We start from the raw sequence: 56,337 nt of genomic DNA, 5'->3' as shown, positions 1-56,337 counted from the left end.
CGGCCGTGCAGGACGGCTCGAGGTCGGCTCGAAAGCGGGCTTCTAGCGTGCGGGCATGCGAGTGGTGCGGATGGGGGTGCTCGGCGCGTCCCGCGTGGCGCCGGAGGCGCTGTTCGGCCCGGCGCGGGCGGTCCCCGGGGCCGAGGTGGCGGCGGTCGCGGCCCGCGACCCCGAGCGGGCCCGCCGCTACGCGGCCCGGCACGGCGTGCCGCGGGTCCTGCCGGGCTACCAGGCCCTGCTGGAGGACCCGGGCGTGGACGCCGTCTACATCGCGCTGCCGAACGCCGCGCACGCCGAGTGGACGCTGCGCGCGCTGGAGGCCGGCAAGCACGTGCTGTGCGAGAAGCCGCTGGCCGCCAACGCCCGGCAGGCCGCCGAGGTCGCCGCCGCCGCCCGCCGGACCGGCCTGGTCGTCATGGAGGGCATGCACTACCGCCACCACCCGCTCGCCGAGCGCATGCGCGTCCTCGCGGGCGAGGCGCTCGGCACGGTCACCCGCGTGGAGACCGCCAACTGCTGGCCCGTCCCGCGCTTCGACAACCTGATCTACGACTACGCGCTCGGCGGCGGGGCGACGATGATCGCCGGGTGTTACGCGATCGACTGCCTGCGCCTGGTCGGCTCCGCGAGCCTCGGGGAGCCGTCGGCGACCGGCGCCCGCGCCCTGTTGCGCGGCCCCGGCGCCGACCGGGCCATGACCGGGGAGTGCGTCTTCCCGGGCGGGGCGACCGGCCGGTTCCGCTGCTCACTGTGGAGCGCCGCCCGGCCGTCGATGTCGGTCCGGGTCACCGGGGAACGCGGCGAGATGCGGGTGACCGGCTACCTCATGCCGCACCTGTTCCACCGGATCACGGTGCGCGCGGGCGGGCGCACCTGGCACGAGCGGCTGCGGGGCGAGCCGACCTACCACGGCCAGCTCCGGGCGTTCGCCGCCGCCGTCCTGGACGGGGCGCCGGTCGCCACCGACGCCGCCAACGCCACGGCCACCCTGCGCCTGGTCGACGCCTTCTACCACCACGCCGGCCTCCACCCCCGCGGCCTCCCCTGACTCAGGCCCCGGCGGTGGCGGTGGTGAGGTCGGGGACCGCTCCCTCGGCGCGCAGGGCCTCAGCGGCCCTGGCCAAGGACTCCCGGTCGGCGGCGGCCTCGCCGCGCCGCGGCGGGAGCAGGGCCAGCGCCGTGCTTCCGGCGCCCACGGCGCGGTGCCGCCGCGCCAGCGTGGTGAGGCTCTGGGACGGGCCCGCCTCCAGCAGGACCAGATCTCCGCCGGACAGCAGCGCGTCCAGGGCCGCGCCGAACACGACGCAGGCGGAGGGCTGCCGCGCCCAGAACCCCGGGTCACGGGCCTCCCGCTCGGTGAGCGGAGCGCCGGTGTAGCACGAGTAGACCGGGATGCCGGGGGCGCGCAGCGGCAGGGCGGCGAAGGCCGCCTCGTCCTGCGGGGCCGTCGCGGCCACCGACGGGCTGTGGAAGCCGATGGTGGCGCGCACCGGCCTGCAGGTGATGCCCCGCTCACGCAGCTCGGCGGCGGCCCTGGCCAGAGGCGCCGCCGCCCCGGCGAGCATGACCTGCCGGGGCCCGTTCACCGCCCCGATCACCACCTCGCCGTCCAGATGCGGCACCAGTTCCGCCGGGGTCGCCGCCACGGCGAGCATGCCGCCGGGCGGCGTGCGGCTGAGCCGGACCAGCCGCTCCCACATCACCCGGACGGCGTCGCTCAGGGTGAAGACCCCGGCGAGCGTGGCGGCGGCCATCTCGCCCACGCTGTGCCCGAGCAGCGCGGCGGGCCGCACGCCCCAGCTCATAACGGTGCGCCCGAGGGCGTAGTCCACGGCGAACAGCAGCGGCTGGGCGCGCAGCACGTCGTCGATGGGAACGGCGGGGTCGGCCGACAGCCAGTCGGCGCGGATGCGCGCACCCTCTGGTCCCAGCTCGGTGAAGATCTCGTCCATCGTCGCGGTGAAGACCGGGTCGTGGTCGTACAGGCCCGTCCCCATCCGCGTGTGCTGCGCGCCCTGCCCGGGGAACAGCAGCGCGACCGGACGGGGGCCGCGCGGCCGTTCCCGATCCGCGCGGGAGGCCCCGGCCCCGGTACTCGTCCCGGCGTCGGCCCCATTGCCGGCACTGGTCCCGGCGTCGATACTCGTCCCGGCGCCCGTGCCCGTGCTGATACCCGTGCCGGTGTCCTTGGCGGTTCCCATGGCGGGGTCCTTCCTCCTCGGCTCCGGCGGTCATGCTCGGCCCCGCCCATCGAGACCCGCTCGACCCCCGGTCGCGCCTGCCGCGGCGCGGCCTCGGCGCGAGGCAGGCGACTCGAGTGCGGCTCTGTCGGGGGTCGAAGCGGAAAGCGCACAGTCGGGGAACCGGTGCAGGACGCGTACCGTCTGACGCGAGTTGTCGGTCAGCGCATGCCGGGGCGGTGAGCTCGCCACAAGCGAGCCCGTCCCGGCCATACCCGCGACACACGCCGTGCCCCGTCCGCGACACGCCCTGTGACCCATCCCCCGACACCCTCTGTGACCCGTCTGCGACACGCCCTGGTGACCCGTCCCGCGACACGGCCCCGTGGTCCGTTCGCCACACGGCCTCATCGTCGGTTCGCCACACGTCCCGTGGTCGTTCGCGACACGGGCGACATGTCCGCGACACGCGCCCCGAGGAGACCGATGCGCCCACGCGACATCCACATCGCCGCGACCGGCAGCGCCCTGGCCCCGCTGGTCACCGTCGAGGAGGCCCTGGCGCGAGGCGACTGCGACCCCGACACGGCCCGGCGCACCGAGGCGCTGTCGGTCGCCGTCGCCGGGGAGGAGTCGCCCGCCGAGATGGCCGCGGCGGCGGCCCGCGCGGCGCTCGGCCGCTCCGGGCGCGACCCCGCCGACGTCGGCCTGATCCTGCACGCCGCCGTGTACTACCAGGGCCACGACCTGTGGCCTCCGGCCTCCTACGTGCAGCGGACGGCCGTCGGCAACCGGTGCCCGGCCGTGGAGGTCCGCCAGATGTCCAACGGCGGGATGGCGGCGATCGACCTGGCCGCCGGGTACCTGAGCGCGGCCCGCCCCGGATCGGCGGCTCTGATCACCGCGGCCGACAGGTTCTCCCCGCCCGGCTTCGACCGCTGGCGCAGCGACCCGGGCACCGTGTACGCCGACGGCGGCGTCGCCCTGGTGCTGGCGCGCGGTCACGGCCTGGCCCGGCTGCGTACCATCGTCACGGTCTCCGACCCCGAGCTCGAGGGCATGCACCGCGGTGACGACCCGTTCGGCGTCGCGCCGTTCAGCGTCCGGCGACCCATGGACCTGGAGGTGTGGAAGCGCGCCTTCGTCGCCCGTACCGGGCTGTCCGCCTGCCTGAGCCGCATCGCCGCCGGCCTGCGCGAGGCGGTGGACACGGCGTTGGACGAGGCCGGGGTGAAGCTGGCGGACGTCGACCGGTTCCTGCTGCCGCACTTCGGGCGGCGGCGCCTCGCGGCGGCGCTGCTGCGTCCGCTCGGCGTGGACGTCGAACGCACGACGTGGCCGTGGAGCAGGCGCGTCGGTCACCTGGGGGCGGGCGACCAGATCGCCGCCCTGGACCATCTGTTCTCCTCCGGCGCCGCGGCCCCCGGCGACACGCTCATGCTGCTGGGCATCGGCGCCGGATTCACCTGGTCGTGCGCCGTCCTGGAGGTCACCGAGCGCCCGCGCTGGGCGACTCACTCTCCAGGCCGGCCCGTGCCCGGGGAGTGAGCGGAGCCCCGCAGGCATGACCCCCAGCGCGTCCGGCGCCTAGGCGGGTGTGGCGTCCAGCGCGTCCTGGGTCGGTGGCGTCTGGGTGGGTGTGGCGTCCGGCGCCTGGGTGGGCGTGGCCCCCAGCGCGTCTGGTGCCGGTGGCGTCTGGGTGAGTGTGGTGCCGAGCGCGTCCGGGGTCAGCGGCAGCCGGGCCAGGGCGACGGCGAGTGCGTCGGCCGTCAGCGTCTCGCCGCGCGCGGCCAGGTAGCCGTCGGGGCGGATCAGCAGCCAGTGGCCCTCGACCGGGGCCAGCAGGCCCGGCACCCCGGGGCCGGGCGGCAACGGGTTCGGCAGGCCGGAGCCGGGGCGCGGCGACATCGTGCGCACCGACAGCCAGGCCCCGTACCGCGCGTCCGCCTCCGCCGCGACGGCGCCGAACGCGTCCCGCGGGCCGCCGGTGTAGGCGAGCAGCGTCCAGCGGGGGTCGCGCAGCTCGGCCAGCACCTCCTGCCACGCCGGGTCGGCGGCGCGCGCGGCGTCGGCTTGGGCCACCCGCTCGCCCGGCCCCGGCCCAGAGGCCGCGCCGCCGGAGGGGCTGCGCGGCCCCGGGCCGGAGGCCGCCCCGCCGGAGGGGGTGGTGAGCGAACCGCCGGCGTAGTGCAGGCCCAGCCCCGACACCCCGCCGAGGATGGCGCGCTGCATCCGCACGCGCAGCCGCGGGACGGCCCGCAGCACGGCGAACACCACCGGCAGCAGCCCGGCCAGCACGGGATTCCTGAGCTGGATGAGCCGGGTCGCCCGCTTGGTCGAGGCGAGCAGCGTGCGGCCCACCGGCACCCGCTCCTCGCCGTAGCTGTCCAGCAGCTCCTCGCCGGCCTGTCCGTGCACGACCATGGCGAGCTTCCAGGCCAGGTTGAACGCCTCCTGCACGCCGGTGTTCATGCCCTGACCGGAGGCGGGGCTGTGCACGTGGGCGGCGTCCCCGGCGACCAGGCACCGCCCCTCGCGCATGCGCGGCGCCATGCGCTGCTGGAAGGTGAACACCGAGATCCAGCTCGGCTCGGCGACGTGGAAGGCGCTTCCGACGCCGGCCGTGATCAGCGATCCGAACCGCCGCGCCACCGCAGCCGGGTCGGGGTCGTGCTCGACGGCCGCGGTGTCCAGCAGCCGCCAGCGCCCGGGCTCGATCATCGGCACCGTCATCATGGTGACGCCCGGGCAGCGCACCCAGTAGATGCTGTCGCGCGGCAGGTCGGTCTCCACCTGGGCGTCGGCGATCAGCCACGTCTCGCTGGACTCTCCCAGCAGCGGCAGCCCGAGGAGCTTGCGCACGGTGCTGTGCCCGCCGTCGCAGCCGACCAGCCACGGCGTCTCGGCGTGCTCCACCGTCCCGTCCGGGCGGACGAGCTTGGCGCGCACTCCGCCGGCGTGCTGCTCGAAGCCGTCCAGGCGCACCCCCCACTCCACGGCCACGCCGCGCCGGGCGGCCGCCGCGCGCAGGGTCTCCTCGGTGGTCACCTGGTCGATCGCGATCGTGAACGGGAAGCGGGTGGGTGTCTCGGCGTAGTCGGCCTCCAGCCGGGTCAGCCTGCGTCCCCGCTGGTACATCGTGAAGGAGGTGATCCGCCGCCCGCGCGGCAGGACGTCCTCGACGATCCCCATCTGGTCGTAGACCTCCAGCGTGCGGGGATGGGTGGCGATCGCCCTGCTCGTCGTCGCCGGGCCCTCCCGGGCGTCCACCAGCCGCACCCGCACCCCCCGCCGGGCGAGCTCATGGGCCATGGTCAGCCCCACAGGTCCCGCGCCGGCCACCAGGACCTCGGCCGGCTCCTCGCGTGCGTCGTTTCCCAGCGTCATGGCGGGATGGTCACGCCGCCCCCTCGAGAACCGGTCGAGCCGCCGCCCTCCACCGCACTTCGAGCGGTACTCGAGGCGCGTTCCGCAAGGTCATGACGGGTCCGGAAGGGCCCGTCCTCCGTACGGAAGGAGCCCGATCATGTGCGGAGCCTCGGTGTCCCGGAGGTGCCGATGAAGCGCCGGGTCGCGATCACCGGGATCGGCGTGGTGGCGCCAGGCGAGCCCGGGGCGAAGGCCTTTTGGGAGCGGATCACGTCGGGGTCCACGGCCACCAGGCCGATCAGCTTCTTCGACCCCGCCCCCTACCGGTCGCGCGTCGCGGCCGAATGCGACTTCGACCCCGTCCGCGAGGGACTGTCGGCGCAGGAGGTGCGGCGCCTGGACCGGGCCGCGCAGTTCGCCGTCGTCTGCGCCAGGGAGGCGCTGGCCGACGCCGGCCTGCACGACGGCGACCTGGCCCCCGAGCGGACCGGCGTCAGCCTCGGCAGCGCCGTCGGGTGCACCATCAAGCTCGAATGGGAGTACGCCGTCGTCAGCGACGCGGGCCGGCTGTGGGAGGTCGACCCCGCCTACGCCGTCCCGCACCTGTACGACTACTTCACCCCCGGCTCGCTGGCCGCCGAGGTGGCCTGGGTCGCCGGCGCCGAGGGCCCGGTCACCGTCGTGTCGGCGGGCTGCACCTCCGGCCTGGACGCGGTGGGGCACGGCTGCGAGCTGATCGGCGAGGGCACGGCGGACGTCGTGCTCGCCGGCGGCACCGACGCGCCCATATCGCCCATCACCGTGGCCTGCTTCGACGCCATCATGGCGACCTCCAACCACAACGACGACCCCGAGCACGCCATGCGGCCCTTCGACCGCACCAGGAACGGCTTCGTGCTCGGCGAGGGCGCCGCGGTGCTGGTGCTGGAGGAGTTGGAGCACGCGCGGCGGCGCGGCGCCCGCGTCCTGGCAGAGATCACCGGGTTCGCCAACCGGAGCAACGCCTACCACATGACCGGGCTGCGCTCCGACGGCAAGGAGATGGCCGAGGCCATCCGGGCGGCGCTGGACCGGGCACGGCTCGCGCCCGAGGAGGTCGGCTACGTCAACGCCCACGGCACCGGAACCAAGCAGAACGACCGGCACGAGACCGCCGCCTTCAAGGCCGCCCTCGGCGCGCACGCCTACGACGTGCCCGTCAGCTCGATCAAGTCCATGCTCGGGCACTCGCTCGGCGCGATCGGCTCCATCGAGATCGCGGCCTGCGCGCTGGCCATCGAGCACGGTGTGGTGCCGCCGACCGCCAACCTCCGCGAGCCCGACCCCGAGCTGGACCTGGACTACGTCCCGCTGACGGCCCGCGAGAAGAGGTTGGACGCCGTGCTCACCGTGGGCAGCGGCTTCGGCGGCTTCCAGAGCGCGATGGTGCTCCAGCGACCGGGGACCGCGGCATGAGCGCCGTCGTGACCGGCATCGGGGTGCTCGCTCCGAACGGGCTCGGCACGGAGGAGTTCTGGAGCCGGACGCTGGACGGGGTGAGCGGCATCGGCCCCATCACCCGCTTCGACGCCTCGCGCTACCCGGTGCGGCTCGCGGGCGAGGTGCCCGGGTTCACCGCCCGCGACCACCTGCCGGGGCGGCTGGTCCCGCAGACCGACCGGATGACGCAGCTCGCGCTGACCGCCGCCGACTGGGCCCTGCTGGACGCGGCCGCCGACCCCGGCGACTTCGGCGAGTACGACATGGGCGTGGCCACGGCCGCCTCGGCCGGCGGGTTCGAGTTCGGACAGAAGGAGCTGCAGAACCTGTGGCGGCTCGGCCCGCGGCACGTCAGCGCCTACCAGTCGTTCGCCTGGTTCTACGCCGTCAACGCGGGCCAGATCTCCATCAGGAACGGCCTGCGCGGGCCCATGAACATCAACGTCGCCGAGCAGGCGGGCGGCCTTGACGCGGTCGCCCAGGCCAGGCGCATGGTGCGCGGGGACACGCCGCTGGTGGTGACCGGCGCCGTCGACGCCTCGCTGTGCCCGTGGGGGCTGGTCGCCCAGTTGCCGAGCGGCCGGCTGAGCACCGGCGACGACCCGCGGACCGCCTACCAGCCGTTCGCCGCCGGCGCGCGCGGGCACCTGCCGGGGGAGGGCGGGGCGATCCTCGTCGTCGAGGACGCCGAGAGCGCCCGCCGCCGGGGCGCGCCGCACCTGTACGGCGAGGTCGCCGGATACTGCTCCACCTTCGACCCCGCACCGCGCACCGGGCGCCCGCCGCGCCTGGCCGCGGCCCTCCGCGGCGCGCTCGCCGACGCCGGCATCGACGCCGGCGACGTCGACGTCGTCTACGCCGACGGCGCCGGCGTGCCCGAGCTGGACCTGGCGGAGGCCGAGGCGATCGCCGAGGTCTTCGGCAGGAACGGGGTGCCGGTGACGGCGCCCAAGAGCATGACCGGCCGGCTGAACGCGGGCGGGGCGGCCCTGGACCTGGCGGCGGCGCTGCTGTCCATCAGGGACGGGGTCATCCCTCCGACGGCCGGCGTCACCGGCCCCGACGAGCGTTACGGCCTGGACCTGGTGACCGGCGCCCGGCACGTGCGCGTCGGCGCCGCGCTGATCATCGCCCGCGGCTACGGCGGCTTCAACGCCGCGATGGTCGTGCGGCGATGCCCCCCGGCCGCGCCGCGGCCCGCACGGGCCGCGGCCGTCATCCAAGGAGAAGGAACATGAGCGAGTTCACCATCGACGACCTCAAGCGCATCCTGCGCGCCTGCGCGGGCGAGGACGAGGCGGTCGGCCTGGACGGCGACATCCTGGACAGCGGTTTCGAGGAGCTCGGCTACGACTCGCTGGCCCTGCTGGAGACGGCGAGCCGCATCGAGCACGAGGTCGGCGTCGCCGTGCTGGACGAGGAGATCGGCGAGGTGACGACCCCCCGCCAGTTGCTGGACCTGGTGAACGGCCGGCTGGTGGAGAAGGTGTGATCCGCTGCGCCGCCCCGGCCGGCCCTCGGCCCTCGGCCTCCGTGACCTCTCCTCCGGGCCCTGTGCCGGTGGAGAGGCCGCGGGCCGGGTCGTCCGCGCGGCCCGCGGGCGCCCGCCGTACGGCGGGCGCCAGTGTGCCCCGGCCGCGGCCGCGGGAGGCCATGGTCGGCGTCCGCCGCCGGGTCGGGGGCATGCCGCCGACCGCCGCGGTGACGGACGTGGAGGAGGAGGCAGGGGATCGCCTGGGCTCGATCGGGACCGCGTGGCCCGGCGCGCCCGACCAGAGCGCGTGGTCCGGTCGCGGACCAGCCGGCGCACTGTCCACGGATGTTCAGCGGCTCGAGCGCCGTGGCAGGCGCCGGCATCGCCGTACCACGACTCACCGACCTGGCGCCGATCCCCTCCAGCACACACCGGGGTGGAGAGCCGTGTCCGGTGAAGGGATGTGGTCACCGGACTGGGTCAGTGGACGGGCGCCGGCATGGCCGTGCCCCGGCCTGCCGGCTGGGCGCCGGTCAGTGCGGTGCGTGGCCGGGGGTGGAGAGCCGTGCCCGGTGAGCGGGTGTGGTCACCGGACTGGGTCAGTGCGCGGGTGCCGGTATCGCGGTGCCCCGGCCTGCCGGTTCGGCGCCGGTCAGTGCGGTGCGTGGCCGGGGGTGGAGAGCCGTGCCCGGTGAGCGGGTGTGGTCACCGGACTGGGTCAGTGCGCGGGTGCCGGTATCGCGGTGCCCCGGCCTGCCGGTTCGGCGCCGGTCAGTGCGGTGCGTGGCCGGGGGTGGAGAGCCGCGCGCGGTGAGCGGATGTGGTCACCGCGCTAGACCAGCGCGCGGGCGCCGGTGCGCAGCACGTCCTCGTGCGCGTGCTGCAACTCGGGGGAGGGGTCCAGGCCGAGCTCCTCGCTGAGCAGGCCGCGGGCGTTCTGGTAGGCGTGCAGCGCCTCGCTGCGGCGTCCGCACCGGTTCAGCGCGACGACGAGCTGCGCGTGGAACCACTCGTTGAACGGGTGGGCGGTCACCAGCGCGCGCAGCTCGGCGATGAGCTCGTGGTGGTGCCCCAATTCCATTTCCGCCTCTATTCGGAGCTGCAGGGCGGCGATACGTCTTTCTTCCAGATGAATGGCATAACCATGCAGAAGCCGGCCGTAGTTGACGTTGGAAAGCGGCGCCCCGCGCCACAGCGCGAGCGCGTCCGCCGTTTTGAGGGCGGCACCCGCCGTGCGGCCGTCATTACGCAGCGCACGCGCCTGCCCGACAAGGGTCTCGAAGGTCAGGTAGTCGGTCGCCTCGAATTCGATTCTGAATATGTATCCCGGCGGCGACGTGGCGAGCATCCGGTTGGAGGTGGCCTCGCCGAGCTCGCGGGAGAAGGACTTCCGTAGCTGGTAGATGTAGGTTTGGGCGGTGGTGACCGCGCTGTGCGGGGGGTGGTCCCCCCACAGCTCCTCGATAATCGCGTCCAGGCTCACCACCTGGTTGGCGCGCATGAGCAGCAGCGCCAGAACCTGCCTTTGCTTGCTGGATGTCGGCGTGCACATCCGGCCACCGCTGACCACTTCGAGCGGACCTAAAAGATTGAATCTCACCGGAACCCTCCAAAGACGGGTGCAATGCCGTGCTGACGGCCGTCCTGCGCGGAGCTCCCTGCCGCGTGTCAAACGTAGTTCGGGGATATTTGCCGGTCAATGCGGGGGCGCGCAGTCTTAGGGAATAATTAAGATGTTGAATACGGGTTACCGGAAGCCCCTCCAGGGGGCGGGCCGGGGTGTGAGATCGGACATGGCCGCCCCGCCGTCGCCGTCCCGGGCGCTCGCCGGCGTCCCCGTCCGTCCCCTTCGTCCCCCTGCCCTGCGCGTCGCCGCGCGCGGTCCGCGCGCCCTCGATCGGGGCTCAAGGAGGGCCCGAGGAGGGCCCGAGGAGGGGCTGCGAGGTTTCGGATGCCGGTCCGAACCGCGGTCGCAGCATGGGAGGCGTCCACCATGTCCATCCCGGAGTCCATCTCGGAGTCGCGCACGCTCGACATCAGCCTCGCGGAGGGGGAGCCGCTCGCGGCCGTCGGCGACATCGCGGGTCCCCGGGTGGACGACCTGCTACGCGGGGCGGCCGCGCGGGCGCCCTCGCGCGCCGCGCTGCGCTGGGCGGGGGGCGAGATCACCTACGCCGAGCTCGACGCCCGCGTGGACCGGTGCGCCGCGGCGCTGGCCGGCCTGGGCGTCGGCCCCGGCGACGTCGTGGCGGTCGCCGCGGTGCTCGACCCGCTCTTCGCCGTCGGCTACTACGGGATCGCCCGCGCCGGGGCGGTGAGCGTGCCGGTGAACCCGCTGATGCGCGCCGAGGCGCTGGAGCACATCCTGCGCACCTCGGGCGCGGTGGCGGCGGTCCTGAGCCCGCAGGTGCGCGCCGCGCTGGATCCGGCGCTCGACCGGCTGCCGGAGCTGCGGCACGTCCTGCTCACCAGGCCCGACCCGGCCCGCCCCGAGGCCGTCGTGCTGGACGACCTGATGGCGCGGGCCCCCGCCGCGCCGCCGCCGTCCCCGGCACCGGAGCCGGGCGGACAGGACGTGGCGGCACTGCTGTTCACCAGCGGCACGACGGGCGCGCCCAAGGCGGTGCGGCTCAGCCACCGCAACCTCACGGTGAACGCGGCCCAGACCGCGCACGCCCACCGGCTCACCCCCGGCTCGGTGATGTTCAACTACCTCCCCACGTTCCACCTGATGCACCTGAACATCGCCGTCCACGCCGCCTGCACGCAGATCCTGCACGAGGACCCGGACGTGTCCGCCTCCCCCGAGGCGGCCGTCCGCCAGGGCGTCACGCACTACTACAGCCTGCCCATGCGGCTGACGCGGCTCGCGGCGGACCCGCGCCTGGCCGAGATGCGGCTCCCCGGCGTGCGCGCCATCCTGTCCGGCGGCTCCGCGCTGGCGCCCGCGGTGACGACGAGGCTCGCCGCCCACTTCGGCGTCCCGGTGGCGCAGGGCTACGGCCTGGCCGAGGCCTCGCCGCAGACCCACTTCGACCTGCTGGAGGACCCCCGGGCGGGGTCGTGCGGGCCGCCGTCGGCCGGCACGGCGTGCCGCGTCGTGGACGTGGACACCCGCCGCGTGCTGCCCGTGGGAGAGAAGGGGGAGATCCAGGTGCGCGGGCCGCAGCTCATGCTGGGGTACCTGGGCGAGCCCCCGTCGGCGCACCTGGACCAGGAGGGCTGGTTCTCCACCGGCGACATCGGCCGCATGGACCCCGAAGGCCGCCTGTTCGTGGTCGACCGGCTCAAGGACGTCTTCAAGTGCGACAACTTCCTCGTCTCGCCCACCGAGATCGAGCGGGTGCTCGCCCGCCACCCCGCCGTCGCCGACTGCGTGGTCCTCGACCGGCCGGACGAGTTCAGCGGGGCGGTGGCCTGCGCGCTGGTCGTCAGCTGCGTCCCCGGGACCGACCCGGCGGAGCTGGCCCGCTTCGTCGACGACCAGGTCCCCTACTACCAGCGGCTGCGGCACGTCGAGCTCGTCGAGACGATCCCGCGTTCGCAGAACGGCAAGATCCAGCGCCGGGAGCTGCGCGCCCGGCTGCTGGACGGGCCCGGTGCCGGCGCGGCACCGCAGAGCCGGGGCGCCGGGCGACCGGAGGGCCGTGGCACCGATGAGAGGAGCAAGTCCGTGGTCACCATCATCAACAAGCTGACCGTCACGGGGGACCCGATCGAGTTCGAGCAGCTGCTCGGCAAGATCAGCGGCTACATGAAGAGCCGCCCCGGTTTCGTCAGCCACCGCCTGTACCGCTCGCTGAAGGACCCCAACGTGTTCGTCGAGACCGGCGAGTGGGAGGACATGGCCTCCCACCAGCAGGCCGTGATGGGCAGCGGGTTCCAGGAGGTCCTCCCGGAGCTGATCAAGCACGCGAAGGCCGAGATCGACCTCTACCAGACGGTCGAGGACTGATCGCCGATGACCACCGACGCCGGGCTCCACACGGTGATGCTCATGCGGGAGCTGGCGCTGAGCGCCGGCTACGCGGGCATCCTGCGCGCCGCCGCCGAGCTGCGGCTCGCCGACGCCCTCGGCGAGGCCCCCGCCACGGTCACCGAACTGGCCCTGGAGGTGGACGCCGACCCCGAGGCCCTTGCCCGCCTGCTGCGCGCGCTGGCCGTGCACGGCGTCTTCGCCGAGGACGGGCAGGGACGCTACACCCACACCGAGATGTCGCGGCTGCTGCGGGCCGACGCGCCACGCAGCATGCTGTACATGGTCCTGTGGGCCACCGAGCCCTGGACGTGGGCGCTGTGGGGCCGGCTCGCCGAGGCCGTGCGCCGGGGCGGCGAGGTGTTCGGCGAGGTCTACGGCAAGGACTTCTTCACCCACCTGCACGAGGACGCCCCGGACTCGGCGCAGGTGTTCGACCGGGCCATGACCCAGTCGAGCGTCATGTCCGCGCGCATGGTGGCCGAGATGCTGGACCTCGACGGGGCGGGCGTGGTCGCCGACATCGCCGGCGGCCAGGGCTACCTGCTGGCCACCCTCCTGGAGCGCCACCCCACGCTGCGGGGCGTGCTGTTCGACCTGCCCAAGGTGCTGCTGAACCCCGACCCGCGGCTGGCGGAGGGCGGGACCCTGGCCGGGCGCGCCCGGCTGGTGCCCGGCGACTGCCGCGAGTCGGTCACCCCCGGAGCCGACGTGTACGTGCTGAAGAACATCCTGGAGTGGGAGGACGAGAGCACGCTGCGCGCCCTGCGCAACGTCAGGGCCGCCGCGCGTCCCGGCGCCAAGGTCGTCGTCATCGAGAACCTGGTCGACGGCAGCCCTGAGATGAAGTTCGCCACCGCCATGGACCTGTTGCTGCTGCTGAACGTCGGCGGGCGCAGGCACACCAAGGACGGGCTGGTCGGGCTGATCGGCCAGGCCGGGCTGGAGGTCACCGGCCTGCGCCGGGTCGGCCCGTACCTGCACATGATCGAGAGCACCGTGCCGGGCGCCTGACCCGCGCGGCGCGGGACGGAGGCGAGGGGGCGGGCACGAGCGGATCGTGCCCGCCCCCTCACCCATGCCCGGAAACGGCCGGACGTCCCCCCGGGACAGAGCCCTGCACCCGGGAAGAGCCCCTCCGACCGGCAAGAGGCCCGCCGACCGGCAAGAGGCCCGCCGACCGGCAAGAGGCCCGCCGACCGGGAAGAGCCCGCCGACCGGAAGGGACCCGCCGACCGGCAAGAGGCCCGCAGACGGCGGAAGGCCCCGGCCGGGTGGGCCGGGGCCTGGGCGGGCGGATGGCCGGGTCAGGCGGGTGAGGCGGCGCCGGGGACGAACAGCTCCGCCGAGACGCGCAGGCCCGGGTCGCCGTAGGCGATCTTCTTGAGCATCGAGCGGTAGACGGGGGAGCGCGACACGACCCGCGCCAGCGCCGGCCGCACCATCGAGGCGAACCCGCCGGTGGAGAGCATGACCCTGCTCTGCGCGCGCTGGATCCTGGTCATGCTGTCCACGCTGGGCCTGCGCCTGAGGGTGAAGGCGCCGAGGAACGACGCCCGGGCGTCGCGGGACCGCAGGGAGGCCAGCAGGATCGGATGGACCGCCACCGCGTCCTGGATGGCCAGGTTGATGCCCTGGGCGCCGATCGGCCCGTGGGTGTGCGCGCTGTCGCCGATCAGCACCAGCCCGTCCCGCACCCACCGGTCGGCGCCGCCGGCGAACACGTCCAGAAGGGTCAGGTCGGTGAGCGCGCCGATGCGCTCGCGCACCAGGTCGGCGTACTCGGGGATCGCCGCGCAGATCTGCCGCTTGACGTGGTCCACGCCCTCGGCGGCCAGAGCGGCGTAGCCCTTGTGCGGGAGCGTCCAGCCGACCTGCACGCCGTCGGGCACCGAGGCGTAGGTGAGCACCGGGTTGCCGCCGTCCAGGAACACCCTGACCACGCGGGGCGGCGCCCCGGCGGCGGGCAGCTTGAACCACAGCACGTCCTGGTCGAAGACGTCCAGGCGGGTGTAGCCGATGCCGGCCAGGCGGCGCACCTTGGAGTACCTGCCGTCCGCGCCGACCACGCAGTGCGCGACGATCGCGTGCCGGCCGCCCCGTCCCTCGCACAGCGCGCCCCTCACCGCGCCGTCCTCCTCCAGCAGTCCGGTGACCCGGGTCCCGCCGAGGTAGGTGAAGCGGTCGTGGCGCAGGCAGTGCTCCAGCAGCTCCTGGAGCAGGTGGGGCTGCGGGATGGCGAGCAGGTGGTTGTGCGGCCCGGGCAGCCGGCGGTAGTCGCCGTCCAGCAGCACCCTGCCCCGGTCCACGAGCTGGAACCTGTCGTGCTCGTGGCTGCCGCGCTCGCGGGCCCCGGCGAGCACGCCGAGGGAGTCCAGCAGCGCCGTCCCGCCGGGTTGCAGGATCTCGCCGCGGTACTCGCGGTCGAAGGACGACGCCCGCTCGACGAGCGTGACCCGCGCGCCCGAGCGCAGCAGGACCAGCGCCAGCGTCAGACCGGCGGGACCGCCGCCGACCACGCAGAAGTCGGTCTCGATCTGCCTCTCGGGACTCTTCCCGGCGTCCTTCCCGGCGTCCTGATCGGCGTCCACCCTGGTGCCCGCCGTGATGTCCCGCCCGGTGTCCTCCGTGGTGTCCGCCGTGGGGCCCGCCGTGGTGTGTCGGCCGGTGTCCGTCATCGCCGTCCTCGTTCCTGTCACCGCGGCGGGGCCGCCCGGCCCGGCCCCGGTCATGAAAGCAGCCCCAGGCCGCCGTCCACGTTGATCACCTGGCCGTTGATCCAGGCGGCCTCCCCCGTGCTGAGCAGGGCGACGACCGCGGCGACGTCCTCCGGCGTGGTCAGCCGTCCGGCGGGCGTGCGCCGCGCCAGGAAGCGGATCGCCTCGGGGTTCGGCGTGTCGGGTCCTTTGTCCAGCTTGGTGGTGGAGACGCCGTTCACGGTGACGCCGTGCGGGCCGAGCTCGACCGCCAGATAACGCACCAGGCTCTCCAGCGCGGCCTTGGCCACCCCGAGGCTGACGTACATGGGGATCACGCTGTGCGCGCCGACGCTGGACACGGCGATGACCCGCCCGTCGTCGCCCATCAGTCCCTCGAAGGCCGGTGCCGCGAACAGCAGCGGGTTCAGGGCGGCGGCGACGTCCCCGTGCAGCGCCGCGACGTCGGGCCGGATGGCCGGCATGGGACGCCAGGACGCCGCGTTGTGCACGAACACGTCCAGCCGGCCGAAGCGGCGGCGGATCGCGCCGAGCAGGCGGGCCACCGCGTCGCGGGCCGTCATGTCGGCCTGCATGGTCAGCGCGGTGCCGCGCAGCCCGGCCAGGCCGCGCAGCGCCTCGTCGGCGTCCTTGTCGGAGTGGGCGTAGTTGAGGATCACATGGCAGCCGGAGGCGCAGAGCTTGCGCGCGATGGCCAGCCCGAGGCCGCGGGTGGCCCCGGTGACGAGCGCGACCTTCCCGTCGAGCCGCACGGAGGGGTCGGGCGCGGTGAGCGGGTCACTCACCGCGCGCCCCCGCGCCCGTCCGGGACTCGACGAAGGACTTCGCGTGCCGCAGCGTCGTGGTGCTGTTCGCGCTCAGGGCCTGCCGCACCCGCGTGCGGGCCTCGGCGAGGGTGGCGTCCGGGCCGAGGAGCTCCTTGACCGCCTCGGGGCGGATCACCACCGTGTGGGAGGAGGTGACCTCGACGCCCTCGCCGCTCTCGCGGAAGGACCAGCACCCCGTGTGCGCCGTCATGATCGCGGGCACGACGACCTGCTTGTAGACGATGCGCGAGCAGGGCGTGCACACCCGCACCGACGAGGTGGTGTGCGTCGACCCGTCGGGGGACCTGGTGTCCATCTCCATGACCTGCAGGCCCGGCACCTGTTCGGTCAGCTCGACGCGCGCCACGTGCGGCAGCCGCTCCGGCCAGTCCTGGCACCGGTAGATGTAGTCGTAGGCGTCCTTCGCCGGGCCGTCGATGAGCACGGTGTCGTCGAACGACAGCATCAGCTCGCCGAAGGCCAGGCTGCGTTCGGCCGACTCCTTCAGCCCGGCCAGCTCCTTGTCGCTGTTGCGGTCGACCGCGCGCCGGATCCACTCGACCTTCTCGGGGTCGTCGCCGACGGCCGCGAAGTCGTGCTTGAGCACGACCTCGGTCCGTCCGCCGGGCAGGGGGCGGATCACCCACTCGCCGCCCATGGAGGCGGCCGGCGGGCGCGGGTCACGCTGGCGGAAGGCCACCCGGCGCTCCTCGCGGCGCAGGGACCGGGCGGAGGTCCAGCTCCGCACCTCTCCGTTGGCGGTCGCCCAGATCCTGATCAGCTCCTCGGTGTCGTCGCCCTCGGCCCGCTCGGCGTGGATCGTCGGCCCGAAGTGCAGGGGCCAGGCGCCGACGTCGGCGATCAGCCCGTAGACGGCGTCCGGGGGCGCCGCGATCGTGACGGTGTGTTCGGTGACGTACGTGGTCTCCACAGCTGCTCGCCCTTTCCGCGCCTCAGTAGTTGCCGAGCCCGCCACAGATGTTGATCGCCTGGGCCGTGACCGGGGCCGCCGCGTCGCTGACCAGGTAGGACACCATCGCCGCCACCTCCTCGGGGGTCGTGTAGCGGCCCAGCGGGATCTTGGCCTCGAAGCGGCGCAGCACCTCTTCCTCGGAGATCCCCCAGTGGGCGGCGTACCCCTGCCGGACCCGCTCGGCCATCGGCGTCTCGACGTACCCGGGGCACACCGCGTTGACGGTGATGCCGGTCGGGGCCAGCTCCAGGCCCAGGGCCTTGCTGAAGCCGACGACGCCGTGCTTGGAGGCCGAGTACGGCGCGCCGAGCACGACGCCCTGCTTGCCGCCGGTGGAGGCGATGTTGACGATGCGCCCGAAGGACCGGCCGGCCAGGCCGCCGGCGGACAGGACCTCCCGGGTGACCAGGAAGACCCCGGTGAGGTTGGTGTCGATGACGCTGTGCCACAGCTCGTCGGGGATCTCCGCGGTGACCCCGCCGCCGCTGCGCCCGGCCGCGTTGACCAGGATGTCGACCGGCCCGTACCGGTCGGTCGCGGCGGCGACCAGGGCTCGCACCTCCTGCGCGGACCGCACGTCGCAGCTCGTGCCGTCCACCTCCAGGCCCTCCTCCGCCAGGTCCTTCACGGTGGCGGCCACGTCGGCGGCGGTGCGGGCGCAGATGTAGACCCGGATGCCCGAGCGCGCGAGCGCCCGCGCCACGCACAGGCCGATCCCGCTGGTGGCTCCGGTCACCAGGGCGGTCCTCGGTGCTTGGTCTGTCATGGGGGCTCCCTCCGCGTAAGGTCGGCTCACCGGGCCCCTGCCCGGGCGTCCGCCGTGCCGCGCCGTGCCTCGGCGACATAGCCCGGCAGGTACTTCTCGAACACCCCGGCGTAGTAGCCGGGGCCGAATCCGCACAGCTTCACCTCGGGCACCAACTCGGTGAGCTTGGCGATGGAGATCTCGTGCCTTCCCTCGTCGCGCACCTCGACCAGACGCTTGTCGGCGACCACGCCGAGCCGTCCCTCCAGGTGGGCGACGACGGTCTGCACGGGGATCGCCACGCCCGAGCCGACGTTGACGACCTCCCGCCGCACGCCGAGGGCGAGCAGCCGGTCCAGGCACATCACCACGTCGGCGATGTCGATGAGGTCCCGGCACACTCCGCGGTGGATGTACACGGTGCCGGACAGGATCTGCCGCACGAGCGCCGGCGGGAACTGGTGCGGCCTCTGGTGCGGGCCGACCAGGTGCGTCAGCCGCAGGACCAGGTGGTCCAGCCCCGAGTCGCGCAGTACGGCCTCCATCGCCAGCTTGTGCCGCGCGTACGGCGTGCTGGGGAAGACCGGGCCCCGCTCACGGCCCGGCGGGCCGTGGGTGCCGTACATTCCCTTGGACGCCGTCGACAGGTAGACCAGCCGGCGCCCGCGGGCGCGGCAGCGCTCGACGACCTCGTACAGCATGGTCGCCTCGCGCGCGAAGTCCTCCATCGAGGCGTTCGATCCGCTGGACACGCCCGCCGCGAACACCACGGTCCCGGGGTGCGAGCCGGCGATCGGCTCCAGATTTCGCGCGACGAACCCGCGCCCGACGATCTCCACCGGCTCACTCCTCGCGCTCAACGGTCTCGGTCGAGCATCCGGAGGTCCGTTCGGGCGGGGTTCGACTCCCGCTCGAGCCCGCGCTCCCGTCCCGTCCTCGGCTCTACCTCCAGGAGGGCTCGAGAGCGGCGCCGCACCATGCGGCAGCAGAGACCGAAGGCGAATCCACGGCCCTTCAAGGAGGACGCGGCATGACCGCAGACCAGGCGACAGCCGAGAAGCTCATCGACATGATCATGAACTACTCCCGGGCGCAGCTCGTGCGCACCGCCGTGGAGCTGAACATCGCCGACCGGCTCGCCGGGGGCCCGCGCACCGCGGGCGAGCTCAACGAGGAGATCGGCGGCCACCTCGACGCGCTGAGCCGCTTCCTCAAGGCGTGCACCGCGATCGGCCTGCTGGAGGAGCCCGAGCCCGAGCGGTTCGCGCTCGCGCCGCTCGGGGAGTTCCTGCGGACCGACACCCACGCCGGCTCGGCGATCTCCAAGGTGGCGCTCGGCGCGGCCGGCCCGGGCATGTACCGGATGGGCGAGTACTTCACCGAGGTGGTGATGACCGGGCAGCCGGTCGCCAAGTCGGCCTTCGGCCTGGACTTCTACGACTACTACGCGGCCAACGCGGTCGAGGGCGCCCGGTTCGGCGAGATGATGGCGCTGATGACCCACGGCTGCGCCGAGGCGCTGGCCACCACCTTCGACTTCGGCCCCTACCGGAAGATCATCGACATCGGCGGCGGCCACGGCATGCTGCTCAGCCGCATCCTGGAGGCCGCGCCGCACACCACGGGCGTGGTGTTCGACATGCCCGAGACGGTGGCCGGGGCCCGCACGTACATGGAGGAGCAGGGCCTGGCCGACCGCGCCGAGTTCGTGGCGGGCGACTTCCACTCCGAGCTGCCCTCCGGCGGCGACCTCTACACGATCAAGACGGTGCTGTGCGACTGGGACGACGAGCACGTCGCGCGCATCCTGGCCAACCTGCACCGGGCGACCACGCCGGGCACCGAGGTGCTGCTCATCGACTGGATCATGCCGGCGGACGCCTACGGCAACAAGGACTTCCTCATCGGCCTGTACTTGGGCAGCTTCAACATGCTCGCCCAGTCGGGCGGCAAGATCCGCACGCTGGCGGAGTGGACGGCGCTGATCGAGGGCGCCGGCTTCCAGATCAGCGACACCCTCACCCTGCCCGACCCGCCCACCCACTGGGACGTGCTCCGGCTCACCCGCCGTTAGACGCGGACCAGGGCCCGCGTCCCCGCAGAGGGCGGCGCGGGCCCTTCGCCGTCCCTGGGCGCCGGCGGGGAGGTCAGGAAGGGCGGGCGGCGGCGCCGCTCAGCCGGGGCAGGAAGCCGTCGAGCAGGCAGTCCAGCCCGTAGGCGAAGTCGAGGTCGGGATCGCTCTCCTCGCCCTCCTGCTCGATGAGGCGGCTGAAGGTGGGGTAGCCGCCGCCGGCCACCACCTCCTCGATGTAGGGCTGCACGGTGGCCGCCCACTGCTCCTCGGTCATCCCGTTGCGCCGTTTGGCCTCCTCGCCGGCCAGTTCCTGCAGGACGAAGCCGGTGACGTAGCTGGTCGTGGCGCCGACCATGCGCGCCATCTCGGGCAGGCGCAGCCCGTGCCCGTCGAGGGCGGCCAGGGTGTACTCCAGGTGGCGCAGCGCGTTCGGGCCGAGCGGCGCCCGCGAGGAGGCGGCCGCGACGAACCACGGGTGGCTGCGCAGCACCGCGCGAGTCTGGGTGGCGATGAGCACCAGCGCCGCGCGCCAGTCTCCCGCCGACCGCTCGGGCAGCTCGATCATGCCGTAGACCTCGTCGACCATCAGGTCGAGCAGGTCGTCCTTGTCGGGGATGTGCCGGTAGAGCGACATGGTGCCCGCGCCGAGCCGCACGGCGATGGCGCGCATCGACAGCGCGCCCAGCCCCTCGGCGTCCGCGATCTCGATCGCCGCGGCCACGATCTGCTCCCTGGTCAGCGCCGGGCGGCGGGCCGAGCCGGAACGCCCGAGGCGCGACCACACCAGCCCCGCGCGCGGCGCGGGCCCCCCGCCTTGTCGCTCGCCCATGCGCATCTCCCTTCACGTGCCCGGACGCCCTGCGGCTCCGGCGAGTTCCCCCACCGTCCATTATCCGGGTTGCGTACACCGCACCCTGGGGCGTACGCTCGTATCATAAAGCGTACTTAGTACGCATGACAATGGCGGAGAGGAGGCAGGCGATGGCGGACACAGAGGCTCCCGTGATCGAGGCGGAGGGCCTGCGCAAGCGATACAAGAAGACCATCGCGCTCGACGGCGTCGATCTGGCCATAAAACCCGGCACCATCTGCGGCCTGCTCGGGCCGAACGGCGCGGGCAAGACGACCGTGATCCGCATCCTCACCACCCTGCTCCGCCCCGACGGGGGCACCGCGCGGGTGGCGGGCTACGACACCGTCAAGCAGGCCGAGCTCGTGCGCTACCGCGTCGGGCTCGCCGGCCAGTACGCCGCGGTGGACGAGCTGCTCACCGGCCGCGCCAACCTGGAGATGATCGGCCGCCTGTGCCACCTGCCCCGCAAGGAGGCCCAGCGGCGCGCCGACGAGCTGCTGCACCGCTTCGCCCTCACCGACGCGGCCGAGCGGCTGGCCAAGACCTACTCCGGAGGCATGCGCCGCCGCCTGGACCTGGCGGCCAGCCTCACCGTCGAGCCGCCCATCCTGTTCCTGGACGAGCCCACCACCGGCCTCGACCCGCGCAGCCGCGCGGGCATGTGGACGCTGATCGCCGAGCTGGTCGAGGCCGGCACGACGGTCCTGCTCACCACCCAGTACCTGGAGGAGGCCGACCGCCTGGCCGACCAGATCGTCGTCATCGACGCGGGCAAGGTGCTGGCCACCGGCTCGCCGGCCGAGCTGAAGGCCGCCACCGGAGGCGAGCACGTGGACGTCGTCGTCCGCCGCGACGACGAGGTCGAGACCGCCCGCGCCGCCCTGGCCCGCCTGGCCTCGGCGCGCCCCCGGGTCGAGCGCCACCTGCGGCGCATCACCGTCCCGGTGACCGGCGGGCCCGCGGCCCTGGTCGAGGCGGTCCGCGAGCTGGACGCCCGCTCGGTCGGCATCGACGACATCTCCCTGCGGCGCCCCACCCTCGACGACGTCTTCCTGCGCCTGACCGGGCGGCTCGCCGACCGGTCGGGCGACACCCCCACCACCGACGAACTGACCTCGCAGGGAGCGGCACGATGAGCATCCCCGGCACTCTGGTCCTGCCGCTGCCCCCGCGCGGCTGGCGCTCGCGCCTGCGCTGGACGGTGGCCGACTCGCTGACCATCACCCGGCGCAACCTCAGCCACATCAGGCAGGTGCCCGAGCAACTGATCGACGTCACCCTGCAGCCCATCATGCTGGTGCTGCTGTTCGCCTACGTCTTCGCGGGCGCCATCCACATCAGCGGGGGCGACTACCGCGAGTACCTGGTGCCCGGCATCTTCGTGCAGTCCATCTTCTTCACCGCCGGCGGCACGGCGGTGAACGTCTCGCTGGACATGACCCGCGGCATCAACGACCGGTTCCTGTCGCTGCCGATGGCGCGGTCGGCGGTGCTGCTCGGCCGCACGGTGTCCGACCTGTTCGAAAGCGCCATCAGCCTGGTCATCATGGCGCTGTGCGGGCTCATCGTCGGCTGGCGGGTGCACACCGACCTCGGCTCGGCCGCCGCCGGGTTCGCCATGCTGCTCGTGCTGGCCTACGCGGTGAGCTGGGTGGCGACCTACGTCGGCCTGGTCACCCGCGGGCCCGAGGCCGCGACCGGCGTGACCATGGCCGTGCTGCTGCCGCTGACCTTCGTCGCCAACACCTTCGTGCCGACCGAGGGCATGCCCGCGCTCGTGCGCCCCATCGCCGAGTGGAACCCGATCAGCGCCGCCGCGGCCGGCGCGCGCACGCTGTTCGGCAACCCGAGCGTGATGCCGCAGGGCGGCGCCCCCGCCTGGCCGCTGCAACACCCCGTCCTGGCCACCTTCGCCTGGTCGGCGGTGCTGCTGGCGGTGTTCGCCTCGCTGGCGATCCACCGCTTCCGCAACGCCATGGCCCGCTGACCCCGCCCGCCGGCCCCGTGCGCTGACCCGTCCGCGGGCCTCCGGCGGGGCTCGACCGGCGACCGGCATCGTGACAGGACCCACGACGACAGGAGCGGACATGGATCTGAATCTGCGGGGCCGGTCGGTGCTGGTCACCGGGGCGAGCGGCGGCATCGGGCAGGCCATCGCGCGCGTCTACGCCGCCGAGGGCGCCAAGGTGGCCCTGACCTACCACACCGGCGCGGAACGGGCCGAGAAGCTCGCCGAGGAGCTGACCCGTGGCGGCGCGGCCGACGTCATGACCGTGCGCTACTCGCTGGAGGACCCGGCGACGGTGGCCGCCGCCGTCGCCGCCCTCGAACGCTGGGACGGCCCGGACGTGCTCGTCGCCAACGCGGTCCGCTGGGGCGCCCGGCGCGCCCTCGGGCAGCGGCTATGGGAGGTGCCCGAACACGACTGGGAGCCGGTGATCGGCCACAACGTCGCGCCGACCCTGCGCACCGTCCAGCTCGCGGTCCGCGGCATGGCGGCCCGGCGCTTCGGCCGCGTCGTGCTCATCTCCTCCCACGTCGCGCTCAACGGCCACCCCGGCCAGGAGTTCTACGGGGCGGCCAAGGCGGCGCTGCACGGCTTCTGCCGCAGCCTCGCCTGGGAGGCCGGCGGGGAGGGCGTGCTGGCGAACGTCGTGTGCCCGGGTCTGACCCTCACCGAGCGCGCCCGCACCGGCCTGCCCGACCACGTCAGGGAGGCCGAGGCGGCGCGCACGCCGACCGGCCGGCTGAGCTCGCCCGAAGACGTGGCACGGACGGTGGCCTTCCTCGGCTCCCCGGCCAACGGCAACATCACCGGCCAGCTCCTCACGGTCGCCGGAGGCCGCTAGCGCCCCGGCAAGGAAGGACGATCACCATGCGCATCATGCGGTTGCGTACGACGACCCCCATGGCGGCGGCCCTGCTGTTCGTGCTCCTCGCCGCCCCGGGCGGCTGCGGCGCCGGAGCGGCCATCACCGCCGACTCGGTCGCGCGCATCGGCGCCGGCGCCTTCGCGGACGCCGGCCACCCCCTGGCCGACGGGCTCGACTGCACGGCCAAGTCCAAGGGCGCGGTCAAGTACGACGTCGACTGCACCGGCCGCACCAAGGACGGCAAGAAGGCCACCCTGACCGCCAAGAACGTGGCCGAGGACTCCCACGACGACGACGGCGTCTTCGTCGGCAAGGTGGACGGCAAGACCATCTTCAGCCGTAAGTGCCTCGCCTGCTGATCCTCGACCGGCTTTCGAGAGGCCGCTGTGAGCATGTGGTTCCCACCGGAACGGCCGAAGGGAAAGCCGTGGAACGCCGAATCGTCGACCTCGCGCACGTGGTGGCCGAGGACATGGTCGTGAGCCCGTTCATGCCCAGGCCCGTCATCGGCGCGATGCTCGACCGCGCCCAGTCGGCCCGCTTCCTCGCCGAGGGGGTGTCGTGCCTGATGTCGAAGATCGAGGTGGTCGGGAACACCGGCACCTACCTCAACGCCCCGTACATGTTCCACCAGGACGGCCCCGACCTGGCCGCCCTCGACCTGGCGCGCCTGGTCGACCTGCCCGTGCGGGTCGTCCGGGTGCCCGAGGGCGTCGTCGCGATCGACCCCGAGGCGCTGGGCGAGCTCGGCGACCTCTCCGGCGCGGCGCTGCTGATCAACACCGGCCACGACCGCCACTACGGCGGCGACGCCTTCTTCACCGCCTCGCCCTTCCTGACCGCCGACGCGGTCAAGCACGTGATCGCGGCCGACCCGGTGCTCGTCGGCATCGACTCCCACAACATCGACGACGGGACCGACAACCACAAGCCCGCGCAGAACCTCCTGCTCGGCGCGGGCATGTGCGTCGTGCAGCAGCTCACCCGGCTCGGCGAGCTGCCCGAGCGCGGCGCCCGGCTGACCGTGCTCCCCATGCCCGTCAAGGGCATGGCCAACATCCCCGTCCGCCCAATCGCGCTGACCGGCTGAGCCGCCCCGGGACCGGCACCGAGCCGGGTACGGGGACGGCGCAGGACCGGCCCCGAGCCGGCGCCGAGCCCGTGCAGGCCCGGCGCCGAGCCGGCTCATCCCCGGTCGACCATGCGCATCATCGGCGGGGCGTAACGCTCGCCGGCGGCGCAGCCGGGCGGGAACAGCTCCTCGACGCGGCGCAGCCCGGCGGCGGTCACCGGCGTCGCGGCCGCCGCCGCGTCGCGCTCCAGGTGGCCGGGGTCCAGCGTCCCGGGAATGACCGCGACGTCGCCGCCCCTGGACAGCAGCCAGGCCAGCGCCAGCTCCGCCGCGCCGTGCCCCAGCTCCGCGGCCAGGGCGGCGAACCGCGCGGCGAGGTCCAGGTTGCGGGCCAGCGCCTCGCCCTGGTGGCGCGGGTCGCGGTGACGCCAGTCGTAGGGTGACAGCGCGTCCATGTCGGGCCGCTCCCCGGTGAGCATGCCCAGGCCGAGCGGGCGGTAGGCGACGAACCCGATGCCGAGCCGCCGGCACGCGGGCAGGATCTCCCGCTCCACGTGGCGCTCCCACAGGGAGTACTCGGTCTGCACGGCGGTGAGCGGCTGGACGGCGTGCGCCCGCTCGATCGTCGCCGCGGCGGCCTCGCACAGCCCGACGTGGCGCACCTTGCCCTCCGCCACCAGCTCCGCCATCGCCCCCATGGAGTCCTCCACGGGCACCGCGGGGTCGACGCGCGCCAGGTAGTACAGGTCGATGACGTCGGTGCCCAGCCGTTTGAGCGACGCCTCGCAGGATCGCCGGACCGCCTCAGGGCGCCCGTCCAGGCCGGGCGGGCCCGCGTCGCGGTGCACGACGCCGGTCTTGGTGGCGACGACGGCCTGCTCGCGCCGGCTGCCGAGCAGCCGTCCGAGGGCCTCCTCGCCCACGCCGCCGCCGTAGTAGCCGGCGGTGTCGAACATCCGCACTCCGAGGTCCAGGGCGCGCGCCACGGTGGCCGCCGCCCGCTCCCCGCGCCCGGCCGGCGTGGCCAGGCCCATGCAGCCCAGGCCCACCGCCGGCACCGTCAGTCCCTGTCCCAGGGTCGCCTCGCGCATCGCCGTGCCTCCTCGGTCGTTCAGCCTTCGCTCGTTCAGCCTTCGGTCGTCCAGCGCTCGGTCGTCGAGCCGTCGGTCGTCCAGCGCTCGGTCGTCCAGCGCTCAGTCGTTCAGTCGTTCAGCGCTCAGTCGTTCAGCACGGCGACGGCCCGCGCCCAGCCGGCGCCCGCGCCCGCGATCTTGACGGGGAAGCAGACGACCTGGAAGCCGAACGGCTCGGGCAGCGCGTCCAGGTTCGCCAGCCGCTCGATCTGGCAGTACTCGCGCTGCCTGCCCAGGAAGTGCGCGGGCCACAGCACGCTCGTGTCGCCGGTCTCGTGGTAGGTCCTGATGATGTGCGGGAACGGCGCGTCCAGGCTGAAGGCGTCGGTGCCGATCACCTTCACGCCCATGTCGAGCAGCAGCCGCGTCGCCGGCCCGTCCAGCCCCGTGAAGTCGGTGAAGTAGGCCGGTGTGCCCACCCGGGCCGCCGCACCGGTGTTCAGCAGCACGATGTCGCCCGGGCTCGGGGTGTACCCGATCCTGGCCAGCTCCTTCTCGATCACCGTCGGCCCGGCGGCGCCCGTCCCGAACGAGGTGAGGTCCAGGACCACCCCGGGCGCGAAGAACCACTCCAGCGGCATCGCCTCGATCGTCCTCGGCGTGCCGTAGGAGGCGGCCGAGCCGTAGTGGGCGGGCGCGTCCACGTGGGTGCCGGTGTGCACCGTCAGCGAGAGGGTGTCGTTGTTGAGGAACTCCCCGCCGGGCAGGGCGTCCACGTCGAACTCGATGCCCATGTGGGCGCGCAGTTCCTCGCTCATGTGGCGCGCCCCCTCGGCCGGGGACATGGCCGTGTGGAGGACCGGGTCGGGTTCCCAGAAGCGCGCGTCGATGGGCGAGGACAGGTCGATCAGCCGCATTCCAACTCCCGCGTCACAGGTCGGCGGCCGGCTCGGGCGAGCCGGGGCTCACAGCCGTCACCGTCCACCGCGCTGCTCGAAAGGCGCTCGAGGCGGTCTCCAGCCGGCGCGGTCACGCTGGGCGGGTCACGCCACCACCGCGGAAGGGACGGCCCCATGGTGTTGCCATCGGTCATCGGCACCCTGTCGATCGACGAGCTGCACGTGCGCGTGCAGCGCTTCTACGCCGAGCAGATGCGCCTCCTCGACACCGGAGCCACCGGCGAGTGGGCCGAGACGTTCACCGAGGACGGCACCTTCAGCGTGCCGACGTTCGCCGAACCGGTCCGCGGCCGGGCCGCCATCGCCGCGGGGGCGCGGGAGGCGGCCAGGGCCCGGGCGGCGGCCGGCGTCGTCCACCGCCACTGGATGGGCATGCTCACCGTCGAGCCGGGCGAGGACGGCACCGTCCGCGCCCGCTCCTACGCCCTGGTGATCGAGACCCCGCTGGGGAAGGCGCCGAGCCTGCACCGCAGCACCGTGTGCGAGGACCTCCTGACCCCCTGCGCCGACACCTGGCAGGTCCGCGAACGCGTCGTCACCCGGGACGACCTGCCTGCCCGCTGACCCCCTCGGCCGCCCCGCCCGACGGTCCCGCCCGGCGCCGGCCCTCGCCCGCCGTGCGTGCGGTGCGCGGTGGGACGCGGGCGGCGCCGGCCGTGCGGGCGGGCGGCCGGTGAACGCCGACCGTCCGATGACCCGGCGTTGATCGTCGGCTGACCTTCCTCCCCCTAGCGTTTCGATTCGATGGCCGGCCGTAAGCCGGGTGCTCGGAGCGCGAAGGGGAGTCATGCAGCGGCGCACGTTGCCGGTTCGGTCGCCCGGGGGTCGTAGCTGATGCGGGAGGCCCGACGCGGGGCCGCCCGGCCGCTCCTCGCCGCCTGCGCCCTGACCCTGACGACGACGGTGATGATGACGGTGTCCGCCTGCGCCGGTGAGGGGCCGCGTCCCGCAGCCACGCCGTCCGCCCCGGCGCCCACGGCCGCCGCCGCCGCGCCCGTGCCGCACGGCGGCGCGAAGAAGGCGCCGGCCCGGGACGTCTACGCCGGGGATCGGGCCGGGATGCTCAGTCCGGTCGTCGCCTCATTCCCGTCGCTGGTGTACGTGCCGAACAGCGAGAGCGGCACGGTCAGCGTCATCGATCCCAGGACCTACAAGGTCGTGCGCCATTTCCACGTCGGCCGCCGGCCCCAGCACGTCGTCCCCTCCTGGGACCTGAAGACGTTGTGGGTCAACAACAACGACGGCAACACGCTGACGCCGATCGACCCGGCGACCGGCGAGCCGGGCAAGCCGATCCGGGTCGAGGACCCCTACAACCTGTACTTCACCCCGGACGGCGCATCGGCGCTGGTCATGGCCGAGCGGCTCAACCGGCTGGACTTCCGCGACCCGCACACCTTCGCGTTGCGCGGCTCGCTGCCGATGCCGTGCCGGGGGATCAACCACGCCGACTTCACCGCCGACGGCGAGACGATGCTGGCCAGCTGCGAGTTCTCCGGCCACCTGGTGGCGATCGACCTGGCCCGGCGCAAGGTGCGCGAGGTGGTGAGCCTGCCGCACCGCGGCATGGCCCACCACCCGAACATGCCGCAGGACGTCAAGCTGTCCCCGGACGGCACGACCTTCTACGTCGCCGACATGGCCGCGGGCGGGGTGTGGCTCGTGGACGCCCGGGACTTCAAGGTGGAGGATTTCCTCCAGACCGGCGCCGGCGCCCACGGGCTCTACGTCAGCCGCGACTCGCGGAACCTGTACGTCTCCAACCGGGGCGCGGGCTCGGTGTCGGTGGTGTCCTTCGCCCGCCGCCGCCCGGTGGACACCTGGCGCATCCCCGGCGGGGGCTCGCCGGACATGGGCGGGGTGTCGGCCGACGGCCGGAGGCTGTGGCTGGCCGGCCGCTACCACGGCGTCGTCTACGTCTTCGACACCGAGAAGGGCCGGCTGATCCACACCATCCGCGTCGACGCGGGCCCCCACGGCCTGGCCGTCTACCCCCAGCCGGGCGCCCACTCCCTCGGCCACACGGGCGTCTTCCGGTAAGGCGCCCGCGCCGCGGCGCTCAGCCCACCGGGACCTGGTAGTCCCTGGCGAGGTCGGAGACGGCGGCCTCCTTGAGGATGACCGTGCCGCCGACCGCCGTCTTGTCCGGGACGACGACGTAGGAGGCGCGGGAGGCCGGCTGGTCGACGTGGGAGAAGTCCATCGGCCGGCCGAATCCGCCGTCCCAGGACGGCTGCGACCGGTGCGCCCTGACGATGCCGTCGCGGCTGAGGTCCTTGTTCGCGCACGCCTGCTTCAGCGCGTCACCCACGATCATCGCCGCGCCGTAGCCCGCGCCGACGCCGCTGTCGACGGGCTGCCCGGGGTACTTGGCCCGGTAGTCGGCCACCAGTTTCTGGACGGCCGGGATGGGCGCGCTCATGGGCGCCGCGGCGGTCATGACGTAGAAGCTCTTCAGCAGCGCGGGCGCGGCCGGGGTGCCGAGCAACTGCGGGCTGTAGGCCGAGTTGCTGCCGACGAACGGGATGTCCATGCCCTTGGCGACGGCCACGCCGACCAGGGAGGCCGCCTGCCTCGGGCCCGCCGACACCATGATCGCCTTGACGCCGGCGTCCTTGAACGCCGACACCTGGGCGCTCATGTCCTGGTCGGTGGCCTTGATCTTCTGCTCGACGACGGTGAGCCCCAGCTTGCCGGCGGCGTACTTGGACCCGTTGAGCGCGCTCGCGCCGTAGTCGCCCTCGAAGTACAGGTGACCGATCTTGTCGCCGGACCGGATGCCCTTGTCCTTGGCGAGGAAGTCCACCCCGTTGATCATGTCGATGTCGTAGGTGGTGCCGGTGACCTGGATGGCCTGCCCGCCGAGCAGGCTGGTGGCCCAGGCCATGGGCAGCGTCAGCATCTTGTCGTCCTCGATGCGCCGCTTGAGCGCCGTGACCATCGGCGAGCCGATGAACTGGGGGACGGCCGCGGACTTCGGCGCGATCTCGGTGTAGGCGGCCACCGCCTTCTGCACGTCGTAGCCGTGGTCGCGGACGATGCCCGCGAGCTTGCGCCCGCACACCCCGCCCGCCGCGTTGGCCTGCTCGAAGTACAGCTGCTGCGCCTGGGTGAGGCTCTTGCCGAAGGAGGCGTAGGGGCCGGTCAGGTCGGTGAGGATGCCGAGGGTGATGGCGTCGGCGCTCACGCCGGGGCCGGTCTTCACCCCGTCTCCGCCGGTGGCGGGCTCGCCGCCCGTGGCCTTGCCGCTCGCGCACGCGCCGGCCGTCAGCGCGAGCGCGAGCGCGGCCAGCGGGACGCCTGCCGTACGCATGCCGGATCTGCCCATGTCAGCTCCTGGTGTCGGGGGAGGGAGAGGGAGTGGGGGAGTGGGGGGCGGGCGCCCGCGGGGCGCGGGCGAGGAGGGTCACCCGGGCGCCGGCCGCCGCGCGCAGCCGGGCGAGCAGCCCGGCCAGGCCGCCGGGCAGGAAGAGCACCACGGCGACCACGGCGGCGCCGTACAGGATGCGGGCCGCCTCGGCGGGGGAGAGGCCGCCGGAGCCCGGCTCGGCGATGAGCGGCAGGTCGTCGCTGTAGCGGGTGAGGAGCTGGGGCAGCACCGAGACGAACACCGCGCCGAGGACCGCGCCGCCGACCGACCCCAGGCCGCCGATGACGATCATGGCGAGGTAGTCGAGGGACAGCAGCACGCCGAAGTAGTCCGGCACGGTCCGCTGGAACACCAGGGCGAGCATCACCCCGGCCAGCCCGCCGTACATGGACGACAGCACGAACACCCCGGCCCGATAGCGGGCGACCGGGACGCCCATGACCCCGGCGGCGATCTCGTGGTCGCGGATGGTGTTCATCGCCCGGCCGGGCCGCCCCCGCAGCACTCCCCGGGCGAACGCCGCGGCGCCGAGCACGAGCAGCAGTCCGAGGAACCACAGCCGCTCCAGCGAGCCGAACGGCACGCCGAACAGCACCAGGGACGGGGTGTCGGCGAAGACCAGCCCGAACAGCTCCATCGGCGGGACGGCCCGCCCGTTGTACCCGCCGGTGAGCGGTTCGGCGTTGAACAGCACATGCTGGCCGAGGAAGATCAGCGCCAGCGTGGCGATGCCCAGGTAGGCGCCCTTCAGCCGCCCGGCGATCGGGCTGAACAGCCCGCCGGCCACCCCGGCCGTCAGCACCGCGAGCGCCGCGGCGAGCGGGGTGGGCAGCCCGAGACCCGCCGCCGCGTGCGAGGCGCCCGCGGCCGGGGCGTCGGCGAAGTAGACGTAGGAGTAGGCGCCGACGGCGAGGAAGAAGGCGTGGCCCATCGACAGCTGCCCGGTCGAGCCGGTCAGCAGGGCGATGCCGATGGCGCCGACCGCCGCCGACATCGCGAACAGCCCGGTCTGCAGCCAGAACCCCTCCAGGTAGAAGGGGATCGCGATCGCGGCCGCCGCCCCGGCGGCCCACACCAGTGCCCGGCGCGCCCGGGAGCGGCCGTCAGACACGGACGGTCTCCCTGGTGCCGAACAGGCCGGCCGGGCGCAGCAGCAGGATGACGACCATGACCAGGAACGGCGCGACGTCGCCGATGCCGCGCCCGAGGAAGGCGAGCTGGTTCTGGTAGCCGCTCATCAGCGCCTCGGTGACCCCGACGATCAGGCCCCCGGCCAGCGCGCCGGTGGTGGAGTCCAGCCCGCCGAGGATGGCCGCGGGGAACGCCTTGATCGCGGCCAGGGAGGTGCCGCGGTCCAGCCCGGGCGTGGGGAACACGCACAGGAACAGCGCGGCCACCGCCGCGAGGGCCCCGGCGACCGCCCACGCGCTCAGCGAGACCCGGCCGAGGCGGATGCCCATCAGGGCGGCGGTCTCGGCGTCCTCGGCGGTCGCGCGCATCGCGATGCCCCAGCCGGTGTACTTGAACGCCAGCAGGAACAGCGTGATCAGCGTCGCGGCCGTGCCGAGCGCGACCAGTCGCGTCTCGGCGACGGTCACCTGGCCGAGGTGGACGACCGCGTCGCCCCAGGGGTCGCCGAGCGCGAGGATCTCGGTGCCGATCTGGCGGGTCAGCTCGGTGGTCAGGACGATGTCGACGCCGATCGTCACGATGGCCAGCACGTTGTGGGACCCGGCGCCGGCCCGCCGGATGATGAGGAACTCGATCAGCGCCCCCACCGCCGCCGCGGCGGCGACGCCCACCAGCAGCGCGGCCCAGAAGCCGGTGACCGGCTGGAGCCGGGCCACCAGGTAGCCGCCGGCCAGCAGCAGCGAGGCGTGGGCGAAGTTCACCACCTCGGTGGCCTTGAAGATGACGACGAAGCCGAGGGCGATGAGCGCGTAGACGGCCCCGATGGAGATCCCGTTGAGCAGGAGCTCCAGGAATGTGATCACTTGTCCTCCTGGTCGGCGCTCGGGCCGAGGTAGGCCCGGATGACCTCGGGGTCGTCCTGCACCTGTCCGGGCGTGCCGTCGGCGATGCGGCGCCCGAAGTCGAGCACGGTGATCCGGTCGGCCAGGCGCATGACCATGCCCATGTCGTGCTCGACCAGCAGGACCGAGATGCCGAGGCCGCGGCGGACCTCGGCGATCAGCCCGGCCATCTCGGCCCGCTCGCCGGCGTTCATCCCGGCCACCGGTTCGTCCAGCAGCAGCAGCCGCGGCTCCATGCACAGGGCGCGGGCCAGTTCCACGCGCTTGCGCACCCCGTAGGGCAGCAGCCCGACCGGCGTGCCGAGCAGGCCGCCGAGGCCCGCGAAGTCGGCGATCTCGGCCGCCCGCTCCCGGTGCCGCGCCCATTCGCGGCGGGCGGCGGGCAGCCGCAGGCCGGAGGAGACGAACCCGGCCCGGGTCAGCCGGTGCCGTCCGAGCATCAGGTTGTCGATCACCGGCTGGTGACCGGACAGGGCGATGTTCTGGAACGTCCGCGCGACCCCGAGCGCGGCGATGCGGTGCGGCGCCAGCGCCGTGAGCTCTGTGCCGGCGAAGCGGACGCTGCCCGAGGCCGCCCGGTACACCCCCGACAGCACGTTGAAGCAGGTGGACTTGCCCGCGCCGTTCGGCCCGATGACCGCGTGGACGCTGCCGGGCGCCACGGTGAAGCTCACCTCCGACAGCGCGGTCAGCCCCGCGAACCGCACCGTCACCTGCCGGACCTCCAGCAGCGCCGGGTCACTCGTCCCGCCCCGCGGCCCAGGCATACCGTCCGGTTGGTATGACGGGGTCATCCCTGCCACCTCCCGATCGCCCGCCGTCCGGCGGGGCCGTCCAGGGGCCGGCCGTCCGCCGGGTCGCCCATGCCGAGGTAGCGCCGCCGCACCTCGTCGCCCGCGGCCAGTTCGGCGGCGGGACCCTCCAGTGCCACCTCGCCGACCTCCAGCACATAGGCGTAGGAGGCCAGCGACAGCGCCGGCGCCACGTTCTGCTCGATCAGCAGCACCGAGGTGCCGCGCGCGTTGATCTCCCTGACCGTCTCGGCGATGCGGGTGGCCATCATCGGCGCCAGGCCCAGCGTCGGTTCGTCCAGCAGCAGCATCGACGGGCGCGCCATCAGGGCCCGGCCGATCGCGAGCATCTGCTGCTCGCCGCCCGACAGCAGTCCCGCCCGCTGGTGGGCCCGCTCCGCCAGCACCGGGAACAGGCCGAGGACCTCCTCGCGCGCCGCCGCGGAGCGCCGGCCGCCGCCGAGTCCGCCGGCGCGCAGGTTCTCCTCGACGGTCATCCGGGCGAACACCCGCCGGCCCTCGGGGACCTGCGTCACCCCGCGCGCCACCACGGCCGGGGCCGCGAGCCCCGACAGTCGTGTCCCCGCCCAGCGGACCGTCCCGCCGCCGATCGCGCCCCGGTGGAAGCGCAGCGTCCCGGAGATGGCCCGCAGAAGCGTGCTCTTGCCCGCGCCGTTCGCGCCCAGGACGGCGACGATCGCCCCGGGAGGCACCCGTAAGGACACCCCGCGCAGCGCGGGAACCGCTCCGTAGCTCACCGCCAGTCCGCTGACCGTGAGCCCGGCGTCGGCCGGGGGCGCCGTGGCCGCCATCGCTCCTCCTTCGGGTCGGTGAGCCACATACGAACGCCGCTCGCGCACCGTCGTCCAGATGCGGCGGTGAAGTCGCAACCGGTGCCCACCGCCGCAGGAGGGCCGTTGTGCGCCCGCACAACGGCGCGTCACGAAACGAAACCGAACCTTGTTCCGTCCGGGCGGCGGATGGCAATCTACGAAAGATGCCCGCCAAGCGAAACGAGCACGTTGACGACGATGTGCGGCACGTCCTGCGCATCGTCGCCGCCCGGCTGCTCGAACGGCTCCCGGAGCTGGCCGACGAGCTGGTGGCCCGGGTGCGCGAAGGCGACGAGGCCTACCGCAGGCTCGTCTCGCCGGAGGAGCACCGACAGAGCACGGAAGAGGGCCTGCGCATCGGCATCTCCGCCATCCTGCAACGGCCCCAGAAGCGCCGCGACCTGGAATTCGCCCGGTCCATGGCCCGCCGCCGCGCCGAGCAGGGGCTGCCCATGGACTCCCTCATGCGCATGTACCGCCTGGCGGCGCAGGTCACCTGGGCCGGGTTCGTCGACCTGGTCGAACGCGAGCACCCCGAACTGCTCGGCGCGCTCGTGCGCACCGCCACCCACGTCTGGCACGCCATCGACCGGCAGGCGCTGACCGCGGCCGAGACCTACCGGCGGCGCGAGAAGGAACTGCTCGGCCGCGGCACCGAGCGGGTGAACGCGCTGCTGGACGACCTGCTGGAGGGGACCGGCGACGCCGCCGTCGCCCGCTCGGCCGCCGCCGCCCTCGACCTGCCCGAGCGCGGGCGTTATGCGGTCGTCACAATCAGGCTGCCGGTCCGTCAGGGTCCCTGCGCCGACTCCCACTCCGAGACGCTCGGCGCGATGCGGCTGATCTGGCGCATGCGCACCCACTACGAGGTCGCCGTCGTGGCGCTCGGCGACGGCACCCTCGACCACCTGGTCGAGGGCATGGCCCCGGTGGTCTGCGGCCCGGCGGGGGTCAGCCCGGTCGTGGAAGGGCTGGAGGAGCTGGCCTCGGCCAGGAAGCTCGCCGAGCTGGCCATGCGCACCTGCGCGGGATGCGGGCCCGAGATCGCCCGGCTGGACCGGCGGCTGCCGGCCGCGCTGGTGGTCGCCCAGCCCGAGCTGTCCGGCCGGCTGACCGGCGAGGTGCTCGGCGCGCTGCTCGCGCTGGACGCGGCCGACCGCGAGGTGCTGCTGGCCACCCTGTCGGCCTGGCTGCGCTGCGAGGGCTCGGCCGTGCGCGCCGCCGGCCAGCTGTACTGCCACCGCAACACGGTCTTCAACCGCATCCGCCGCGTCGAGCGGCTCACCGGGCGCTCGGTGTCGCGTCCCCGCGACATCGTCGAGCTCGCCCTGGCCCTGGAGGCCGTCCGCCTCCTCCCGGCCGGCTGACCGCCCGCCGCCGGGCGACCGGTCCCGTCTCCCGGGCGGTCGACCCCGGTCACGGCCCGGCGGCGGGGTTGGGTGAAGCAGGGCGGCGGGATGACCTTGAATTGGCCGGTGCGTGACCGGTGTCTTCCTAACGTGGCGGTAGCCGGGCGCACCAGGCGTTCCGGGTACGAACACGGCCAGATCGGAAGCACCGCCGGTGATCAGAAGAGCGCTCGACATCCTGGGGCCGCCCCTGCTGCTGCTCGCCGTCGCGTCGGCCCTCGGCCTGGCCGCCCGGACCTCCGAGTGGACCGGCGCCGACCTGCGCCTGGACGAGACGGTGCGCGCGACGCGGTCCGCCCCGCTGACCGAGCTGGCCCACGCCCTGCACGCGGCCTTCACCCCGCCCGCCGGAGTGACCATGATCGCGCTGCTCACGGCCGTCCTGCTGCTGGTCCGGCGGCCCCGCACGGCGGTCGTCACGTTCCTGCTGGTCACCGTCGGATGGACGATCAACTCGGTGGTCAAGGCGCTCATCGACCGGCCCCGGCCGCCGGTCGCCTTCCAGCTCGTTCCCGAGCTCGGTCACGACAGCTTCCCCAGCGGCCACGTGGCCCTGACCATGTCACTTGCGTTCGCCGCGGCCTACCTCGCCCACGGCACCCGGTACTTCCCCGTGGTCGCCGCGGCGGGCGTGCTGCTGGTGGTCGCGCAGGCGCTGGCCCGGCTGTACCTGGGCGTCCACTACCCGACGGACGTGGCCGGGTCGATCTTCACCAGCACGGCGGGCGCCTGGGCCGTGCTGCGGCTGAGCGCCGCCCGCGAGAGCCGCCGCGTCCGGGGCCGGCCCGGCGAGAGGGACGACCCCCGCCCGGTCACCGGCCTGCCCATCTGACGAGCCTCGCGCCCACCCGGCCACCGAAGCCTCGCGCCCACCCGGCCACCGAGGTCCCCGTGGAGCCCGGGCCCGTCCCGGCGTTCAGCTTCGCGCGTCGCGCGGGGAGCCGGGCGCGCCGCCCGCGACGGCGGCGATCGAGGCGGCCACGTCCGGATCGAGGGCGAACGCCGTGTCCAGCCGGGTCAGCGCGAGCAGCCGGCGCAGGAACCCCTCGGCGCCCGCGAGCCGCACCCAGCCCCCCGACGCGGCCACCCGCTGGCGGAGGTCCAGCAGCAGCCACACGCCGCCCGAGTCGCAGAACCGCAGCCCCGCGACGTCCAGGATGACGCGGTCGCACCCCTGCGCCAGCAGGCCGTCCAGAGCCTGGCACGTCTTGGCCCGCGTGGTCGCGTCGAGCTCGCCCTCCAGCGTGACCACCGTGCAGACGGGGTCGCGGTGGGGGACGATCGCCAGCTTCAGAGGCATCCGGCCGCTCCCTTTGCCGAACGTCGAAGACGGCAGCGTCAGCTCACATGGACGGGGTTGTCATCGTTCCTGTCGTCCTCCATCGTCGCATCGGGCCATCGCCTCCGGACCCCTCAGGCGCGCTATGTACCTGGATCGAGACCTGGTACCGCACCGTACGCCAGAAGCGTCATTTTTATATGTAATGCTGACGATATGGAGTCGGCACCTTCGGAAACCGTCTATCCCCAGTCCGTCGAGTCGAGCGAGCTGCTCGACCGCACCCCTGGCCTGTGGGTGGACGCCAGCGACGACGACGATCCGGTCCTGCTGTACGCCGACGGGCGCACCGTGGACACCTGGCGCGAGCATTATCCCTACACCGAGCGGATGTCGCGCTCGGAATACGACCAGACCAAGCGGCTGCTGCAGATCGAGCTGCTGAAACTCCAATACTGGATCAAGGACACCGGCGGCCGCCTGATGATCCTTTTCGAGGGCCGCGACGCCGCGGGCAAGGGCGGCACGATCAAGCGGTTCATGGAGCACCTGAACCCGCGCGGAGCGACCGTCGTCGCCTTGGAGAAGCCCAGCGAGCGCGAGCGCACGCAGTGGTACTTCCAGCGGTACATCGCCCACCTGCCCGCCGCGGGGGAGATCGCCCTGTTCGACCGGTCGTGGTACAACCGCGCCGGCGTCGAGCGGGTCATGGGCTTCTGCAGCCCCGAGGAGTACCAGGAGTTCATGCTCCAGGCTCCGTTGCTGGAGCGGATGCTCGTGCGAGAGGGCATCAGCCTGGTCAAGCTGTGGTTTTCGGTGTCGCGCCGCGAGCAGCGCACCCGGTTCGTCATCCGCCAGGTCGACCCGGTCCGGCAGTGGAAGCTGTCACCGATGGACCTGCAGTCGCTGGACAAGTGGAACGACTACACCAGGGCCAAGGAGGACATGTTCCTCAACACCGACACCGAGGACGCGCCCTGGACCGTCATCAAGAGCAACGACAAGAAGCGCGGCCGCATCGAGGCCATGCGCCACGTGCTCAGCCTGTTCGAGTACGCCAACAAGGACCACGAGGTCGTCGGCGCCCCCGACCCGCTCATCGTCCGCTCGGCCGCCGACATCGTCGATGAGGACAAGTCGGACCGCGAAGGGGGCCCGCTGGACCTGCCCGCCGCCGAGACCGGGGAAGCGAGATGACCACGCCACGCCATGCCTCCCATGCCGCCCGCGCCGCCGCGAACGCGGCCCGGTGAGTGGGAGCGACCGCGTTGGAGACGGCATTCCTACCTTTCGGCGACATCTCACAACGCCACCCGGGCGTCCTTAACAGGGTGCGGGCAGATGACTACCGGGGGGTCGCATGACTTCATCAGGCTTTGGCAGGGCGCAACCGGACAGCGACCGCGTCCTGCACCTGGCCGGGGACCCTGACGCCGTCGCCCGCGCCCGGCGCCTGGTCTCCTCGGCGCTGGGCAAGGGCCACCCGCTCCACGACGACTGCGTCCTGCTGACCAGCGAGATCGCCACCAACGCGGTGGTGCACTCCGACTCCGGGCACGGGGGCACCTTCACCCTCAGCGTGTCCTACTCCGCCGACTGGGTGCGCATCGCCGTCCAGGACGCCGGCTCCCTCGACCCGCCGTTCGGGTGGCGGCCCTCCTCGCCGCTCGACACCGGCGGCCGGGGCCTGCTCCTGCTGGAGGCGCTCGCCCACCGCTGGGGGTTCATCAGGGAGACGGGGACCAACAACGTCTGGTTCGAGATGCACATCGACCTGCTCAACCCCTCGGCGCCCGCCAACGGCTCCCTGCGGGTCGCCCGCTGACCCGGCGGGGACGGGTCAGGGCAGGTCGAGGCGGCACAGGCCCTCGGCCAGCACCTTGGTGGTCAGGCGGGTGCGGCTGTCGCAGCCCAGCTTGGCGAAGATGTGCTCCAGGTGCGTGGTCACCGTGCGCACGCTGAGCACCAGCGCCGCGGCGATCTGGGGGTTGGAGTCGCCCAGCGCGACCTGGGTGAGCACCTCCACCTCCCGCGAGGTCAGGTCGTAGGGCAGGGCGCACGGCCGCTCGGCGATGACCGCGCCCTGGATCGCGCCGTGGAAGCCGACGCCCGCGCGGTGCACCCGCACCTCGCGCCACTGGCCGCAGGAGTCCAGCCACAGCCCCCGCCGCGACAGCTCGCGGGAGTCGATGAAGTCCCGGGCCAGCTCGGCCATCGCCGGCTCGCGCTCCAGGGCCCGCGACGGGGGCCATCCGGCGACCGAGCGGCGCCGCCCGCCGCGCTCGAAGGCGACCGCGTGGAAGCCGGGCGGCAGGCCCATCGGGTCGATCACGCACCTGGTCAGGTCGGTGACGTGGGCAAGGGTGCCCGAGACCGCGCTGAGCACCGTCGCGGTCTCGGGCGGCAGCGTGTCGCGGCTGCTGACGTGCAGCAGACCGGTGTAGCGGCCCTCGTTCACGAACAGCGGCGCGGTCAGCCCCGAACGCCAGCCGTACGGCTCCAGGTGCCTGCGGTAGTACAGCTCGGTGCCCGGGGAGCCCATCGACAGCGGGACGCGCGAGCTCATGGCGCGCCGATAGGGATCAAGCCCGGCGTACTCCTCGGCGGCGTCCTCGTCCACCCGCGCGTACCCCGAGGAGACCAGGCTGCGGTGGCGCCCGGTCGCCGGGTCGAACGCGACGAACTCGTACGCCTCCACCGGGATGATCTTCCGCAGGGCCGTCATGGCACCGTGGGCCCCCGACCCTCCGGCCACCTGGAACCCCACCTCGGTGAACGCGTGGAGGTGACCTGCGCTCAGGGTGATCTGATCCATCAGTCCTCCGCGCTCAGCTTGCCCGACACAGATCTTTTCACGGAATACGTAAACCATCCGATGCAGACCACTGCCTTGCTATTTAGCCTCTCCGGCATCACGCCGGAGCGACGGAGAGGCAGAGGAACAGTGACGGTCCACAACAAGGCGCGAGGTGCCGCCGTCCTCCTCGCGGCGACGCTCGCGCTGAGCGCGTGCGGCGGTTCGGGCGGGAGCACGGGCGGCGACCAGGGCGGACAGGGGCCGAAGCAGTTCTCGGTCGCGCTCAACGAGCCCGACCACCTGACGCCCGGCAACACCTCCAGCAGCTACTCCATCACCGTACTGCAGGCGCTGTTCGACACGCTCGTCGTGATCGACCCCCAGGGCAAGCCGCAGATGCGCGCGGCCGAGTCGGTGACCAGCCAGGACCAGAAGACCTGGACCATCAAGATCAAGACCGGGCAGAAGTTCCACAACGGCGAGGCGGTCACCGCCGAGAGCTTCGCCGACGCGTGGAACGCCGCCGCCTACGCCCCGAACGCGTGGACCAACAACTACTACTTCGCCAACATCGAGGGTTACGACAAGCTCAACCCCGAGGCCGAGGGCGCCAAGCCCGAGACCGACAAGCTGAGCGGGCTGAAGGTCGTCGACCCCGCCACCCTCGAGGTCCACCTGACCGCGCCCTTCAGCCAGTTCCCGATCACCCTGGCCTACACCGGCTTCGCGCCGATGCCCAAGGCCGCCTTCACCGACCTGAAGGCCTATGACCAGAAGCCGATCGGCAACGGCCCCTTCGCCCTGGACGGCGACTGGGCGCACAACCAGCAGATCAAGCTGAAGAAGTTCGACGGCTACGCCGGTCCGCGCCCGGCCAAGTCCGGCGCCGTCCTGTTCAAGATCTACGCCAGCCGCGACACCGCGTACACCGACCTGCGGGCCAACAAGGTCGACCTGCTGCAGACCATCCCGCCGGCGAGCGCGTCCGAGGCCAAGAAGCTGCTCGGCGACCGTTTCGTGCCCACGCCCAGCGGCACCATGGACTACCTCGGCTTCCCGACCTTCGACAAGCGGTTCCAGAACGCCGACCTGCGCAAGGCGATCTCGATGGCCATCGACCGCCAGGGCATCGTGGACGCCGTCTACAACGGCGCGTTCAAGCCCATGGCCTCGCTGGTGGCGCCGCTGGTGCCCGGCTACCGCGACAACCCCTGCGGCGAGGCGTGCACCTACGACGCCGCCAAGGCCAAGGCGCTGTTCGACAAGGCCGGCGGGTTCTCCGGCACGCTCAACCTCTACTTCTCCAACGCCGACCCCAGCTACGAGCAGTGGATGCAGGCCGTCGCCAACCAGCTCAAGCAGAACCTCGGCATCACCGACGTCCAGTTCAAGAAGATCCCGGCCGCCGACTACCTGTCCACGCTGCGGGAGAAGAAGGAGGACGGTCCCTACCGCAACAACTGGGTCATGGACTACCCGAGCCCGCAGAACTACCTTGAGTCGATGTGGGGCGCGGGCAACCGGATGGGCTGGGACAACAAGCAGTTCAACGACCTGGTCGCCAAGGCCAACGCCGCGCCCAGCATGGAGGCGAGCATCCCGCTGTACCAGCAGGCCGAGGACATCGCGCTCGCCGAGATGCCGATGATCCCGCTGTGGAACTGGCAGGACCAGGCGGGCTACAGCAACAAGGTCGGCGACGTCCGCATCGACGCCTACAGCCCCAACCTCGACACGATCACCGTCAAGTAAGGCACCGACGAGCAGGCGCGGGTCGGGCAAGGCACCGTCTAGTAAGGCATGGTCGAGTAAGAATGCACGCGATGGGCACTCCGCACCTGGTCATCTCCCGCGGCCGGGCGGGGTGCCCGGCCGCGCGCGAGGAGGAGGGCCGCCGGTGAGGTACGCCGTCCAGCGGCTGCTGCAGGCCGTCCCGGTCTTCGTGGCCACCACCTTCCTCATCTACGCCATGGTGTGGGCCCTGCCGGGCGACCCCATCCTCGCGCTCGCCGGCGACAAGCCGCTGCCAGAGAACGTCCTGCAGACGCTCCGCGACCATTACCACCTCAACGACCCGCTGATCGTCCAGTACGGGCTCTACATGGCGGGGGTGTTCCTGCGCGGCGACCTGGGGGAGACCTTCACCGGCCAGAAGGTCAGCGAGCTGCTCACCGACCGCTGGACGGTGACCGCGCAGCTCGCCGTCACCGCCTGGGTCTTCGAGCTGGTCGTCGGCATCGGGCTCGGCGTGCTGGCGGCGCTGCGGCGCGGCAGGCTCGCCGACACCGCGGTGCTGGCCGGTACGACGTTCGTCATCGCCGTCCCGGTCTTCGTCGTCGGGTACACCGCGCAGATCCTGCTCGGCCTGAACCTCGGCCTGTTCCCGACCGCCGGCACCGACGAGGGCTGGCCGGTCAGCTACCTGCTGCCCGGCATGGTGCTCGGCTCGTTCGGCCTGGCGTACGTCGCCCGGCTGACCCGGGCCAGCGTGGTGGAGAACCTGCGCGCCGACTACGTCCGCACCGCCACGGCCAAGGGGATGCGGCGCTCGCGGGTCATCGGCAGGCACGCCCTGCGCAACTCGCTGATCCCGGTGGTCACCTACCTCGGCGTCGACTTCGGCAACCTCATGGCCGGGGCGGTGGTCACCGAGGGCATCTTCAACCTGCCGGGCATCGGCCAGCAGGTCTTCCAGTCCATCCAGCTCCAGGAGGGACCGGTCGTCGTCGGCGTCACCACCCTGCTGGTGATGATCTTCATTCTGGCCAACCTGCTCGTCGACCTGCTGTACGGCGTGCTCGACCCGAGGATCCGCCGTGGTTGACCTCAAGGCCTCCGTCGAGTCCGCCGCCCCGGGCCCGAAGGCCCGCCGCGGGGAGCGCGGCTCCCTCTGGTACGACGCGTGGCTGGAGCTGCGCGGCCGGGTGGTGTTCTGGATCTCGATGGCCATCCTGCTGCTCGCCTGCGCGATGGCCGCCTTCCCCTCGCTGTTCGCCCGGTTCGGGCCGAACGACGACTGCAACCTGCGGATGTCCAAGAAGGGCCCGGGCGGCGGCGCCCTGTTCGGCTACGACCTGCAAGGCTGCGACTACTGGTCCCAGATCGTGCACGGCACCCGCGCCTCGGTGCTCATCGGCATCGCCGTCACCGTGTTCGCCCTGCTGATCGCCGTCCTGCTCGGCCTGGTCGGCGGCTACTACGGCGGCGCACTGGACGCGATCATCGCCCGGGTGACCGACGTGTTCTTCGGCATCCCGTTCGTCCTCGGGGCGACCGTCGTCCTGGTCGCCTTCCCCGGGCACGGCATCTGGGCGATGACCGCGGTGCTGGTGCTGCTCGGCTGGACCACCATGACCCGCCTCATGCGCGGCCAGGTCATCGCGGTGCGCGACTCCGACTACGTGCAGGCCGCGCGCGCGCTCGGCGCCGGTGACCTGCGCGTCATGGTCAAGCACATCCTGCCCAACGCGATCGCCCCGGTGTTCGTGGTCGCCATGCTCAACATCGGTAACGTCATCTCCGGCGAGGCGACCCTGGACTACCTGGGCGTCGGCCTGCAGTACCCGGACGTGTCCTGGGGCCTGCAGCTCAACGTCGCCCAGTCGTTCTTCGCCGAGTATCCCCACCTGCTGCTGTTCCCGGCCCTGTTCCTCACCGCCACCGTCCTCAGCTTCCTCATGCTCGGCGACGTCGTCCGCGACGCGCTCGACCCCAAGCTGCGCTGACGCACCCGGCCTGCGCGGCGATCCCCGTCGCCGGTCGCCGGCGTGCTCTACACGCCCGACGGGCGGGGCCGCACCAGGGCGGCTGTCGCAGATGCGACATGTCATATTTCCGACAAGTCACTCCCGTTGCTGGCGTCACATGAGCTTCGTCACCATTGCAGAGATTTCTGGCGATTTGCCTAATTTTTGGAGTGGCTTCGTGCAGCGCCCCCCTTCCCTACGGCTCGGGTTCACCTCCCTGGCCGCGGGACTCAGCCTCGTCATGGCGGCCTCGCCGCTCACCGGCGGGACCGCCTCCGCCGACGCCCCCGGCTCCCGGCCCGCCACGGCCTCCCGGCTCGCCACGGCCTCCCGGGCCGCGACCGGCCCCTCCGCCGGCACGCGGACCGTCACGCTCATCAGCGGTGACAAGGTCACCTACCGGTCCGGCGGCGACACCCCGGCGATCGTCTCCGTCCAGGGACCGCACGGCGGCCGCGCCGCGGCCCGCATCACCACCGTCGGCGACGAGGTGTACGTGGTGCCGGACACGGCCGCCCCGTACGTGACCGCCGGACTGGTCGACCGGTCGCTGTTCGACGTCACCAAGCTCGCCGCCTACGGCTACGACGACGCGAGCAGCGACCACATCCCGCTGATCGTCACCTACACCGACGCCGCCGCCCGCAAGCGGGCCGAGCCGGTGCCGGGCGGGGCGGCGAAGGTCCGCACGCTCAGCAGCATCCAGGGCGCGGCGCTGAGCGCCGGCCACGACCGGGCCGCGGACTTCTGGAACTCCCTCACCGGCACGGCCGGCGCGGGCGCCTCCTCCCGCCGCGCCGCGCCCGGCACCGCTCTCGCCGGCGGCATCGCCAAGGTGTGGCTGGACGGCAAGGCCAAGGCCGACCTCGCCGACACCGTCGCCCAGGTGCACGCCCCCGAGGTGTGGGCCGCCGGGAACACCGGCACCGGCGTCAAGGTGGCCGTGCTGGACACCGGCGTCGACGCCGCGCACCCCGACCTGAAGGACCGGATCACCGGCACGGCGACCTTCGTCCCCGGCCAGGACGTGACCGACCGCAACGGCCACGGTACCCACGTCGCTTCCACGATCGCCGGCACCGGCGCCGCGTCCGAGGGCGTGGAGAAGGGCGTCGCCCCCGGCGCCGACCTGCTGATCGGCAAGGTGCTCGACAACGCGGGCAGCGGCCAGGACTCCTGGATCATCGCGGGCATGGAGTGGGCCGCCCGCGACCAGAAGGCCAAGGTCGTCAGCATGAGCCTCGGCGGCGGCCCGTCCGACGGCACCGACCCGCTCAGCCAGGCCGTGAACCGGCTCAGCGAGGAGACCGGCGCGCTGTTCACCATCGCGGCCGGTAACTCCGGCCCCGAGGAGGAGACCGTCAGCGCGCCGTCCACGGCCGATGCCGCGCTCTCGGTCGCCGCGGTGAGCGTCGGAGGCAAGGGCACCTCCCTCGCCGCCTTCTCCAGCAGGGGCCCGCGCGTGGGTGACTACGGCCTCAAGCCGGAGATCTCCGCGCCCGGTGTGGACGTGCTGGCGGCCCGCTCGCAGTACGCCCCCGAGGGGGAGGGCGCCTACCAGACGATGAGCGGCACCTCCATGGCCACCCCGCACGTCGCCGGGGTCGCCGCGCTGCTCTCCGCCGCGCACCCGGACTGGACCGGGCAGCGGCTGAAGGACGCGCTGATCAGCAGCAGCAAGGTCCTGTTCCAGTTCGGCCCCTACCAGGCCGGCGGTGGCCTGGTGGACGCGAGCGCCGCCGTCGGCGGCACAGTCTTCGCCACCGGCACCGCCCACATCACCACCCACTGGCCCTACACCTCCGGCCAGAAGGCGACCCGGCAGGTGACCTACACCAACACCGGCGACGCCCCGGTCACCCTGAACCTCAACGTCACCGGCGGCGCCCCCGAGGGCCTGTTCGAGCCGTCGGCCGGCACGGTCACCGTCCCCGCGCACGGCACCGCCACCGCCGAGGTGACGCTGGACGTCGACCGGGCCGAGCTGGACGGCCACCTGGCCGCGCGGCTCGACGCGGTGGACCAGGAGGGCGTGCTGCGCGCCCACACCGTGCTCGGCTACTACAAGGAGGGCGAGCGGGCCCGGCTCACCGTTCACGCCAAGGACCGGTCCGGCAAGCCGCTCGCCGGCGAGATGGTCGTGACCCGTCGGCTTCCCAACGGGCACCAGAGCCTCGACGCGTACGCGATCGACGCGTCCGGCACCCGCACGCTGCGGCTGCCGACCGGCACGTACTCCATCTGGATGTGGGGCGAGGTGCAGGGCGCGAACGGCCCGCACTCGCTCGGCGTGGCCCTGCTCGCCAAGCCCAGCGTCGACCTTTCGGCCGACACCGCCGTCACCCTGGACGCCGGCGGCGCCCGGCGGCTCTCCTCCGTCCTGCCGAAGGGCATGGACCGGCCGCGGACCACGGTCGACACCCGCGTGGACTTCGTCCGCGGCTTCGGCGGCGAGGAGGCCGTCGCCGACAGCCGCCTCCTCGGCGTCCAGCACGACAGCATGTGGGTGCTGCCGACCGGCGGCAAGGTGACCGGCGGCCGGCTGGACCTCGCCGCGCGCTGGCGCGACGAGCAGCCCCGCCTGGCGATCTCCTCGAAGGACGACGACTTCGACGACCTGCTGATCCAGTCCCGGTACACCCCGCTGCCGGAGGGCAGCCACTCCCTCGACGCCGTCTTCGCCGGGCAGGGGAGCGCCGCCGAGCTGACCGCGGCGAAGGTCAAGGGGAAGGTCGCGGTCGTGCGCTGGAGCGACGCCGCCGACCCGGTCGCGATGGCCGAGGCCGCCCGCGCCGCCGGCGCCAGGCTGCTGCTCCTGGTGGGCAACGGCCCCGGCAGGCTCGACGCCTGGGACGCGGCGCAGACCCCCGCCCCGATGCCGGTGGCCTCGGTCACCATGGACGAGGGCGAGCGCCTGATCGGCCGCATCCTCAACAAGGGCAAGGCCCCGCTGCAGGTGACCTCGCACCCCTCCGCCGGCTACCTCTTCGACCTGGTGCACAGGTGGACCGGCGCGGTGCCCGCCGACCCGGTCTACCGGCCCGGCGAGCGTGACCTCGCGCGCGTCGAGATGTCGTTCGCCAACCACAAGCAGGCCACGGCGCGGGACTTCCGCACCGACGTGCTGCCCGACTGGCCCCGCGGATTCAGCGGCTACCTCACCGAAGGGCCGGCGCGCGGCACCCGCACCGACTGGGTGTCCGCCGACGGCGGCGTGCGCTGGATGGAGTACGCGCTCGCCCTGGACGGCGGGGCGCAGGAGCAGTCCGACCTGGTCACCTACAAGGCGGGCGCGACCGGCGACTCCCGCTGGTTCGGCCCGATCGTGCGCCCGCGGATGAACGACGCCAACGGCTGGTTCCCCCTGCGCGGCGGCGACGCCCTGATCTTCTTCCTGCCCGCCTGGGGAAGCTCCGGCGGCGACCACCAGGGCGAGATGCTGTTCAACGAGCACGTCACCCAGACGGCCTCGCTGTACCAGGGGGACACCCTGGTGGACCGCGTCACCAACGACCGCACCGACCGCTCGGTCTTCCTCGCCCCGATCGTCAGCCCCGACCGGCTGCCCTACCGCCTGGTCAACGAGGCCGCCCGGGACGCGTCGCTGTACCCGTACTCGACGCGCACCCTCACCGAGTGGAACTTCACCAGCGGATACGTCGAGACCGACCACACGCTGACGCTGCCGATCATCCAGGTGGACTACGACGTCGACGTGGACGCCGACGGCCGGGCCCACCGCAAGGCCGACCTGACGGTCACTCCCCGGCAGCTGCCGTACGCGGTGGACGCCGGGCCGATCAGCGCCGTCACCGTCGAGGTCTCCTACGACGACGGCGCCACCTGGCGGAGCGCCCGCCTGGCCCGCTCCGGCGACGGCTGGAGGACCAGGCTGGACGCGCCCCGCACGGCCCACGCGGTCACCTTGCGCGCCTTCGCCAAGGACACCGAGGGCAACAGCGTCAGCCAGACCATCACCCGGGCCTTCGGCCTGAGGTGACCCCCGAGCCCGGGGCCCTGCCCATCCCGGGCCCCGGGGCGCCCGCGCGGACCCACGGCGCGCACCGGAGTCCGCGCGGGCGCCGCCAGGAGTCGGCGCATGCCACGATGGGATCAGCGACGTGAGGGGGCGCTGTGGGGGAGCCGGACGAGGGGTCGTACGCGTGGATGCTCCGGTTCCACCTGGGTGAGCGGACGGTGCGGGGCACCGGCGTGCTGACGGTGCGCCGGGGGCCGGGCCCGCCGGCGCGGCTGGCCTGCGCCCTGCTTGGCCTTCCCCGCACGGGCACGGCCGTCCCGCTGCACGTCACCGTGACCCGCCTGACGGCCGCGAGGACGGCCCCCGCACAACCGCACCGGCCAGAACGGACGGCCCCCGGTCCTCTAGAGCGACCCGTCCCGGACGCGGAGGCGGGGAGGCGGGAAGTGCCCGTGGTGGAGCGCTGGGAGCGCGTCATCGGCGGGCGCAGGCTGCTCAGCCACCAGATTCGCCTCGGCGAGCGAGGGTGGGAGCGGCACGGGCCGCTGGAGGTCCGCACGCGCACCGTGGCCGGCGCCGCGGACGTCGAGGTGGTCCAGCTAGGCGTCGTCCTGCGCGCCGGCCGGCACGAGATCCCCGTCCCCGCGCGCCTGGCGCCCCGCGTCCACGCCCGCGCCTGGACCGGCCCGGAGGATCCGGACGGCGGCCCGCCGAGCTTCCGCCTGGAGGTGGAGGTCGCGCTGCCCATGATCGGCCGGCTGTTGTCGTACCAGGGGCACTGCCGGGAGGAAAGGGCCTAGGCTGTCCGGTCATGAGCGTCGATCTCCACGGGCGAACACAGCGGCTCGAGATGTCCGACCAGAACCTCCGCGCCTTCGAGGCCGTCGTCCTCGCGGCGACGCCCGAGGGCATCGTGCTGGACAGGTCGGCCTTCTATCCCGGAGGCGGCGGCCAGCCGGCCGACCACGGGGTCCTGGTGTGGCAGGGCGTCGAGACCCGCATCGTGGGTGCCCGCAAGGGTGAGGACCTCTGCCTGATCCCCGCCGAGGGCGACCCGATCCCGCCCGCGGGCACCGAGGTGCGCGCCGCCGTCGCCGACGAGCGGCGCTCGGCGCTGATGCGCACCCACTCCGGGCTGCACGTCCTGTGCGGCGTGGTCTTCCGCGACCACGGCTCGCTGGTGACCGGCGGCAACATGGAGCCGTTCAGCGCCCGCATGGACTTCAACCTGCCCGAGGTGCCGCCCGGGTTCAAACAGGCCGTCGAGGACGCCTGCAACGCCGAGATCGCCGCCGGCCGCCGCATCGACGTCCGGGTGCTGCCCCGCGCCGAGGCGTTCGCGCTCCCCGACATCATCCGCACGGCCACCAACCTCGTGCCCGAGGACGCCGAGCAGGTCCGCATCGTCGACATCGTGGGCCTGGACACCCAGGCCGACGGCGGCACGCACGTGGCGACGACCGCCCAGATCGGCCGCATCATGGTCACCAAGATCGAGAGCAAGGGCAGGGGCTTCCGCCGCCTCCGCATCGCCATCTCCGACTAGCCCCTTCCAGGCCGGCCTGGTGAGGCCGCCGGTGCCTGGTGCCGGGTGCCGGGGCCAGGCCGATGCCGGCGCACGGCGGCAGGGCCGGGTCGGCCGCAGGCGGAGCATGAGCGGGCCATACCGGCAGGCGAGGAGCCGCGCCGCACGGGGGAGGGTGAGATGGCGGGAGCCTTCGCCGGGGCGGTGGGAGGCGCATGACGGCGGAGCTGTTCCCGCCCACGCTGCCGATCATGACGACCATGGGCCGCACGCAGGAGGGGCGCTCGTGGCTGGCGGCACTCCCGTCCCTGGTGGAAAAGTTGCGCGAGCGGTGGTCGTTGCGGCTGGGCGCCCCGTTCCACGGCGGGAGCTGCTCGTGGGTGGCCCCCGCCCGGCTCCCGGACGGCGGCCCGGCCGTGCTCAAGATCACCTGGCCGCACCGGGAGGCCGCCGGCGAGGCCGAGGGCCTGCGGTGGTGGGGCGGGCGCGGCGCCGTGCGGGTGTACCGCCACGACGAGGCCGCGTACGCCCTGCTGGTCGAGCGCTGCGACCCGGGGGAGCCGCTGGGGGTCGCCGCGCTCGCGCCGGAGGAACGCCTGCTGCTCGCCGCGGGGGTGCTGAACGAGCTGTGGTCCGCGCCGCCGCCCGCCGAGACCGCGCTGGAACGCCTCGGCGACGTCACCGCCGAATGGGCCGATCTGGTGGAGGAGCGCATGGAGCGGCTGCGCCCCGGGTTCGACCCCGGCCTGGTGGCGCACGGCGTCCGGCTGCTGCGCGAGCTGCCCGGCGGCGCCGCCCGCCGGGTCGTCCTGCACGGCGACTTCAACCCCGGCAACGTGCTGGCCGCCCGGCGCCGTCCCTGGCTGGCCATCGACGCCAAGCCCATGATCGGCGACCCCGGTTACGACCCGTGGCCGGTGGTGGAGCAGATCGACGACCCCTTCCTGCACCCCGATCCCTCCGCCGTGGTCGCCGTCCGGTGCGCGCTGGTGGCGGACGCCGTCGGGGAGGACGCGCGGCGCCTGCAGGCGTGGGCGGTGGCCCGCCGCGTCGAGACGGCGCTGTGGGCGGTCGAGCACGGCGACGTGGACGGGGCGAGCCGGGTCATGAGGGAGGCACGGATCCTGGCGGACCTGGCCGGCATCTGATGGCCCACCGGTGCCCGGGTGCGTAAGCCGGTACGCCCTGAGGGGTCCGCGAGCGGCATCCGTGATCCTCTGTTGTACCGCGCAGGTTTACCGCGCTTTCAACCCCGCGGTTGACGCGTCCCGGCGCCCGGATGCGCGATGGTGGCCGAAACCACCGAACGCCCGACCGGCCCGTACGCGAGCCGTCGGAACCGACCTTCTGGATCGCTCACGTCGCCCCCGGCTGCTTATCCGGAGAAACCCAGGGGTGCCACGTCTCGATCTATGACGAGCAGGAAGGAAAGCGTGATGGGACAGACAGGCGGCACGAAGACCGACGGCATGTGGGCGAAGAGGTTCGGACCCGCCCAGCCTCGAAAAGGCCGGCGCGGGGCGGCCGTCTTGATGGCCGGCCTCGGGTTGCTGGCCGGAACCGCGATGGCGGCGCCGGCCCAGGCCTCGGCGACGACCTGCCCCAGACCCGGCCACGCGATCAACGGCGATGGGTCCGGCTATATGAAGATCGCCGCCAATCTCAAGGTGTCGCCCTACGCCGCGTGCGGCAACGTCAGGCGTCTCAGCCGGTACACGACGGTCTACTACTGGTGCTTCATTCCCAACTCGTACGGCAACCTATGGTGGTGGGTCCGCGTCGCGGGCACCTCGACCTACGGCTGGATGTCGGCCGACAACCTCCGCAGCACCCTCAAGGACGACAACGGAGACGGGGAACGGACCTTCTCCAGGTGCGACAAATCCTCCGCCACGAAGGGGTGAACGGCCGATGGGCGGGTGCGCGCGGACGGCTCAGCCCATGGTCATGATCCTGAGACGGTCGTGCGTCGGGATGCCGGGCGCCGGTGTCTCCGGACGAGTTCGAGGAGGACGGCGCCTGCGAGGTAGGTGGCGAGGACGCCCGCGGGCAGCCCCGCAGGTCCGTGGGCGCCGGGGCCGGCCAGCGCGACGCCGAGCAGCCCGGCCACCACGGCGCCGGCCCCCGCGCCGGTCAGCGCGGCGGGTAACACTCCCGGTATCGGCTCGACGGGGTGGAACCGCCGGTCCGCGCGTCGTTCGAAGCGCCCGAACACCACGACCAGGACGGCGAGGATCAGCGCCAGGCAGGCGACCCAGGGGATCCGCAGGAGCAGCCATAAGGCCGAGCCGGGCGCGGCGGAGGGCAGTACGCCCGTGGCGTACAGCAGCGCGACGCCGAACACGACGGCGGTCATGTGCCACAGGAACAGCGTCATGATCACCGAGTTGACGGCGACGACGGCGGTCCACGGGCCCGGGCGCCGCAGCCACCGGTTGCCCCGCTCGCGCAGCGCCAGGGCGATGCCCGTCTGCGTGAGGGCCAGGGCGAGAAGGGCCAGCGTGGGCGGGGCGGTGTTCTGGGTCCGCTCGCCCGTGACCCCCACCATGCTGACCGGGTACGGTCCGGCCACGGTGAGCAGCACCAGGGCGGCCAGCCCGGCGGCGGCCAGCGGCAGCGCGACGCGCCGCCGCGACGGCAGCCGCCCGTCCTGCACGGCGAAGCCGAGCTGGTGCACCGCCAGCCACGCCAGAAGGTAGTTCGCCGTCCCGACATACGGCACGCCGAAGCCCAGCCGCGCCACGTCGTCCGCGCCGACCATGGCGGCCAGGACGATCGGCACCGCGAGCCCCGCCCGCCGGTGCAACGCGTGCGTGAACGGCGTCAGGAACACCACGGCGATGTAGGCCACCAGGAACCACAGCGGGATCGACGCCAGCCACACCGCCGTGCCGACCATCGCCGGCGGGGCGCCGAGGGTCCTGGCCGCGAAGGCCCCCGCGGCCAGCCCGCACAGCAGGACCGTCGTCGGCTGGACCAGCCGTGCGGCCCTGGCGAGCGCCCACCCCGTGCCGTTCCCGCCGCGCGCGCGGTGGGAGGTCAGCGATGCCGCGTTCGCGAACCCGCCGACCAGGAAGAACAGCGGCATGACCTGGAAGATCCAGGTCAGCGGGTGCGTCCACGGCACCAGCTCCAGGATGCTGCGGCCCGTCGGCCCCGAGGGGCCCCAGGTCACGTACACGACCAGCCAGTGCCCGGTGACCACGGCCGCGATCGCGACGGCGCGGATCAGGTCGACATGCCGGTCACGCCCCGCCGGTGTGGAGGCGGCCATCCGCCGCCATCCCGTGACCACCCGGCGGACCCCGTCTCGCGGCCGCGTCGTCATGCCTCCGACGTTAGTTTCCCCGCCCGCCGCCGGCGGGACCGGGCTCCGGCCGTCCGTGGCGGCCGGGGTGCGCGCGGAGCCCGCTCCAGAGGGCGCGGGTCATCTCGTAAGGCGGAGGCCGCTTCAGAGGTAGGTCAGTTCCAGGGAGTCATGGTTGGAGCCCCAGGAGAGGTCCAGGGCCCAGCAGCCCGCCGACGGGACCTCGACGATGGACGGGTAGATCTCCCCGGGCCCGGAGTCGGCAGGCACGCTGACCCGGACGACCGGGGCCCGGGCGCCCTTCGGACGGGCGGTGATCTCCAGCGGTTGGCCGTCGCGGGGCTGCCGGACGTACCAGAGGATCTTGTTGGCCGGGTCGGTGGGCCGCCCGGCCCGCAGCGGATCGGCGAACAGGTAGCCGAGCGCGTCGCCCCGCACGCCCATCCTGACGGGCAGCCCGCCCGGGGCGTTGACGCTCGCCCACGACGGGACCGGCGCCCGCGCCCCGGCCGACGAGCCGGCGGCGCGGTCCTGGCAGGCCCCGTCCGCGGGCGCGGCCCGCACGGCGCCGCCATCGGCGCAGGCCCCCGCCGTCAGGACCACCACCAGGGCCGCGATGAACATCGAAGGTGTCGTCATGCCCTCACTACCGCCCGGCGGCGGTGGAGGTTCCGAGGAGGAGATCGTTCGGCATGAACCCGCGAAGCGGGCGGAATCAGATGTCGACGCCGGCGAGATCCTCCCGCAGCGTGCCGGCTCGGGTCCGGCGTGCCGCCGGGGACCGGCCGGGTCAACCGCCGGAAGGTCGTCGGCCCGCTCCGGCCCTCCCGCGAATGGGAGCGGTGGGACCGGCGGTACGGCGGGCGACGGGGGTGGCCGCTGATGCGCGGACGGGCGGCGGGCGACATGACGGAGCTTTTGTCGGTTCAAGGTCGCCGGCTTGGGTGGAGGGGAAGGCGCTCGGTGATAATGAGAGGGACGCTGATGCGCGGGGCCTGCCGGAACGATCGCGCGCAAGGCGCAGTTGACTGAGCGAGGGCACGCGCGTGCGGCCCTCTCATACAAGCCGTCGCCGCGGGGATTGCGCGAGGGACGGGGCGCCCGCTGACACACCCGGGGCCGCGACGGACGCGGCCGGCGGGCCGTCGAAGGACGAGGCCCGTGAAGGCGCGGGCCGGGAGCGGCGCCCGACCGTCGCGTCGCCGGTGTGAAGGGCCGGCGACCCCCGCCCGTGGCGAGCCGGTGACGATCGCCGGCTCATGATCAGGCCGGCCGAACCCGCGCCGGCCCCGATCACCGGCCGGTGAGACCGCCGGCCGGGCGCCCGCCGCGGACACGGCCCCGACACCGTTCCGTTCTGCCGATCTCCCATGCCGCCGTCCAGGCAGCGAAGCCGTGGCCACTGCCCGGTGGCCCGTCCTTCGCGGGGTGGCCACTGCCCGGTGACCGCCCGTCACGAGAGCGCAAAAGGGGAAACCCATGAACAATCGTCTACTCGTCCTTCCGCTCGCAACGGCACTGTCGTTCACGGCCGCCTCCGTAGCCGGAGCCGGCGCCACCACGAGCGGACGGGACGCGGGAGCCGGCACGCTGGTGCCGGGAGCGGTGCGGACGCCGGTGCCCTCGCCGGTCTCTCCCACCTCGACCTTCTCGACGCCACCGGGCTCGCCGTCGGGGTCTCCCGGGTCGCCGATCCCCTCGGAGTCGCCCTCCGGGTCGCCGAGCGAGGGGTCGCCCTCGCCGACCGCTCCGGCCGCCTCGCCTTCGGGGCCGGCCTGCGCGTCCCTGCCCACCTCGGGCCCCGGCAGCCCGGCGCAGCTGGCCGGCGAGCCGCTGGCGACCGCCGTGTCGCACATCCCGGACCTGTCCACGCTGGCCGACGCCGCGAAGAAGGCGGGCGCGGTGGACACGCTCAACTCGGCCAAGGACATCACGGTCTTCGCCCCGACCAACTCCGCGTTCAACAAGGTGCCGCAGGACCAGCTCAACCGGATCATCGGCAACCGGCAGCAGCTGACCCGGCTGCTCACCTTCCACGTCGTCCAGGGGCGCAAGACCCCGGCCGACCTGGAGAACGGCCCGCTCACGTCGCTGGAGGGCGGCAAGCTCACCGTCGGCAAGTCCGATGACACCTACAAGGTCAACAACGCCAAGGTGACCTGCGGGCCGCTCCAGACCCGCAACGCCACCGTCTACATCATCGACTCGGTCCTCAAGCCCGGAGGATGAGCGCGACCGCTCCGGGACGGGCGCCGGCCGCGCGCGGCGGGGCCGGCGCCCGTCCACGCCCGCCGGGCCGGCGCCCCGTCCACGCTCGCAGAGCCGATCTCGCCGGATGGCGCCGGATCGGGCGCCCGGCCTCGTGCGCGCACGACCGCGGGGTGGCGCTCGGTCAGGCGTCGGGCCGGCAGTTGGGCAGGGTGCGGTCGGACGGCGCGCACAGGGTGATGCCGAAGGGGATCCGGAAGCTGCCCTCGGCGCCCCCGCTGTCGTAGGTGATGACGAAGCCGGTGCTCCGCGCGCTGGTCGCGGCGGGACGCGAGGTCTGCAACACGATCTCGCTGAACTCCACCCGCGAGGAGTCCTCTGGCCGGCAGACCTGGGTGACCGTGCGGGAGGCGGTGGAGACGCCGCGCTGCCGCAGGCTCTTGGGCTCGCCCCAGCCGACGCCGTCCTCGCCGAACCCGCGGTAGAACGGCCGGAGCGCGAACGCCTGGACGGCCAGGCCCCCGCCGGAGTTCTCGAAGCGGACCCCGGTGACCTCGACCGCGCCGGCGCGGTCCAGGCAGACGGCGAAACCGCCGAAAAGGTAGGGCATGCCCTGGACGGTGAGCCGCAGCGTCAGGGACTGCCGGCCTCCGTCACCGGGCGGCGCGATCAGCCGGACCGCCCGCGGGATCCGCGCGGCGCCCGGCCCCGCGCAGGCGGCCACGGACAGCAGCACCAGGCACCGCGCCACGGTGGAGGACCATCTGGGCGAGCCCCTGCCACGGGTCGCCGGCGGTGTTCTCGGAATGGTGTTCAGCCCTTGTGCGCCTCGACGATGGAGGAAAGCCGGACGCCCGCGCCGCTGTTCCCGCAGAGGCGGGTGAGTTTCGTCGGCCGGAACGACAGTTTCGAGCGGACATCGTATCCGCTCTGCGCCGAAGCGGTGAAACCCGCCACGCTGACGCCGCCGCCGATGACGACGTTTCTCGCCTGGTCCTTGTCCCAAACCGAAGAATGCCCATAAAGGGTTATGCACTGCGCTTTCAGCGACGGATGATAAGCGCGGGCGAAACGTTTGATCGGGTCTCCGAGGCTCAGCGGCACCAGGTTCCGCCGGCCGTCGCAGCCGTTGGCGAGCACGCCGTAGTTGACGGTGCCGATGGCCCACGCGTCGGCGACCCGCGAGGCGGTGTGGCTGTCGCCGGCCCGCACCGACAGCGTGAGCGAGCCGTTGGAGGACCACCGGCCCCCGGCGCGCGCCGCGCCCGTGCTCAGCGTGTGGTCGGCGCCGTTCGCCTGGGTCACCGTCGCGAGCGCCCCCGACCAGGCGTAGACCCCCATGTAGGTCTCCTCGCGCCCGTCGTGGCGCTTCACCACGCGCGGGATGCACGGACCGGGCGACGTGCGCGCCGCGGCCAGCCGTCCGGCGGAGATCTGCGCGGCGGTGACCGCGCCGTCCTTCAGGGCGGCGGCGATGGCGGGGAAGGCGGGCGCGCGGGGCGTGACGAGCGCGCGGCCGATCTCCCGGGCCGCCGCCGCGCCGAACGGCCGCGACGGGGCCGGGGGCGGCGGGGACGGGATGGAGAGCGGCCGTGAGAGGGCGGAGGTCGGTCGTGAGGGGGCGGAGGTCGGTCGTGACGGTGTGGAGGTGGGTTCTGGTGGTGTGGAGGACGGCCGTGACGGGGGAGGGGACGGCGTGCCGGGAGGCGTCCGGCCGCCGGCATCGCCCTCGGGGGTGACCTCCTCCCCGGCGGGCGCGGACACCCAGGCGGCCGGGTCGTCGTTGGCGTCGGCGGCCGTCGGATCGGCGCCCAGGTCGACGCGGAGCTGCCGGGGGACCGACACCCCGGCCGCCTCGCTGGAGGCGGTGGACCAGACGGGCACCACCGGGCGCCCCTCCGCCGTGGGGACGACCACCACCAGCCGTTCCGACCCGCCGGCGCCGGAGACGACATAGACGGGGTCGCCGGGGTCACCGGGGTCGCAGCTCCGCCCCACGGCGGCGCCGCACCGCGCGGGCGTCCCGCCGATGGGGCGGGCGTGCGAGGAGCGGACCGCGGTGGTCATCCAGCGCACCTCGCGGGCGCCGTCCGAGATGGCCACCTCCAGGTTGAGCTGCCCCCGTTCGCCGGCGTACGGAGCGGGCAGCGCGGCGGGGTCGATGTTGACCGAGAAGCGCCCCAGGCGGTCGGTGCTCGCCGCCCCGGCGACCAGCGTGCCGACGGCGCCGCCCTCGGGCACGTCCAGCGCGTGCCCGGCCGGGTAGGCGACGGCCAGCACGTCGGCCCCGGGCAGGGCGGCGCCGTCGCGGGTGACCACGCCGCTCACCGCGGACAGGCCGGTCATCTCGGAGGTGGGGAAGACGACGTCGTCCGCCGCCGCCGGGCCGCCGGCCCCGGGCAGGGCCGCCGCCGAGCCGCCGGCCGCGGGAACGGCC

The 56,337-nt window shown here is 73.5% G+C and carries 49 protein-coding genes and 1 pseudogene; 28 read left to right on the top strand and 22 right to left on the bottom strand.

What is annotated here, in order from left to right; genetic code table 11:
- Positions 1-55 precede the first annotated feature (55 nt).
- Complete coding sequence (locus ACWEN6_RS37235; RefSeq protein WP_452576689.1) at positions 56-1,048, top strand: Gfo/Idh/MocA family protein; 993 nt, start codon at positions 56-58, stop codon at positions 1,046-1,048.
- Between the two features lies 1 nt (position 1,049).
- On the opposite strand, the gene ACWEN6_RS37230 is transcribed toward ACWEN6_RS37235, so the two are convergent.
- Positions 1,050-2,201 (bottom strand): acyltransferase domain-containing protein, encoded by a 1,152-nt coding sequence (locus ACWEN6_RS37230; protein ID WP_452576688.1) that lies wholly within the window; start codon positions 2,199-2,201, stop codon positions 1,050-1,052.
- Positions 2,202-2,666: 465 nt separating this feature from the next.
- Between ACWEN6_RS37230 and ACWEN6_RS37225 the strand changes: the two genes are divergently transcribed.
- Entirely contained in the window at positions 2,667-3,728 is a 1,062-nt protein-coding gene (locus ACWEN6_RS37225) for a ketoacyl-ACP synthase III family protein (RefSeq protein ID WP_452576687.1), read from the top strand.
- A 39-nt stretch (positions 3,729-3,767) separates the two neighbouring features.
- On the opposite strand, the gene ACWEN6_RS37220 is transcribed toward ACWEN6_RS37225, so the two are convergent.
- Positions 3,768-5,567, bottom strand: coding sequence for an FAD-dependent oxidoreductase (locus ACWEN6_RS37220; protein WP_452576686.1), 1,800 nt, complete (start codon positions 5,565-5,567; stop codon positions 3,768-3,770).
- 171 nt (positions 5,568-5,738) lie between these two features.
- On the opposite strand from ACWEN6_RS37220, the gene ACWEN6_RS37215 reads away from it, so the two are divergent.
- From ACWEN6_RS37215 to ACWEN6_RS37205, 3 genes are read left to right on the top strand one after another with little or no spacing between them, the layout of a single operon-like run.
- On the top strand, positions 5,739-7,004 hold the full coding sequence (locus tag ACWEN6_RS37215) for a beta-ketoacyl-[acyl-carrier-protein] synthase family protein (protein WP_354836580.1): 1,266 nt from the start codon (positions 5,739-5,741) through the stop codon (positions 7,002-7,004).
- Positions 7,001-8,266: a ketosynthase chain-length factor gene (locus ACWEN6_RS37210; protein ID WP_452576685.1), complete on the top strand. Its 1,266-nt coding sequence runs from the start codon at positions 7,001-7,003 to the stop codon at positions 8,264-8,266. Before ACWEN6_RS37215 ends, ACWEN6_RS37210 begins: the two co-directional genes overlap by 4 nt.
- The gene (locus tag ACWEN6_RS37205; RefSeq protein WP_452576684.1) at positions 8,263-8,520 is read left to right on the top strand and encodes an acyl carrier protein; all 258 of its coding nucleotides are present in this window, start codon (positions 8,263-8,265) and stop codon (positions 8,518-8,520) included. Before ACWEN6_RS37210 ends, ACWEN6_RS37205 begins: the two co-directional genes overlap by 4 nt.
- Before the next feature lie 814 nt (positions 8,521-9,334).
- Here ACWEN6_RS37205 and ACWEN6_RS37200 read toward each other — a convergent pair.
- Positions 9,335-10,054, bottom strand: coding sequence for an AfsR/SARP family transcriptional regulator (locus ACWEN6_RS37200; protein ID WP_354836398.1), 720 nt, complete (start codon positions 10,052-10,054; stop codon positions 9,335-9,337).
- Between the two features lie 441 nt (positions 10,055-10,495).
- On the opposite strand from ACWEN6_RS37200, the gene ACWEN6_RS37195 reads away from it, so the two are divergent.
- Together ACWEN6_RS37195 and ACWEN6_RS37190 are read left to right on the top strand one after the other, a co-directional pair.
- A complete protein-coding gene (locus ACWEN6_RS37195; RefSeq protein WP_452576683.1) occupies positions 10,496-12,457 on the top strand; it encodes an AMP-binding protein in 1,962 nt (653 codons plus the stop codon).
- 6 nt (positions 12,458-12,463) lie between these two features.
- Entirely contained in the window at positions 12,464-13,492 is a 1,029-nt protein-coding gene (locus ACWEN6_RS37190) for a methyltransferase (RefSeq protein ID WP_452576682.1), read from the top strand.
- 293 nt (positions 13,493-13,785) lie between these two features.
- Here the strand turns inward: ACWEN6_RS37190 and ACWEN6_RS37185 are convergent, their stop codons facing one another.
- The 5 genes from ACWEN6_RS37185 to ACWEN6_RS37165 are packed head-to-tail and all read right to left on the bottom strand — an operon-like array spanning position 13,786 to position 18,558.
- The gene (locus ACWEN6_RS37185) at positions 13,786-15,156 is read right to left on the bottom strand and encodes an FAD-dependent monooxygenase (RefSeq protein ID WP_452576681.1); all 1,371 of its coding nucleotides are present in this window, start codon (positions 15,154-15,156) and stop codon (positions 13,786-13,788) included.
- 50 nt (positions 15,157-15,206) lie between these two features.
- A complete protein-coding gene (locus tag ACWEN6_RS37180; RefSeq protein WP_452576680.1) occupies positions 15,207-15,980 on the bottom strand; it encodes an SDR family oxidoreductase in 774 nt (257 codons plus the stop codon).
- Positions 15,973-16,932: an aromatase/cyclase gene (locus ACWEN6_RS37175; RefSeq protein WP_452576679.1), complete on the bottom strand. Its 960-nt coding sequence runs from the start codon at positions 16,930-16,932 to the stop codon at positions 15,973-15,975. Before ACWEN6_RS37175 ends, ACWEN6_RS37180 begins: the two co-directional genes overlap by 8 nt.
- Positions 16,933-16,954: 22 nt before the next feature.
- Positions 16,955-17,740, bottom strand: coding sequence for a 3-oxoacyl-ACP reductase FabG (gene fabG / locus ACWEN6_RS37170; protein WP_380826511.1), 786 nt, complete (start codon positions 17,738-17,740; stop codon positions 16,955-16,957).
- Between the two features lie 26 nt (positions 17,741-17,766).
- Complete coding sequence (locus tag ACWEN6_RS37165) at positions 17,767-18,558, bottom strand: NAD-dependent epimerase/dehydratase family protein (protein ID WP_452576678.1); 792 nt, start codon at positions 18,556-18,558, stop codon at positions 17,767-17,769.
- Between the two features lie 191 nt (positions 18,559-18,749).
- On the opposite strand from ACWEN6_RS37165, the gene ACWEN6_RS37160 reads away from it, so the two are divergent.
- Complete coding sequence (locus ACWEN6_RS37160; RefSeq protein WP_452576677.1) at positions 18,750-19,793, top strand: methyltransferase; 1,044 nt, start codon at positions 18,750-18,752, stop codon at positions 19,791-19,793.
- Between the two features lie 73 nt (positions 19,794-19,866).
- Here the strand turns inward: ACWEN6_RS37160 and ACWEN6_RS37155 are convergent, their stop codons facing one another.
- Entirely contained in the window at positions 19,867-20,622 is a 756-nt protein-coding gene (locus ACWEN6_RS37155) for a TetR/AcrR family transcriptional regulator (RefSeq protein WP_452576676.1), read from the bottom strand.
- Positions 20,623-20,774: 152 nt separating this feature from the next.
- Between ACWEN6_RS37155 and ACWEN6_RS37150 the strand changes: the two genes are divergently transcribed.
- The 5 genes from ACWEN6_RS37150 to ACWEN6_RS37130 all read left to right on the top strand — a co-directional run bounded on the left by ACWEN6_RS37150 (position 20,775) and on the right by ACWEN6_RS37130 (position 24,609).
- Positions 20,775-21,782, top strand: coding sequence for an ATP-binding cassette domain-containing protein (locus tag ACWEN6_RS37150; protein ID WP_354836378.1), 1,008 nt, complete (start codon positions 20,775-20,777; stop codon positions 21,780-21,782).
- The gene (locus ACWEN6_RS37145) at positions 21,779-22,633 is read left to right on the top strand and encodes an ABC transporter permease (protein ID WP_354836376.1); all 855 of its coding nucleotides are present in this window, start codon (positions 21,779-21,781) and stop codon (positions 22,631-22,633) included. The genes ACWEN6_RS37150 and ACWEN6_RS37145 overlap by 4 nt, the downstream gene beginning before the upstream one ends.
- Before the next feature lie 100 nt (positions 22,634-22,733).
- Positions 22,734-23,495, top strand: a complete 762-nt coding sequence (locus ACWEN6_RS37140) for an SDR family NAD(P)-dependent oxidoreductase (RefSeq protein WP_452576675.1) — start codon at positions 22,734-22,736, stop codon at positions 23,493-23,495.
- A gap of 35 nt (positions 23,496-23,530) precedes the next feature.
- Positions 23,531-23,878, top strand: coding sequence for a hypothetical protein (locus ACWEN6_RS37135; protein WP_452576674.1), 348 nt, complete (start codon positions 23,531-23,533; stop codon positions 23,876-23,878).
- Between the two features lie 68 nt (positions 23,879-23,946).
- Entirely contained in the window at positions 23,947-24,609 is a 663-nt protein-coding gene (locus ACWEN6_RS37130) for a cyclase family protein (protein ID WP_452576673.1), read from the top strand.
- 95 nt (positions 24,610-24,704) lie between these two features.
- Here the strand turns inward: ACWEN6_RS37130 and ACWEN6_RS37125 are convergent, their stop codons facing one another.
- Together ACWEN6_RS37125 and ACWEN6_RS37120 are read right to left on the bottom strand one after the other, a co-directional pair.
- Complete coding sequence (locus tag ACWEN6_RS37125; protein ID WP_452576672.1) at positions 24,705-25,682, bottom strand: aldo/keto reductase; 978 nt, start codon at positions 25,680-25,682, stop codon at positions 24,705-24,707.
- Between the two features lie 125 nt (positions 25,683-25,807).
- Positions 25,808-26,581 carry a cyclase family protein gene (locus tag ACWEN6_RS37120; RefSeq protein ID WP_452576671.1) on the bottom strand — a complete coding sequence of 258 codons (774 nt, stop codon included), beginning with the start codon at positions 26,579-26,581 and terminating at the stop codon, positions 25,808-25,810.
- Positions 26,582-26,737: 156 nt separating this feature from the next.
- Here ACWEN6_RS37120 and ACWEN6_RS37115 point away from each other — a divergent pair, with 156 nt between their 5' ends.
- Positions 26,738-27,187, top strand: a complete 450-nt coding sequence (locus tag ACWEN6_RS37115) for a nuclear transport factor 2 family protein (RefSeq protein WP_452576670.1) — start codon at positions 26,738-26,740, stop codon at positions 27,185-27,187.
- Between the two features lie 270 nt (positions 27,188-27,457).
- Complete coding sequence (locus ACWEN6_RS37110) at positions 27,458-28,663, top strand: YVTN family beta-propeller repeat protein (RefSeq protein ID WP_452576669.1); 1,206 nt, start codon at positions 27,458-27,460, stop codon at positions 28,661-28,663.
- A gap of 19 nt (positions 28,664-28,682) precedes the next feature.
- On the opposite strand, the gene ACWEN6_RS37105 is transcribed toward ACWEN6_RS37110, so the two are convergent.
- Genes ACWEN6_RS37105 through ACWEN6_RS37085 form a run of 5 tightly spaced genes read right to left on the bottom strand, consistent with a single transcriptional unit; the run spans position 28,683 to position 33,629 of the window.
- Positions 28,683-29,951, bottom strand: coding sequence for an ABC transporter substrate-binding protein (locus ACWEN6_RS37105; protein WP_452576668.1), 1,269 nt, complete (start codon positions 29,949-29,951; stop codon positions 28,683-28,685).
- Between the two features lies 1 nt (position 29,952).
- Positions 29,953-31,104, bottom strand: coding sequence for a branched-chain amino acid ABC transporter permease (locus ACWEN6_RS37100; RefSeq protein ID WP_452576667.1), 1,152 nt, complete (start codon positions 31,102-31,104; stop codon positions 29,953-29,955).
- Positions 31,097-31,987 (bottom strand): branched-chain amino acid ABC transporter permease, encoded by an 891-nt coding sequence (locus ACWEN6_RS37095; RefSeq protein ID WP_354836356.1) that lies wholly within the window; start codon positions 31,985-31,987, stop codon positions 31,097-31,099. The genes ACWEN6_RS37100 and ACWEN6_RS37095 overlap by 8 nt, the downstream gene beginning before the upstream one ends.
- On the bottom strand, positions 31,984-32,793 hold the full coding sequence (locus ACWEN6_RS37090; protein WP_452576666.1) for an ABC transporter ATP-binding protein: 810 nt from the start codon (positions 32,791-32,793) through the stop codon (positions 31,984-31,986). The genes ACWEN6_RS37095 and ACWEN6_RS37090 overlap by 4 nt, the downstream gene beginning before the upstream one ends.
- 23 nt (positions 32,794-32,816) lie before the next feature.
- Positions 32,817-33,629, bottom strand: a complete 813-nt coding sequence (locus tag ACWEN6_RS37085; protein WP_452576665.1) for an ABC transporter ATP-binding protein — start codon at positions 33,627-33,629, stop codon at positions 32,817-32,819.
- A 185-nt stretch (positions 33,630-33,814) separates the two neighbouring features.
- Between ACWEN6_RS37085 and ACWEN6_RS37080 the strand changes: the two genes are divergently transcribed.
- Both ACWEN6_RS37080 and ACWEN6_RS37075 read left to right on the top strand, forming a co-directional pair.
- Complete coding sequence (locus ACWEN6_RS37080) at positions 33,815-35,017, top strand: PucR family transcriptional regulator (protein WP_452576664.1); 1,203 nt, start codon at positions 33,815-33,817, stop codon at positions 35,015-35,017.
- Positions 35,018-35,213: 196 nt separating this feature from the next.
- Positions 35,214-35,891, top strand: coding sequence for a phosphatase PAP2 family protein (locus ACWEN6_RS37075; protein ID WP_452576663.1), 678 nt, complete (start codon positions 35,214-35,216; stop codon positions 35,889-35,891).
- Between the two features lie 84 nt (positions 35,892-35,975).
- Here ACWEN6_RS37075 and ACWEN6_RS37070 read toward each other — a convergent pair whose 3' ends face one another.
- Positions 35,976-36,359, bottom strand: coding sequence for an STAS domain-containing protein (locus tag ACWEN6_RS37070; RefSeq protein WP_452576662.1), 384 nt, complete (start codon positions 36,357-36,359; stop codon positions 35,976-35,978).
- 195 nt (positions 36,360-36,554) lie between these two features.
- On the opposite strand from ACWEN6_RS37070, the gene ppk2 reads away from it, so the two are divergent.
- Together ppk2 and ACWEN6_RS37060 are read left to right on the top strand one after the other, a co-directional pair.
- The gene (ppk2, locus tag ACWEN6_RS37065; protein ID WP_452576661.1) at positions 36,555-37,535 is read left to right on the top strand and encodes a polyphosphate kinase 2; all 981 of its coding nucleotides are present in this window, start codon (positions 36,555-36,557) and stop codon (positions 37,533-37,535) included.
- Between the two features lie 163 nt (positions 37,536-37,698).
- A complete protein-coding gene (locus ACWEN6_RS37060) occupies positions 37,699-38,163 on the top strand; it encodes an ATP-binding protein (protein WP_452576660.1) in 465 nt (154 codons plus the stop codon).
- Between the two features lie 15 nt (positions 38,164-38,178).
- On the opposite strand, the gene ACWEN6_RS37055 is transcribed toward ACWEN6_RS37060, so the two are convergent.
- Positions 38,179-39,153 carry a response regulator transcription factor gene (locus ACWEN6_RS37055; RefSeq protein WP_452576659.1) on the bottom strand — a complete coding sequence of 325 codons (975 nt, stop codon included), beginning with the start codon at positions 39,151-39,153 and terminating at the stop codon, positions 38,179-38,181.
- Positions 39,154-39,282: 129 nt separating this feature from the next.
- On the opposite strand from ACWEN6_RS37055, the gene ACWEN6_RS37050 reads away from it, so the two are divergent.
- The 8 genes from ACWEN6_RS37050 (at position 39,283) to ACWEN6_RS37015 (ending at position 50,289) form a co-directional block, all read left to right on the top strand.
- Positions 39,283-40,887, top strand: coding sequence for a peptide ABC transporter substrate-binding protein (locus ACWEN6_RS37050; protein WP_452576658.1), 1,605 nt, complete (start codon positions 39,283-39,285; stop codon positions 40,885-40,887).
- Positions 40,888-41,032: 145 nt separating this feature from the next.
- Positions 41,033-41,959: an ABC transporter permease gene (locus ACWEN6_RS37045; RefSeq protein WP_354836336.1), complete on the top strand. Its 927-nt coding sequence runs from the start codon at positions 41,033-41,035 to the stop codon at positions 41,957-41,959.
- A complete protein-coding gene (locus ACWEN6_RS37040) occupies positions 41,952-42,860 on the top strand; it encodes an ABC transporter permease (protein ID WP_452576657.1) in 909 nt (302 codons plus the stop codon). Before ACWEN6_RS37045 ends, ACWEN6_RS37040 begins: the two co-directional genes overlap by 8 nt.
- A gap of 199 nt (positions 42,861-43,059) precedes the next feature.
- Positions 43,060-46,881, top strand: a complete 3,822-nt coding sequence (locus ACWEN6_RS37035) for a S8 family serine peptidase (RefSeq protein ID WP_452576656.1) — start codon at positions 43,060-43,062, stop codon at positions 46,879-46,881.
- Between the two features lie 134 nt (positions 46,882-47,015).
- Positions 47,016-47,660, top strand: a complete 645-nt coding sequence (locus ACWEN6_RS37030; protein ID WP_452576655.1) for a DUF4166 domain-containing protein — start codon at positions 47,016-47,018, stop codon at positions 47,658-47,660.
- 11 nt (positions 47,661-47,671) lie between these two features.
- Entirely contained in the window at positions 47,672-48,406 is a 735-nt protein-coding gene (locus ACWEN6_RS37025) for an alanyl-tRNA editing protein (RefSeq protein WP_452576654.1), read from the top strand.
- A gap of 194 nt (positions 48,407-48,600) precedes the next feature.
- On the top strand, positions 48,601-49,533 hold the full coding sequence (locus ACWEN6_RS37020) for an aminoglycoside phosphotransferase family protein (protein ID WP_452576653.1): 933 nt from the start codon (positions 48,601-48,603) through the stop codon (positions 49,531-49,533).
- Positions 49,534-49,821: 288 nt separating this feature from the next.
- Positions 49,822-50,289, top strand: a complete 468-nt coding sequence (locus tag ACWEN6_RS37015; protein WP_452576652.1) for a hypothetical protein — start codon at positions 49,822-49,824, stop codon at positions 50,287-50,289.
- Between the two features lie 41 nt (positions 50,290-50,330).
- Here ACWEN6_RS37015 and ACWEN6_RS37010 read toward each other — a convergent pair whose 3' ends face one another.
- Entirely contained in the window at positions 50,331-51,713 is a 1,383-nt protein-coding gene (locus ACWEN6_RS37010; RefSeq protein ID WP_452576651.1) for an acyltransferase family protein, read from the bottom strand.
- A 123-nt stretch (positions 51,714-51,836) separates the two neighbouring features.
- Entirely contained in the window at positions 51,837-52,331 is a 495-nt protein-coding gene (locus ACWEN6_RS37005; protein ID WP_452576650.1) for a hypothetical protein, read from the bottom strand.
- A gap of 840 nt (positions 52,332-53,171) precedes the next feature.
- Here ACWEN6_RS37005 and ACWEN6_RS37000 point away from each other — a divergent pair.
- Positions 53,172-53,921, top strand: a complete 750-nt coding sequence (locus ACWEN6_RS37000; protein WP_452576649.1) for a fasciclin domain-containing protein — start codon at positions 53,172-53,174, stop codon at positions 53,919-53,921.
- 163 nt (positions 53,922-54,084) lie between these two features.
- Here the strand turns inward: ACWEN6_RS37000 and ACWEN6_RS36995 are convergent, their stop codons facing one another.
- Together ACWEN6_RS36995 and ACWEN6_RS36990 are read right to left on the bottom strand one after the other, a co-directional pair.
- On the bottom strand, positions 54,085-54,651 hold the full coding sequence (locus tag ACWEN6_RS36995) for a hypothetical protein (protein WP_452576648.1): 567 nt from the start codon (positions 54,649-54,651) through the stop codon (positions 54,085-54,087).
- 62 nt (positions 54,652-54,713) lie between these two features.
- Positions 54,714-56,337 (bottom strand): annotated as a pseudogene (locus tag ACWEN6_RS36990) (hypothetical protein); the annotation flags it as partial.

The organism is Sphaerisporangium sp. NPDC004334, assembly GCF_053602655.1.
Note: the sequence above shows the minus strand (reverse complement) of the source record. Positions and strands in the feature narration are given on the sequence as shown.

What these genes read in the sequence shown, in the direction of transcription:
- ACWEN6_RS37235 (WP_452576689.1), top strand. Translation starts at nt 56, where the DNA reads ATGCGAGTGGTGCGGATGGGGGTGCTCGGCGCGTCCCGCGTGGCGCCG.
- ACWEN6_RS37230 (WP_452576688.1), bottom strand. Translation starts at nt 2,201, where the DNA reads ATGGGAACCGCCAAGGACACCGGCACGGGTATCAGCACGGGCACGGGC.
- ACWEN6_RS37225 (WP_452576687.1), top strand. Translation starts at nt 2,667, where the DNA reads ATGCGCCCACGCGACATCCACATCGCCGCGACCGGCAGCGCCCTGGCC.
- ACWEN6_RS37220 (WP_452576686.1), bottom strand. Translation starts at nt 5,567, where the DNA reads ATGACGCTGGGAAACGACGCACGCGAGGAGCCGGCCGAGGTCCTGGTG.
- ACWEN6_RS37215 (WP_354836580.1), top strand. Translation starts at nt 5,739, where the DNA reads ATGAAGCGCCGGGTCGCGATCACCGGGATCGGCGTGGTGGCGCCAGGC.
- ACWEN6_RS37210 (WP_452576685.1), top strand. Translation starts at nt 7,001, where the DNA reads ATGAGCGCCGTCGTGACCGGCATCGGGGTGCTCGCTCCGAACGGGCTC.
- ACWEN6_RS37205 (WP_452576684.1), top strand. Translation starts at nt 8,263, where the DNA reads ATGAGCGAGTTCACCATCGACGACCTCAAGCGCATCCTGCGCGCCTGC.
- ACWEN6_RS37200 (WP_354836398.1), bottom strand. Translation starts at nt 10,054, where the DNA reads ATGTGCACGCCGACATCCAGCAAGCAAAGGCAGGTTCTGGCGCTGCTG.
- ACWEN6_RS37195 (WP_452576683.1), top strand. Translation starts at nt 10,496, where the DNA reads ATGTCCATCCCGGAGTCCATCTCGGAGTCGCGCACGCTCGACATCAGC.
- ACWEN6_RS37190 (WP_452576682.1), top strand. Translation starts at nt 12,464, where the DNA reads ATGACCACCGACGCCGGGCTCCACACGGTGATGCTCATGCGGGAGCTG.
- ACWEN6_RS37185 (WP_452576681.1), bottom strand. Translation starts at nt 15,156, where the DNA reads ATGACGGACACCGGCCGACACACCACGGCGGGCCCCACGGCGGACACC.
- fabG (WP_380826511.1), bottom strand. Translation starts at nt 17,740, where the DNA reads ATGACAGACCAAGCACCGAGGACCGCCCTGGTGACCGGAGCCACCAGC.
- ACWEN6_RS37160 (WP_452576677.1), top strand. Translation starts at nt 18,750, where the DNA reads ATGACCGCAGACCAGGCGACAGCCGAGAAGCTCATCGACATGATCATG.
- ACWEN6_RS37155 (WP_452576676.1), bottom strand. Translation starts at nt 20,622, where the DNA reads ATGGGCGAGCGACAAGGCGGGGGGCCCGCGCCGCGCGCGGGGCTGGTG.
- ACWEN6_RS37150 (WP_354836378.1), top strand. Translation starts at nt 20,775, where the DNA reads ATGGCGGACACAGAGGCTCCCGTGATCGAGGCGGAGGGCCTGCGCAAG.
- ACWEN6_RS37145 (WP_354836376.1), top strand. Translation starts at nt 21,779, where the DNA reads ATGAGCATCCCCGGCACTCTGGTCCTGCCGCTGCCCCCGCGCGGCTGG.
- ACWEN6_RS37140 (WP_452576675.1), top strand. Translation starts at nt 22,734, where the DNA reads ATGGATCTGAATCTGCGGGGCCGGTCGGTGCTGGTCACCGGGGCGAGC.
- ACWEN6_RS37135 (WP_452576674.1), top strand. Translation starts at nt 23,531, where the DNA reads ATGCGGTTGCGTACGACGACCCCCATGGCGGCGGCCCTGCTGTTCGTG.
- ACWEN6_RS37125 (WP_452576672.1), bottom strand. Translation starts at nt 25,682, where the DNA reads ATGCGCGAGGCGACCCTGGGACAGGGACTGACGGTGCCGGCGGTGGGC.
- ACWEN6_RS37120 (WP_452576671.1), bottom strand. Translation starts at nt 26,581, where the DNA reads ATGCGGCTGATCGACCTGTCCTCGCCCATCGACGCGCGCTTCTGGGAA.
- ACWEN6_RS37115 (WP_452576670.1), top strand. Translation starts at nt 26,738, where the DNA reads ATGGTGTTGCCATCGGTCATCGGCACCCTGTCGATCGACGAGCTGCAC.
- ACWEN6_RS37110 (WP_452576669.1), top strand. Translation starts at nt 27,458, where the DNA reads ATGCGGGAGGCCCGACGCGGGGCCGCCCGGCCGCTCCTCGCCGCCTGC.
- ACWEN6_RS37105 (WP_452576668.1), bottom strand. Translation starts at nt 29,951, where the DNA reads ATGGGCAGATCCGGCATGCGTACGGCAGGCGTCCCGCTGGCCGCGCTC.
- ACWEN6_RS37090 (WP_452576666.1), bottom strand. Translation starts at nt 32,793, where the DNA reads ATGCCTGGGCCGCGGGGCGGGACGAGTGACCCGGCGCTGCTGGAGGTC.
- ACWEN6_RS37085 (WP_452576665.1), bottom strand. Translation starts at nt 33,629, where the DNA reads ATGGCGGCCACGGCGCCCCCGGCCGACGCCGGGCTCACGGTCAGCGGA.
- ACWEN6_RS37080 (WP_452576664.1), top strand. Translation starts at nt 33,815, where the DNA reads ATGCCCGCCAAGCGAAACGAGCACGTTGACGACGATGTGCGGCACGTC.
- ACWEN6_RS37070 (WP_452576662.1), bottom strand. Translation starts at nt 36,359, where the DNA reads ATGCCTCTGAAGCTGGCGATCGTCCCCCACCGCGACCCCGTCTGCACG.
- ppk2 (WP_452576661.1), top strand. Translation starts at nt 36,555, where the DNA reads ATGGAGTCGGCACCTTCGGAAACCGTCTATCCCCAGTCCGTCGAGTCG.
- ACWEN6_RS37060 (WP_452576660.1), top strand. Translation starts at nt 37,699, where the DNA reads ATGACTTCATCAGGCTTTGGCAGGGCGCAACCGGACAGCGACCGCGTC.
- ACWEN6_RS37055 (WP_452576659.1), bottom strand. Translation starts at nt 39,153, where the DNA reads ATGGATCAGATCACCCTGAGCGCAGGTCACCTCCACGCGTTCACCGAG.
- ACWEN6_RS37025 (WP_452576654.1), top strand. Translation starts at nt 47,672, where the DNA reads ATGAGCGTCGATCTCCACGGGCGAACACAGCGGCTCGAGATGTCCGAC.
- ACWEN6_RS37020 (WP_452576653.1), top strand. Translation starts at nt 48,601, where the DNA reads ATGACGGCGGAGCTGTTCCCGCCCACGCTGCCGATCATGACGACCATG.
- ACWEN6_RS37015 (WP_452576652.1), top strand. Translation starts at nt 49,822, where the DNA reads ATGGGACAGACAGGCGGCACGAAGACCGACGGCATGTGGGCGAAGAGG.
- ACWEN6_RS37010 (WP_452576651.1), bottom strand. Translation starts at nt 51,713, where the DNA reads ATGACGACGCGGCCGCGAGACGGGGTCCGCCGGGTGGTCACGGGATGG.
- ACWEN6_RS37005 (WP_452576650.1), bottom strand. Translation starts at nt 52,331, where the DNA reads ATGACGACACCTTCGATGTTCATCGCGGCCCTGGTGGTGGTCCTGACG.
- ACWEN6_RS37000 (WP_452576649.1), top strand. Translation starts at nt 53,172, where the DNA reads ATGAACAATCGTCTACTCGTCCTTCCGCTCGCAACGGCACTGTCGTTC.